At 62.8% G+C, this 54,238-nt stretch carries 58 protein-coding genes and 1 riboswitch (2 of these 59 only partly in view); of the genes, 35 read left to right on the forward strand and 23 right to left on the reverse strand.

The genetic code is table 11. The features are described 5' to 3' along the window. On the forward strand, positions 1-434 hold the 3' portion of the coding sequence (locus ABID19_RS30180) for a disulfide bond formation protein B (RefSeq protein WP_354494236.1). 85 nt of this gene lie to the left of the window's left edge; the window shows 434 of its 519 coding nt (coding positions 86-519); the start codon falls outside the window, past its left edge; the stop codon is at positions 432-434. 153 nt (positions 435-587) lie between these two features. On the opposite strand, the gene ABID19_RS30185 is transcribed toward ABID19_RS30180, so the two are convergent. Further along, entirely contained in the window at positions 588-1,145 is a 558-nt protein-coding gene (locus tag ABID19_RS30185; RefSeq protein ID WP_095485996.1) for an HNH endonuclease, read from the reverse strand. A gap of 129 nt (positions 1,146-1,274) precedes the next feature. Next, positions 1,275-1,916, reverse strand: coding sequence for a DNA-3-methyladenine glycosylase family protein (locus tag ABID19_RS30190; protein WP_354494237.1), 642 nt, complete (start codon positions 1,914-1,916; stop codon positions 1,275-1,277). Between the two features lie 194 nt (positions 1,917-2,110). Between ABID19_RS30190 and gluQRS the strand changes: the two genes are divergently transcribed. Both gluQRS and ABID19_RS30200 read left to right on the forward strand, forming a co-directional pair. Next, positions 2,111-2,986, forward strand: a complete 876-nt coding sequence (gluQRS, locus tag ABID19_RS30195; protein ID WP_354494238.1) for a tRNA glutamyl-Q(34) synthetase GluQRS — start codon at positions 2,111-2,113, stop codon at positions 2,984-2,986. 142 nt (positions 2,987-3,128) lie between these two features. Next, the gene (locus ABID19_RS30200; protein WP_354494239.1) at positions 3,129-4,019 is read left to right on the forward strand and encodes a DMT family transporter; all 891 of its coding nucleotides are present in this window, start codon (positions 3,129-3,131) and stop codon (positions 4,017-4,019) included. On the opposite strand, the gene ABID19_RS30205 is transcribed toward ABID19_RS30200, so the two are convergent. Further along, positions 3,986-4,840, reverse strand: a complete 855-nt coding sequence (locus ABID19_RS30205) for a YihY/virulence factor BrkB family protein (RefSeq protein WP_354494240.1) — start codon at positions 4,838-4,840, stop codon at positions 3,986-3,988. The genes ABID19_RS30200 and ABID19_RS30205 overlap by 34 nt on opposite strands. Positions 4,841-4,897: 57 nt before the next feature. Here ABID19_RS30205 and ABID19_RS30210 point away from each other — a divergent pair, with 57 nt between their 5' ends. From ABID19_RS30210 to ABID19_RS30240, 7 genes are all read left to right on the forward strand, one after another. Further along, entirely contained in the window at positions 4,898-5,764 is an 867-nt protein-coding gene (locus ABID19_RS30210) for an SDR family oxidoreductase (RefSeq protein WP_354494241.1), read from the forward strand. Positions 5,765-5,787: 23 nt separating this feature from the next. Then, entirely contained in the window at positions 5,788-5,979 is a 192-nt protein-coding gene (locus ABID19_RS30215) for a twin transmembrane helix small protein (RefSeq protein ID WP_354494242.1), read from the forward strand. Positions 5,980-6,007: 28 nt separating this feature from the next. After that, on the forward strand, positions 6,008-6,589 hold the full coding sequence (locus ABID19_RS30220) for a cob(I)yrinic acid a,c-diamide adenosyltransferase (RefSeq protein WP_354494243.1): 582 nt from the start codon (positions 6,008-6,010) through the stop codon (positions 6,587-6,589). Between the two features lie 24 nt (positions 6,590-6,613). Beyond that, complete coding sequence (locus ABID19_RS30225) at positions 6,614-7,417, forward strand: rhomboid family intramembrane serine protease (RefSeq protein ID WP_354494244.1); 804 nt, start codon at positions 6,614-6,616, stop codon at positions 7,415-7,417. 213 nt (positions 7,418-7,630) lie between these two features. Further along, positions 7,631-8,380 (forward strand): electron transfer flavoprotein subunit beta/FixA family protein, encoded by a 750-nt coding sequence (locus ABID19_RS30230; RefSeq protein ID WP_354494245.1) that lies wholly within the window; start codon positions 7,631-7,633, stop codon positions 8,378-8,380. Positions 8,381-8,538: 158 nt separating this feature from the next. After that, a complete protein-coding gene (locus tag ABID19_RS30235) occupies positions 8,539-9,468 on the forward strand; it encodes an electron transfer flavoprotein subunit alpha/FixB family protein (protein WP_354494246.1) in 930 nt (309 codons plus the stop codon). 117 nt (positions 9,469-9,585) lie between these two features. After that, on the forward strand, positions 9,586-10,464 hold the full coding sequence (locus tag ABID19_RS30240) for a 3-hydroxybutyryl-CoA dehydrogenase (protein ID WP_095485986.1): 879 nt from the start codon (positions 9,586-9,588) through the stop codon (positions 10,462-10,464). A gap of 128 nt (positions 10,465-10,592) precedes the next feature. Here ABID19_RS30240 and ABID19_RS30245 read toward each other — a convergent pair whose 3' ends face one another. Beyond that, complete coding sequence (locus ABID19_RS30245; protein WP_354494247.1) at positions 10,593-11,231, reverse strand: NrsF family protein; 639 nt, start codon at positions 11,229-11,231, stop codon at positions 10,593-10,595. Position 11,232: 1 nt separating this feature from the next. Further along, positions 11,233-11,802 (reverse strand): sigma-70 family RNA polymerase sigma factor, encoded by a 570-nt coding sequence (locus ABID19_RS30250; RefSeq protein ID WP_354494248.1) that lies wholly within the window; start codon positions 11,800-11,802, stop codon positions 11,233-11,235. 208 nt (positions 11,803-12,010) lie between these two features. On the opposite strand from ABID19_RS30250, the gene ABID19_RS30255 reads away from it, so the two are divergent. From ABID19_RS30255 to ABID19_RS30265, 3 genes are all read left to right on the forward strand, one after another. Next, the gene (locus ABID19_RS30255) at positions 12,011-13,018 is read left to right on the forward strand and encodes an iron ABC transporter substrate-binding protein (protein ID WP_354494249.1); all 1,008 of its coding nucleotides are present in this window, start codon (positions 12,011-12,013) and stop codon (positions 13,016-13,018) included. A 178-nt stretch (positions 13,019-13,196) separates the two neighbouring features. Further along, on the forward strand, positions 13,197-14,783 hold the full coding sequence (locus ABID19_RS30260; RefSeq protein WP_354494307.1) for an ABC transporter permease: 1,587 nt from the start codon (positions 13,197-13,199) through the stop codon (positions 14,781-14,783). Continuing rightward, complete coding sequence (locus ABID19_RS30265) at positions 14,780-15,862, forward strand: ABC transporter ATP-binding protein (protein WP_354494250.1); 1,083 nt, start codon at positions 14,780-14,782, stop codon at positions 15,860-15,862. Before ABID19_RS30260 ends, ABID19_RS30265 begins: the two co-directional genes overlap by 4 nt. A gap of 43 nt (positions 15,863-15,905) precedes the next feature. Here ABID19_RS30265 and ABID19_RS30270 read toward each other — a convergent pair whose 3' ends face one another. Further along, a complete protein-coding gene (locus tag ABID19_RS30270; RefSeq protein WP_354494251.1) occupies positions 15,906-16,856 on the reverse strand; it encodes an NmrA/HSCARG family protein in 951 nt (316 codons plus the stop codon). Here ABID19_RS30270 and ABID19_RS30275 point away from each other — a divergent pair. Continuing rightward, positions 16,831-17,337, forward strand: coding sequence for a winged helix-turn-helix transcriptional regulator (locus ABID19_RS30275; RefSeq protein ID WP_354494252.1), 507 nt, complete (start codon positions 16,831-16,833; stop codon positions 17,335-17,337). The two genes, ABID19_RS30270 and ABID19_RS30275, sit on opposite strands and share 26 nt — an antisense overlap. A gap of 415 nt (positions 17,338-17,752) precedes the next feature. Here the strand turns inward: ABID19_RS30275 and tlpA are convergent, their stop codons facing one another. Next, positions 17,753-18,439 (reverse strand): thiol:disulfide interchange protein TlpA, encoded by a 687-nt coding sequence (gene tlpA, locus ABID19_RS30280; protein ID WP_354494253.1) that lies wholly within the window; start codon positions 18,437-18,439, stop codon positions 17,753-17,755. A gap of 34 nt (positions 18,440-18,473) precedes the next feature. Here tlpA and argH point away from each other — a divergent pair, with 34 nt between their 5' ends. The 3 genes from argH (at position 18,474) to lysA (ending at position 21,471) form a co-directional block, all read left to right on the forward strand. Continuing rightward, entirely contained in the window at positions 18,474-19,874 is a 1,401-nt protein-coding gene (gene argH, locus ABID19_RS30285; protein WP_354494254.1) for an argininosuccinate lyase, read from the forward strand. Between the two features lie 69 nt (positions 19,875-19,943). After that, positions 19,944-20,150 (forward strand): lipoprotein, encoded by a 207-nt coding sequence (locus ABID19_RS30290; protein ID WP_354494255.1) that lies wholly within the window; start codon positions 19,944-19,946, stop codon positions 20,148-20,150. Between the two features lie 52 nt (positions 20,151-20,202). Continuing rightward, positions 20,203-21,471 (forward strand): diaminopimelate decarboxylase, encoded by a 1,269-nt coding sequence (gene lysA, locus ABID19_RS30295; protein WP_354494256.1) that lies wholly within the window; start codon positions 20,203-20,205, stop codon positions 21,469-21,471. Positions 21,472-21,485: 14 nt separating this feature from the next. Here the strand turns inward: lysA and ABID19_RS30300 are convergent, their stop codons facing one another. Continuing rightward, positions 21,486-21,788, reverse strand: a complete 303-nt coding sequence (locus ABID19_RS30300) for an ArsR/SmtB family transcription factor (RefSeq protein ID WP_354494257.1) — start codon at positions 21,786-21,788, stop codon at positions 21,486-21,488. A 50-nt stretch (positions 21,789-21,838) separates the two neighbouring features. Here ABID19_RS30300 and ABID19_RS30305 point away from each other — a divergent pair, with 50 nt between their 5' ends. The 3 genes from ABID19_RS30305 to ABID19_RS30315 all read left to right on the forward strand — a co-directional run bounded on the left by ABID19_RS30305 (position 21,839) and on the right by ABID19_RS30315 (position 26,010). Continuing rightward, positions 21,839-22,780 carry a threonine/serine dehydratase gene (locus tag ABID19_RS30305; RefSeq protein WP_354494258.1) on the forward strand — a complete coding sequence of 314 codons (942 nt, stop codon included), beginning with the start codon at positions 21,839-21,841 and terminating at the stop codon, positions 22,778-22,780. Between the two features lie 175 nt (positions 22,781-22,955). Continuing rightward, a complete protein-coding gene (locus tag ABID19_RS30310) occupies positions 22,956-25,601 on the forward strand; it encodes a TIGR02302 family protein (protein ID WP_354494259.1) in 2,646 nt (881 codons plus the stop codon). A 40-nt stretch (positions 25,602-25,641) separates the two neighbouring features. Further along, on the forward strand, positions 25,642-26,010 hold the full coding sequence (locus tag ABID19_RS30315; RefSeq protein WP_354494260.1) for a glyoxalase superfamily protein: 369 nt from the start codon (positions 25,642-25,644) through the stop codon (positions 26,008-26,010). 30 nt (positions 26,011-26,040) lie between these two features. Here the strand turns inward: ABID19_RS30315 and ABID19_RS30320 are convergent, their stop codons facing one another. After that, complete coding sequence (locus ABID19_RS30320) at positions 26,041-26,898, reverse strand: LysR family transcriptional regulator (RefSeq protein ID WP_354494261.1); 858 nt, start codon at positions 26,896-26,898, stop codon at positions 26,041-26,043. 281 nt (positions 26,899-27,179) lie between these two features. On the opposite strand from ABID19_RS30320, the gene ABID19_RS30325 reads away from it, so the two are divergent. Further along, positions 27,180-28,130: a DMT family transporter gene (locus tag ABID19_RS30325; RefSeq protein WP_354494262.1), complete on the forward strand. Its 951-nt coding sequence runs from the start codon at positions 27,180-27,182 to the stop codon at positions 28,128-28,130. A gap of 12 nt (positions 28,131-28,142) precedes the next feature. On the opposite strand, the gene ABID19_RS30330 is transcribed toward ABID19_RS30325, so the two are convergent. From ABID19_RS30330 to ABID19_RS30340, 3 genes are all read right to left on the reverse strand, one after another. After that, on the reverse strand, positions 28,143-28,514 hold the full coding sequence (locus ABID19_RS30330) for a response regulator (protein ID WP_354494263.1): 372 nt from the start codon (positions 28,512-28,514) through the stop codon (positions 28,143-28,145). A 376-nt stretch (positions 28,515-28,890) separates the two neighbouring features. Further along, on the reverse strand, positions 28,891-29,427 hold the full coding sequence (hpt, locus tag ABID19_RS30335) for a hypoxanthine phosphoribosyltransferase (RefSeq protein ID WP_354494264.1): 537 nt from the start codon (positions 29,425-29,427) through the stop codon (positions 28,891-28,893). Between the two features lie 26 nt (positions 29,428-29,453). Continuing rightward, positions 29,454-30,092 carry a hypothetical protein gene (locus tag ABID19_RS30340; protein ID WP_354494265.1) on the reverse strand — a complete coding sequence of 213 codons (639 nt, stop codon included), beginning with the start codon at positions 30,090-30,092 and terminating at the stop codon, positions 29,454-29,456. Between the two features lie 191 nt (positions 30,093-30,283). Here ABID19_RS30340 and ftsE point away from each other — a divergent pair, with 191 nt between their 5' ends. From ftsE to ABID19_RS30355, 3 genes are all read left to right on the forward strand, one after another. Then, positions 30,284-30,943 (forward strand): cell division ATP-binding protein FtsE, encoded by a 660-nt coding sequence (ftsE, locus tag ABID19_RS30345; RefSeq protein ID WP_010911739.1) that lies wholly within the window; start codon positions 30,284-30,286, stop codon positions 30,941-30,943. Beyond that, positions 30,936-31,925 carry a cell division protein FtsX gene (locus ABID19_RS30350; protein WP_354494266.1) on the forward strand — a complete coding sequence of 330 codons (990 nt, stop codon included), beginning with the start codon at positions 30,936-30,938 and terminating at the stop codon, positions 31,923-31,925. The genes ftsE and ABID19_RS30350 overlap by 8 nt, the downstream gene beginning before the upstream one ends. Positions 31,926-32,002: 77 nt before the next feature. Then, positions 32,003-32,725: a YdcF family protein gene (locus tag ABID19_RS30355; protein ID WP_354494267.1), complete on the forward strand. Its 723-nt coding sequence runs from the start codon at positions 32,003-32,005 to the stop codon at positions 32,723-32,725. A gap of 24 nt (positions 32,726-32,749) precedes the next feature. Here the strand turns inward: ABID19_RS30355 and ABID19_RS30360 are convergent, their stop codons facing one another. Continuing rightward, entirely contained in the window at positions 32,750-33,394 is a 645-nt protein-coding gene (locus ABID19_RS30360; protein WP_354494268.1) for a pyridoxamine 5'-phosphate oxidase family protein, read from the reverse strand. A 117-nt stretch (positions 33,395-33,511) separates the two neighbouring features. Between ABID19_RS30360 and ABID19_RS30365 the strand changes: the two genes are divergently transcribed. Further along, positions 33,512-34,423, forward strand: coding sequence for a LysR family transcriptional regulator (locus tag ABID19_RS30365; RefSeq protein WP_354494269.1), 912 nt, complete (start codon positions 33,512-33,514; stop codon positions 34,421-34,423). A gap of 109 nt (positions 34,424-34,532) precedes the next feature. Beyond that, positions 34,533-35,327: a lysophospholipid acyltransferase family protein gene (locus ABID19_RS30370; protein ID WP_354494270.1), complete on the forward strand. Its 795-nt coding sequence runs from the start codon at positions 34,533-34,535 to the stop codon at positions 35,325-35,327. 26 nt (positions 35,328-35,353) lie between these two features. Here ABID19_RS30370 and ABID19_RS30375 read toward each other — a convergent pair whose 3' ends face one another. The 3 genes from ABID19_RS30375 to ABID19_RS30385 all read right to left on the reverse strand — a co-directional run bounded on the left by ABID19_RS30375 (position 35,354) and on the right by ABID19_RS30385 (position 38,262). Further along, complete coding sequence (locus ABID19_RS30375) at positions 35,354-35,971, reverse strand: LysE family translocator (protein ID WP_354494271.1); 618 nt, start codon at positions 35,969-35,971, stop codon at positions 35,354-35,356. Between the two features lie 223 nt (positions 35,972-36,194). Further along, positions 36,195-37,142 (reverse strand): aldo/keto reductase, encoded by a 948-nt coding sequence (locus ABID19_RS30380; protein WP_354494272.1) that lies wholly within the window; start codon positions 37,140-37,142, stop codon positions 36,195-36,197. A gap of 151 nt (positions 37,143-37,293) precedes the next feature. Further along, complete coding sequence (locus tag ABID19_RS30385) at positions 37,294-38,262, reverse strand: GlxA family transcriptional regulator (RefSeq protein WP_354494273.1); 969 nt, start codon at positions 38,260-38,262, stop codon at positions 37,294-37,296. Between the two features lie 170 nt (positions 38,263-38,432). Between ABID19_RS30385 and ABID19_RS30390 the strand changes: the two genes are divergently transcribed. Further along, positions 38,433-39,413, forward strand: a complete 981-nt coding sequence (locus tag ABID19_RS30390; RefSeq protein ID WP_354494274.1) for a quinone oxidoreductase family protein — start codon at positions 38,433-38,435, stop codon at positions 39,411-39,413. Positions 39,414-39,477: 64 nt separating this feature from the next. Here ABID19_RS30390 and ABID19_RS30395 read toward each other — a convergent pair whose 3' ends face one another. After that, a complete protein-coding gene (locus ABID19_RS30395; RefSeq protein ID WP_354494275.1) occupies positions 39,478-40,044 on the reverse strand; it encodes a gamma-glutamylcyclotransferase in 567 nt (188 codons plus the stop codon). Between the two features lie 117 nt (positions 40,045-40,161). Here ABID19_RS30395 and ABID19_RS30400 point away from each other — a divergent pair, with 117 nt between their 5' ends. After that, positions 40,162-41,160 carry a DUF2125 domain-containing protein gene (locus ABID19_RS30400; RefSeq protein WP_354494276.1) on the forward strand — a complete coding sequence of 333 codons (999 nt, stop codon included), beginning with the start codon at positions 40,162-40,164 and terminating at the stop codon, positions 41,158-41,160. Between the two features lie 50 nt (positions 41,161-41,210). Next, complete coding sequence (locus ABID19_RS30405) at positions 41,211-42,137, forward strand: sugar kinase (RefSeq protein WP_354494277.1); 927 nt, start codon at positions 41,211-41,213, stop codon at positions 42,135-42,137. A 20-nt stretch (positions 42,138-42,157) separates the two neighbouring features. On the opposite strand, the gene ABID19_RS30410 is transcribed toward ABID19_RS30405, so the two are convergent. Together ABID19_RS30410 and hisC are read right to left on the reverse strand one after the other, a co-directional pair. Continuing rightward, positions 42,158-43,093, reverse strand: coding sequence for a prephenate/arogenate dehydrogenase family protein (locus ABID19_RS30410; protein WP_354494278.1), 936 nt, complete (start codon positions 43,091-43,093; stop codon positions 42,158-42,160). Between the two features lie 4 nt (positions 43,094-43,097). Next, positions 43,098-44,207, reverse strand: coding sequence for a histidinol-phosphate transaminase (gene hisC, locus ABID19_RS30415; protein ID WP_354494279.1), 1,110 nt, complete (start codon positions 44,205-44,207; stop codon positions 43,098-43,100). 128 nt (positions 44,208-44,335) lie between these two features. Continuing rightward, a riboswitch (SAM riboswitch) is annotated at positions 44,336-44,413 on the forward strand. Positions 44,414-44,533: 120 nt separating this feature from the next. Between hisC and metX the strand changes: the two genes are divergently transcribed. From metX to ABID19_RS30435, 4 genes are all read left to right on the forward strand, one after another. Further along, positions 44,534-45,703, forward strand: a complete 1,170-nt coding sequence (gene metX / locus ABID19_RS30420; protein ID WP_077372941.1) for a homoserine O-acetyltransferase MetX — start codon at positions 44,534-44,536, stop codon at positions 45,701-45,703. A gap of 34 nt (positions 45,704-45,737) precedes the next feature. Then, the gene (metW, locus tag ABID19_RS30425; protein WP_354494280.1) at positions 45,738-46,352 is read left to right on the forward strand and encodes a methionine biosynthesis protein MetW; all 615 of its coding nucleotides are present in this window, start codon (positions 45,738-45,740) and stop codon (positions 46,350-46,352) included. 12 nt (positions 46,353-46,364) lie between these two features. Beyond that, positions 46,365-47,468 carry a glycosyltransferase gene (locus tag ABID19_RS30430; protein ID WP_354494281.1) on the forward strand — a complete coding sequence of 368 codons (1,104 nt, stop codon included), beginning with the start codon at positions 46,365-46,367 and terminating at the stop codon, positions 47,466-47,468. A 208-nt stretch (positions 47,469-47,676) separates the two neighbouring features. Beyond that, on the forward strand, positions 47,677-48,609 hold the full coding sequence (locus ABID19_RS30435; protein WP_354494282.1) for a glycosyltransferase family 2 protein: 933 nt from the start codon (positions 47,677-47,679) through the stop codon (positions 48,607-48,609). Between the two features lie 36 nt (positions 48,610-48,645). On the opposite strand, the gene ABID19_RS30440 is transcribed toward ABID19_RS30435, so the two are convergent. Together ABID19_RS30440 and ABID19_RS30445 are read right to left on the reverse strand one after the other, a co-directional pair. Beyond that, positions 48,646-50,472 carry an ABC transporter ATP-binding protein/permease gene (locus ABID19_RS30440; RefSeq protein ID WP_354494283.1) on the reverse strand — a complete coding sequence of 609 codons (1,827 nt, stop codon included), beginning with the start codon at positions 50,470-50,472 and terminating at the stop codon, positions 48,646-48,648. A gap of 119 nt (positions 50,473-50,591) precedes the next feature. Next, on the reverse strand, positions 50,592-51,368 hold the full coding sequence (locus ABID19_RS30445) for a class I SAM-dependent methyltransferase (RefSeq protein ID WP_354494308.1): 777 nt from the start codon (positions 51,366-51,368) through the stop codon (positions 50,592-50,594). Between the two features lie 217 nt (positions 51,369-51,585). Between ABID19_RS30445 and gloB the strand changes: the two genes are divergently transcribed. Together gloB and ABID19_RS30455 are read left to right on the forward strand one after the other, a co-directional pair. Next, entirely contained in the window at positions 51,586-52,353 is a 768-nt protein-coding gene (gloB, locus tag ABID19_RS30450; protein WP_354494284.1) for a hydroxyacylglutathione hydrolase, read from the forward strand. A 23-nt stretch (positions 52,354-52,376) separates the two neighbouring features. Then, on the forward strand, positions 52,377-52,811 hold the full coding sequence (locus ABID19_RS30455) for a cupin domain-containing protein (protein WP_354494285.1): 435 nt from the start codon (positions 52,377-52,379) through the stop codon (positions 52,809-52,811). Between the two features lie 42 nt (positions 52,812-52,853). Here ABID19_RS30455 and ABID19_RS30460 read toward each other — a convergent pair whose 3' ends face one another. Continuing rightward, positions 52,854-53,498 (reverse strand): TrmH family RNA methyltransferase, encoded by a 645-nt coding sequence (locus ABID19_RS30460; RefSeq protein ID WP_354494309.1) that lies wholly within the window; start codon positions 53,496-53,498, stop codon positions 52,854-52,856. 127 nt (positions 53,499-53,625) lie between these two features. Beyond that, positions 53,626-54,238, reverse strand: the 3' portion of a protein-coding gene (locus tag ABID19_RS30465) for a lysoplasmalogenase (protein ID WP_354494310.1). The gene runs 68 nt beyond the window's last position; 613 of the gene's 681 nt are visible here — the last part of the coding sequence; its start codon lies off the right edge, out of view; its stop codon occupies positions 53,626-53,628.

Consider the following 54,238-nt stretch of genomic DNA (forward strand, 5'->3'; position numbering starts at 1 on the left):
GCTCGGCGCTGACCTTCCAGTATCTGGGCGGCTACATCCCGTGCAAGCTCTGCCTGGAGCAACGCACCCCCTACTATATCGGCGTGCCACTGATGCTGCTGGCGGCGCTTGCGTCGGCGCTCCACGCCCCCGCGTGGGTGACCCGTAGCCTGCTGGCCATCGGCGGCCTGCTGATGGTTTACGGCGTCTATCTCGGCGTCTATCACTCCGGCGTCGAATGGGCATGGTGGCCAGGGCCTACCGATTGTGCGGCGGCGGCAGGACCGGTGGACACTGGCGGCAAGGGCGTGCTCGACGCGCTCGATAAATTCGTGCCGCCCTCCTGCGACAAGGCGGCGCTGCGTATTCTCGGCCTGTCGCTGGCCGGCTGGAACGCCATCGCCAGTCTTGTCCTGGCAATCATAGCCTTCCGCGGCGCACTCGCCCGAGATTAATCTAGCGCGGCGCGAGATCATCCAAGAATTCGGCAGGCTGAGTCGTATGGAGTGATTGTCGAGAACCGAAGCGCAGCGGACATTTGGGTCCGTGAGCATCGGAAGCGCAGACAATCGCTTCAGACGGCCAGCCTCCCGAATTATCGGACGATCTCAAGGTTCCAGTTCGACATCCCAGTACAGATAATCCATCCAGCTTTCATGCAGGTGGTTGGGCGGGAATAGGCGGCCATTGTTGTGCAGATCATGCACCGTCGGCTGAAAGGGCTTCTGCAGCGGCCACATCTTGGCGTGCGCCGGCATCATGCCGCCCTTCCGCAGATTGCAGGGCGAGCAGGCAGCAACGACATTCTCCCACGTCGTCGCGCCTCCGCGATGACGGGGAATGACATGGTCGAAGGTCAGATCCTCCGGCGTGCCGCAATATTGGCACTGGAAACGGTCGCGCAGGAAGACGTTGAAGCGGGTGAAGGCCGGATGCCGCGATGGCTTCACATAGGCTTTCAGGCTGACGACGCTCGGCAGCTTCATCGAGAAGGTCGGCGACGACACCGCGTGCTCATATTCGGCGACTATATTCACTCGCTCGAGGAACACCGCCTTGATCGCGTCCTGCCACGACCAGAGCGACAGAGGGTAATAGCTGAGCGGACGGTAATCCGCGTTCAGCACCAGCGCTGGAAGCCCATCCGGAGACACGGCAACCGTCACGTCATTGACCTCCTTGGCTCTACAACCGGTCGGCGCGGATACTGTAAGCCCGACATGACAGGGATGTGAAGCGGCTTGTCGATCAAACGAAGCGCCAAAAATGCGTGATTTTCATGGATTTTTGCGGATTTAGGCAGGGGGTGCAGCATCCCTGCCCTTCAATTCGCGATAATAGGCCCAAAAAAGCCGCGATGCGACCCCTCGCCATGGGCTCCATGATTCGGCCAGTTGGATCAGCTTTTTCTCGGGCGGGCGCGGGTCGATGCCGAGCGCGTGGCCGACCGCGCTCTGCAAGGCTACATCGCGTGCCGGGAAGACATCGGGGTGGCCGGCGGCGAACAAAAGATAGACTTCCGCCGTCCAAGGACCGATGCCCGGCACCGCGGTCATCGCCGTGATGGCCTCAGCGGCGTCGAGCAGGCAGAGATGATCGAGATCGAGGCCGTCGACCACCGCCTGGGCGACCGCAATCAGGCCGCGCTGCTTCGGCCGCGACAGACCGGCCTCGCGAAAGATGGCTTCGTCGGCGCCAAGAATGGCTTGCGGCGTCAAGGGATCGACGAGTTTTGTCAGCCGTCCGAAGATCGCGTCGGCGCTGGCGCGGGAAACCTGCTGCGAGACGATGATCGAGGCAAGGCTTCTGAACCCTGGCTCGGAGAGCCGCAGCGGCACCTCGCCGGCCACACCGCGCACCCTTTCGAGGCGTGGGTCGAGCAGACAAAGCGCGTCCAGCCCTTGCGAGATGTCGTCGAGGGTGGCGATGCGTTGCATGCTTGCTTGTTCCCAGCGCAAAATGGCAATTGCTAGAGCGGTTCAGCTTTTGATAGAATCGCTGACCCGCTCTAAGTATTTGTTTTTACGCAATTCCGAACGGAAAACCGCTACGCACTTTTCCTAGAATTGCTCTAGCCAGCGCAAAGTAGCAATTGGCGAAAGCGCCTGACAATCCGATTGCCACCTGAGAGATGACACTGCTGACATTCCGCTTCGCGCCGAGTCCGAATGGCGAACTGCATCTCGGCCACGCCTATTCGGCGCTGCTCAATCAGAAATTGGCGAGGGCAACGGGCGGGCGCCTGTTGCTGCGCATCGAGGACATCGACACGACGCGCTGCACGCCGGAATTCGAGGCCGCCATTTTTCGCGATCTGAAATGGCTCGGGCTTGGCTGGGAAGAACCGGTGCGCCGTCAGTCCGAGCATTTCGCGGACTATCGGGCGGCGCTCGATCGGCTGATCAAAGAAGAGCTCGTCTACCCGGCCTTCATGAGCCGTGGTGATATCAGAGCCTTCATTGCCGACAGCGAAAGGCGCGGGCGCGACTGGCCGCGCGATCCGGACGGCGTGCCGCTCTATCCCGCCGTCGACAAGGCGTTGCCGACCAGGGAACGCAGGCGCCGGATTGCGGAGAATGCGCCCTTCGCCTGGCGGCTGGATGTCGGCGCTGCGATGGCACGCGTCGGCAAGAACCTGCCATGGCTGGAATTTTCGGATGAGAGGCTTTCCGCAACACATACGGTAGACGCCCGGCCGCAGGACTGGGGCGACGTGATCGTGGCGCGCCGTGAAATCCCGACCAGCTATCATCTCGCCGTCGTCGTCGACGACGCGCTGCAAGGCATCAGCCATGTGGTGCGCGGCCAGGACCTCTATTCCGCCACCGGCGTGCAGCGCCTGCTCCAGGAGATCCTCGGCCTGCCGCAACCAAGCTACTTCCATCATTGTCTTATCCTCGGGCCGGACGGACGAAAGCTGTCGAAGAGTTTCGGGGATACCGGCCTCGCAGCGTTGCGCGAAGCAGGCGCATCACCGGCCGATGTCAGAAAATTGGTCGAGCTCTGACCCACGAAGCGACATGCCGATCCGCCACGCATTCAATTCGCGTGACGTATGGATCAACCGTTTGGTTTTGCTTGCCAGGTTGAACCACTTTACAGCAATCGCGACAGTCAACCCTCACCGACCACACGGCAGCCTCCGGAAAATGCACAGCATCAAGCGGTTCATCCCCGCCTCCTTCGTCGTCCTGTGGGCGACCGGCTTTATCGGTGCGCGATACGCCATGCCATGGGCGGAACCCTTCACCTTTCTCGCCGCACGCTTCGTTCTGGCGGCGATCCTGCTGGCCGTTCTGATGATCGTTCTCGGCTCGAGAAGAGCCACCCGCGCCGAGGCGCTGCACGCCACGGGCGCCGGCATCCTGATGCATGGCGTCTATCTCGGCGGCGTGTTCTGGGCCATTCACAGGGGCATGCCGGCCGGGCTTTCGGCCCTGATCGTCGGGCTGCAGCCGCTGATCACGGCAGTACTCGCCGGCAGGTTTCTCGGCGAGGCCATCCTGCCGCGCCATTGGGCGGGACTCGCTGTCGGACTTGCCGGCGTGGTCATCGTGCTTTGGCCGAAGCTCGGAACGCTCGACGGCGGCGTGACGACTGAGACGCTTGCCGCCTCGCTTGTCTCGGTGCTCGGCATGAGCGCCGGCACGATCTGGCAGAAGCGCTTCGCCTCCGGCGGCGATCTCGTCGCGGCCACCAAATGGCAATATGTCGGCGGTGCCTCGGTCATGGTCTTGGCCTCGCTCGCCTTCGAGACGCGAACGGTCATCGTCAACGGCGAGCTGATCTTTGCCATGGCGTGGCTGGTGCTGGTGCTGTCGATCGGCGCCATCTTCCTGTTGATGGTGATGATCCGCGACGGCGAGATGTCAAAAGTCGCTTCGCTGTTCTATCTGGTTCCGGCCGTTACCGCGGTCATCGCCTGGGTATTGTTCGGCGAGCAGTTGAGCCTGGTCCAGATCGTCGGCATGGCGATCGCGACGCTCGGCGTCGGGCTGGCAACCGCTCAGCCGGCCACTCGGGCGCGTGCCTCCAGATAGCGGCTGATCGCGGCATTGAGCTCACCGCCGAGGATGAAGATCGCCGACACCATATAGAGGAAGACGACCGCGACCATGATCGAAGCAAGGCCGGCATAGGTCGTCACATAGGACGAGAAACGGTCGAGATAGGCGGCGAAAATGGTCGACCCAATGAGCCAGGCAATCAGCGTGAAGATAATGCCCGGTATGATCGAGACGAAGCGGCGCTTGCCCGCCGGCAGCCAGTAATGCACCGCGAACAGCCCACCGACGATGACGGCGGAGGCAATGGTGTAACGCCACAGAGTGATCGTTCCCATATAGGGCTTTATCCATTCGAAATTGGCCTCCGCCAGCCGCGCCAGTAAGGGCGCGAAGACCAGAAGCACGCTGATCATCAGAAAACCCGCCGTGGCAATCAGCACGAAGACGATGCTCTGCACCCGGCGGTAGATGATGCCGCGCGTTTCGGAGACGCGGTAGGCGCGGTTGAGCGAGGTGCGCAGCGCCTCGATGCCGTTCGAGGCAAAGAAGGCGGCGAGCAGCACGCCATAAGTCAACAGGTCGGTGCGCCGCACGGTAAGCACATTGAGCACTTCGCGCGCGATCGGCTTGGCGATCTGCTCGGGCCAGGTATCGAAGACGATATGCACGGCGGTGTCGGCAAAAGCCTGTGCACCGAAGAAGCTGGCCAGCGTCGTGGCGAAAATCAGAAAGGGGAAAAGCGCCATCAGCGCCGTGATCGCCAGGTGACTGGCCATTGCCCAGCCATCGTCCGCGTTGAAATGGCCGAGCGCATCATAGAGCACGCGTTTGAGGGCTACGATCTTCCGCAACAAGAACCGCGTTCCCTTCGATTGTCTCGACGCCGCGAATATGGGAAGGGATTGCAGCAAATGGCAAGCCTAGGTCAAACCGCGGCTCCTCCCGGAGAAGAGTTGCGCACCATCATCGTAACCGGTGCCTCTTCCGGGATAGGCGCCTATTGCGCCCGGGCGCTGAAGGCGGAAGGCTGGCGGGTGTTCGCGACGGCGCGCCAGCCTGCGGATATAGCGGCCCTCGAAGCCGATGGCATCGAAGCCTTCTATCTGGACTACCGCGAGGCGGAATCGATCGAGACGCTGGTGGCATCGGTGCTGGAGCGCACGGGTGGACGGCTCGATGCCCTATTCAACAACGGCGCCTATGCACAGCCCGGCGCCGTAGAGGACCTGCCGGTCGCAGCACTCAGGGAGCAATTCGAGGCTAATGTCTTCGGCTGGCATGACCTCACCCGTCGTGTCGTGCCGGTTATGCGCCGCCAGGGTGGCGGTCGTCTCGTCCACTGCTCCTCGATCCTCGGCTTGGCGCCGGTTCGCTTTCGCGGCGCCTATTCGGCCTCCAAGCACGCGATCGAAGGGCTGATGCTGTGCATGCGTCAGGAACTCGAGGGCAGCGGCATCCATGTTTCGCTGATCGAGCCGGGGCCGGTAACATCGAAGATCGCCAGCAACGGCCTTGTGTGGTTCCTTAGGAATATCGACCATGAGAATTCCGTGCACCGCCTCGCCTACGACGCGCAGCTCGAACGGCTGCGGGCCGGCGGCAGCACGTCGCGGCTGAAGCCGGGACCGGAGGTCGTTCATGCGGCCTTGCGCCATGCGCTTCTGTCGCGGCGCCTGCGACCGCATTATGTGGTAACGGTGCCGGCCAGGATCGGCGTGATCCTCAAACGCATCCTGCCGGCAGCGATGCTCTACCGCCTGCTTGCCAAACGCGCCTGAACGCAATCGACTGGAAACACACTATGGCAACCGTCTTCAACGTCCTCGCTGTCCTGGTCATGGCCGCCGTGGTGATCGTGCTGATCCGCGGCCTCATCAACATGATGCGCGGCGGCTCCGGCATGACCTCCAACAAGTTGATGCAGACGCGCGTGCTGCTGCAGTTCGTGGCATTGGTGCTGATCATGCTGGCCGTCTGGTTCACCCGCAAATAAAGGCGACCTGCGATTCGGGAGGCAGAGCGTGGTCAAGCTCAACAAGATCTACACCCGCACCGGCGACGACGGCACCACCGGCCTCGGCACCGGCGAACGTCGGCTGAAATCCGATCTGCGCATCGACGCTTATGGCACGATCGACGAAGCCAATGCCTGCATCGGCATGGCCCGCATCCACACCGCGGTCACACATCCGGTGATCGACGCGATGCTCGGCCGCATCCAGAACGATCTTTTCGATCTCGGCGCCGATCTGGCGGTGCCGGACGACGGCAAGCCGCTCGACTACGAACCGCTGCGCATCATTGCCTCGCAAACCGAGCGGGTCGAAAAAGACATCGACCTGCTCAACAAGGACCTGCAGCCGCTCAAATCCTTCGTGCTCAATGGCGGCACGCCGGCGGCGGCTGCCCTTCACCTCGCCCGCACCGTGGCACGACGGGCCGAGCGCATCATGGTGGCCTTGACCCAGGACCCAGGCGAGCCTGTCAACCGCGAGGCGATAAGATACGTCAATCGCGTATCGGACTTTCTGTTCGTCGCCGCACGCGCGGTCAATGACAATGGAAACGCCGACGTGCTATGGGTTCCCGGCAAGAACCGCTGAATCCGCCGAGGCGGGAGGGGTCCGATGTTTATCCCGCTCTACGACACCAACAAGCTGCGCCACATCAGGCTGCAATATGTCACGATCGGTCTGATCGCGCTCAACACGCTCATCTACCTTGTCACCGCGCTTGCCGGCGAGAATTTCGCGAACGCCGCGGTGCTGGGACTCGGCTACATTCCGTCCGTCGTTCACGACAGCGTCGAACTGGCGCCGCAGTTTGTCGTCATCCCAGAGAGCCTGAGCTACGTCACCTATTCGTTCCTGCATGCCGATATTTTCCATCTCGGCGGCAACATGCTGTTCCTCTGGGTGTTCGGCGACAATGTCGAGGACGCGCTTGGCCACGTCCGCTTCCTCGTCTTCTACCTGCTGTGCGCCATCGCCGGCGCCTTTTTCCAGGGCCTGATTGCGTGGGATTCGCAGGTTCCGCTGATCGGCGCCTCGGGCGCCATTGCCGGCGTGGTCGCCGCCTATTTGATCCTCTATCCCCGCGTGAAAGTATGGGTTCTGGCCTTCGCCCGCATCCCGCTGCGCATCCCGGCCTTCATTCCGCTCATCCTGTGGATCCTGTTCCAGATCGTGATGTTCGCCGCAGGTGGCGAGGATCAAGTGTCCTGGGCCTGCCATGTCGGCGGTATCATCGCCGGTGCCGTGCTGGTGCTCATCTTGCGCAACCGCGCCGTACCACTACTTGCCCGCGCCGATGAAGAGGCATTGGTGGTCGCCGGCGAGGTGCCTGTTGCCGCAGACCCGGCGCCAAACGACCCGCAGCCTGCGCAGCCGGCGCCGCGCTGGGGACGGGGAAGCGCCTCCAATCCGGACTGAACCGATTTGAGTGCGCCGCGGACGATTTGGGCGCTGCCCGGATATTGACGTGCGGGGTCGCCGCAACTACGGAAGCTTTCCCACACTAGGCGGTCGGAGATCAGAATTCCGTCCGGAATGTCGGCTTTCGACAACTCTGAAGGGGCGTGCGCTGCTATAGCGCGCTCAATTTATCTTGGAAGAGGTTGCTATCGTGAAAGAGGTGACAGGCAAATGAAGATCCTTGTGCCCGTGAAGCGGGTTGTGGATGCGAATGTGAAGGTTCGTGTGAAAGCTGACGGTTCGGCGGTGGAACTCGCCAACGTCAAGATGGCGATGAACCCGTTCGACGAGATCGCGGTCGAAGAGGCGATCCGGCTGAAGGAGGCCGGCAAAGCCGAGGAGATCATCGTTGTCTCGATCGGCCCGCAGCAGGCGCAGGAAACCTTGCGTACCGCACTCGCCATGGGCGCCGACCACGCCATCCTGGTCAAGACCGACGAACAGACCGAGCCGCTGGGTGTTGCCAAGGTGCTCAAGGGCGTGGTCGAGGCGGAAAAGCCCGGTCTCGTCATTCTCGGCAAGCAAGCGATCGACGACGATTCCAACCAGACCGGTCAGATGCTGGCCGCACTTCTGGGCTGGGCGCAGGGCACTTTTGCTTCCAAGGTCGTTATCGATGGCGACAAAGCCAAGGTGACGCGCGAGGTCGATGGCGGCCTGCAGACGGTGGAGCTGAAGATGCCGGCGATCGTCACCGCGGATCTTCGCCTCAACCAGCCGCGCTATGCCTCGCTGCCCAACATCATGAAAGCCAAGAAGAAGCCGCTCGACGAGAAGAGCCCCGCCGACTACGGCGCCGACGTCAAGCCGCGCCTCAAGGTCATCAAGACCGAGGAGCCGAGCGGCCGCAAGGCGGGTGTCAAGGTCAAGAGCGTCGCCGAACTGGTCGATAAGCTAAAAAACGAAGCCGGCGTTCTGTAAGGAAATCCGATGAGGCCGGCCTGCAAACGGCCGGTTTCTCCGCTTCCGGTGCTCACGTACTGAAGTACGCTCCGCTCCGGTTCTCGAAACCCAACCGTTTTCGACTCGGCCTGACCGGATTTTCAGGTGCCTCGAAGACGAAAGTCAGGAAACCATCAATGGCTATTCTTCTGATTGCCGAACACGACAATGCGACGCTTTCCGACCAGACCGCCAAGGCGCTGTCGGCGGCACTGCAGATCGGCTCGGACGTGCATGTGCTGGTTGCCGGCAAGGGCGCCAAGCCGGCAGCGGACGCCGCCGCCAAGCTCAAGGGCGTGAGCAAGGTACTGCTCGCCGAAGCCGACGAGCTCACCGAGCGTCTCGCCGAGCCGCTGGCCGCACTCGTCGTCGGTATAGCCAGCGCCTATGACACGATCATCGCGCCGGCAACCTCGTCGGGCAAGAACGTGGCGCCGCGCGTGGCAGCCCTGCTCGATGTCGCGCAGGTATCCGAGATCATCGAAGTCGTGTCATCAGACACATTCAAGCGGCCGATCTATGCCGGTAACGCCATCCAGACGGTGCAGTCGAGCGACGCCAAGAAGGTCATAACCGTGCGCACCGCCTCCTTCCAGGCAGCACCCGAAGGTGGTTCCGCCCCGGTCGAGACGGTTCAGGCAGCAGCCAATCCCGCGCTGTCGAGCTTTGTCGAGAACAGGCTTTCCGAGACAGACCGTCCGGAGCTGACTTCGGCCAAGATCATCATCTCGGGCGGTCGCGCGCTGGGCTCCTCGGAGAAATTCCAGGAAGTCATCCTGCCGGTCGCCGACAAGCTCGGCGCCGCCGTCGGTGCTTCTCGCGCCGCCGTCGATGCCGGCTACGCGCCGAATGACTGGCAGGTCGGCCAGACCGGCAAGGTGGTCGCCCCCGATCTTTACATCGCCGTCGGCATCTCCGGCGCCATCCAGCACCTCGCCGGCATGAAGGATTCGAAGGTCATCGTCGCCATCAACAAGGACGAGGAAGCGCCGATCTTCCAGGTTGCCGACTACGGCCTCGTCGGCGACCTTTTCGTTATTCTGCCGGAACTGCAAAAGGCGCTTTGACGCATTCTGCCAAAGCGTATTAAATTGTGAAGGGTGGGGTAGACGAAGTCGCCCCGCCCTTTTAGTTTGCACCGCACAAAAAGCAGGCCGCAAAGGCCTTTTGACGGGATCGGTGTAATGAGCAAGATCGAGACGATCGGCATCATCGGTGCGGGCCAGATGGGCGGCGGCATCGCCCATGTGTCCGCGCTTGCCGGCTACAAGGTGCTGGTCTACGACATCTCACCCGACCGCATCGAAAAGGGCATCGCCACGATCAGCGGCAACATGGCCCGCCAGGTCGGCTCCGGCAAACTCGAGGAAAAGCTGCGCAACGACGCAATGGCGCGCATCTCGGCAGCGCCCACCATGGCCGATCTTGCGGGTGCCGATCTGGTGATCGAAGCAGCGACCGAGGACGAGACGGTCAAGCGCAAGATCTATGCCCAGCTCTGCCCGCAGCTCAATCCCGAAGCCATCCTGGCGACGAACACCTCATCGATCTCGATCACACGCCTTGCCGCGCAGACCGACAGGCCGGAACGTTTTATCGGCATCCATTTCATGAATCCGGTTCCACTGATGAAGCTGGTCGAACTGGTGCGCGGCATCGCCACCGAGGACCAGACCTTCGAAGCGGCGAAGGCCTATGTGAACCATCTCGACAAGACGATCACCGTCTCGGAGGATTTCCCGGCCTTCATCGTCAATCGCATCCTGCTGCCGATGATCAACGAGGCGATCTATACGCTATATGAGGGGGTCGGCTCGGTCGACGCGATCGACACCGCCATGAGGCTCGGCGCCAACCATCCGATGGGACCGCTGCAGCTTGCCGATTTCATCGGCCTCGACACCTGCCTGTCGATCATGCAGGTGCTGCATGACGGCCTGTCGGATTCGAAATACCGCCCCTGCCCGCTGCTGGTGAAATATGTCGAGGCCGGCTGGCTCGGCCGCAAGACCGGGCGCGGCTTTTACGATTATCGCGGCGAGCATCCCGTTCCGACGCGCTGAAGCGGCGTGCGTCCACTCGGACGCGCAAAGCAGGCTCCAGCTCTGGATCCGTGTATCCCGGTATCCAGATATCCAGCCATCGTGCTTACCAAAATCCGATTTTCGGGCCGATGCGCCTACCGTGCGCGCTACCAGCGCACGAAAAGCCGCCCGCCGAGCGCGCCGAGTCCGGCGACAATGGCAATCGCGATCGTGTACCAGGTGGCGACGAAAAGCGGCGAATCGTCAAAGCAATGTGCGGCATAGAAGGTTGCCGCCAGCCCACCGGCGAGCAGGCCCGCCACCGTTCCTGCAAGCACCGGCCGCGTCGGCGCGCCATAGCGCAGCACCGCGATGAAGACGACAAGCGGACCGATGCCGATCAGCGGGATGGAGGCCAGGCAGATAACCATGTTGCGGCCGACCAGCCGCGTGCCCCAGTCGGCCGCAGGCACGGAGAGAAGTTCCAGAACCACCGCAACGACCACCAGCAGCGGTGCCGCAATCATCCAAGCCGCCGCCCTGCTTGTCGATGCACCTGGGGTGGACAGGGCGCGGATCAAGGCGAAGGCGCTGACGGCCAGAGCCGTGGTGAAGACGAACTTGGCGAGGAAGCGCATCGTATGCATGGCGGTCGCGATGTCGGTGCGCGGGCCGATCGTCAGCCAGAAAACCACCGCCGCGATCACGGTAGCCGCACCGGCGGCCAGCCACCAGGCCGAGCCGAGCGGCATCGCGGTGCTGCGGGCATCGGCGTCGAGCGCCTTGATGAGATCGTCGGTCCTCATGTCATTCCCGCCTGAACTGTTTGGCCCGCCCGAACTGTTTGGCCCCGAACCGTTTGGCGATGGCGGCAAGCCCGCGATGCAGCGACACGCGCACCGCCGTCTCGCTGATGCCGAACTTCGCTGCCGTCTCGCCGATGGAACGGCCTTCGACCGACACCGACGAGACCACGGAACGCTGCGCCGGCGGCAGCCCGTCCAGGGCGCGATTGATGTCGCGCTCGCTGACCGTCTCGGTCTCTGGCTCGGCGAAGGTTTCGGCGATGTCGTCGATCTCGATCTCGATGCGCCGGCCGCGCCGCCTGAAGGCGTCGATCAGCTTGAAGCGCGCTATGGCGTAGACCCAGGGCAGCACAGCCAGATCCTGGCGCCAGGTATGCCGTTTCACATGAATGGCCAGCAATGTTTCCTGCACGACGTCCTCGGGATCGATCCCGCCCTGAACGATCTTGCGTCTGATAAACCCTCGAACCAGAGCGGCCGTCCGGCGCAGAAAGTCGGCGTAAGCCCTTTCGTCCCCCGCGATCGCGGCCCGCATCAGCCGGGAAAGCTCGGCCTCGTCCTTGCCGGTCACAAGAGTCCACTCCCCGATATTCGCGCCTCCGCGCCGATCTGTTACGTGGCCGGCGAAATAATGTCCAAGCCAAACTAGGGAATATCACGAAGGTTTCACCTCCGACCGCCCGATTACGCAGCTCATCAATGTTGACTATACCGATCAGGAATTGATAGGTGCAGCCGTGCTAAATCAACGACCATCACGATTGAGAGGGATGACGCCCATGAAATATGCTCTTTCCGCCCTTGCCGGTGCCACAGCACTTGCAATCAGCCTGATCGCCGGCCCGGCGATGGCCCAGGACGGCGGCATCGTCGTCTACAATGCCCAGCACGAGAGCCTGACCGATGCCTGGGTGGAAGGCTTCACTAAGGAAACCGGCATCAAGGTCACCGTCCGCCACGGCGGCGACAGCGATTTCTCCAACCAGATCGTCGCCGAAGGCGCTGCCTCGCCGGCCGACGTGTTCCTGACCGAAAACTCGCCCGCCATGGTGCTGGTCGAGTCCGCCGGCCTGTTCGCGCCGGTCGACGCCGACACGCAGGCGCAGGTTCCGCAAGAGTATCAGCCGGCCAGCGGCAAATGGGTGGGCATCGCCGCGCGCAGCACCGTCTTTGCCTACAACAAGACCAAGCTGACAGCCGAGCAGTTGCCCAAGTCGCTGCTCGATCTCGCCGATCCGAGCTGGAAGGGACGCTGGGCCGCGTCGCCCTCCGGCGCCGATTTCCAGGCGATCGTCAGCGCGCTTTTGCAGCTCAAGGGTGAGGCCGCAACGGCCGACTGGCTGAAGGCGATGAAGGAGAACTTCACCGCCTATAAAGGCAACAGCACGGTGATGAAGGCGGTCAATGCCGGCGAGATCGAAGGCGGCGTGATCTATCACTATTACTACTACGGCGACCAGGCCAAGACCGGCGAGAACAGCAAGAACGTCGGCCTCCACTATTTCAAGAACCAGGATCCGGGCGCGTTCGTCTCGGTTTCCGGCGGTGGCGTGCTGGCCTCCAGCAAGCACCCGAAGGAAGCCCAGGCCTTCCTGAAATGGGTGACCGGCAAGGGTGGCCAGGAGGTGCTCAAGACCGGCAACTCCTTCGAATACGCGGTCGGCAAGGGCGCGGAGTCAAATCCGGCGCTGGTGCCGCTGGCCGAACTGCAGGCGCCGAAGGTCGATGCGACGACGCTGAACTCCAAGAAGGTGACCGATCTGATGACGGCAGCCGGCTTGCTTTAGTCGGCGTTCGTCCTAAAAGGGCAACCGACTGCGCTCCTGCGGGGAATTCGCTTTCCGCAGGAGCGCTCTGTTTTTCGAGATGGCATTCGTCCATGACGACAGACTGCGTTTTTAGCCGCGTTTTGCGGCCCTTCGATCGTTTCCGCCACCGGGCGGCAACGGCGTGGCACCTGAGCTGATGCAGTCTGCGGCCGATCTTGCACGTTCAGGCTTGCCGACCGGCACGGTGGCTGGGCAATGGACGCGGCGGCGGCCCATATCCTGGATTTCGCTCGCCGCCATCCTGGTCTCATTTTTCTCTCTGCTGCCGCTCGCCTTCATCATCTGGATTGCCGTGCAGACTGGCTGGGAAACCGTATCGGCACTGGTCTTCCGGCCACGCGTCGGCGAACTCCTGGTCAACACCCTGCTTTTGGTGGCGCTGGCCGTGCCGATCTGCATCGTGCTGTCGGTGGCGCTGGCTTGGCTGACCGAACGCAGTGATCTTCCCGGTGCCCGCCTGTGGGCCTGGTTGTCGGTGGCGCCGCTCGCCATCCCCGCCTTCGTGCACTCCTATGCCTGGATCACCCTGGTGCCGGGACTGCATGGCCTGTGGGCCGGCGTTCTGGTTTCTGTCGTCGCCTATTTCCCGTTCCTCTATCTGCCGGTGGCGGCAGCTTTGCGTCGCCTCGATCCTGCTCTCGAAGATGCCGCGGCGGCCGTCGGCCTCGGGCCGTGGCGCGTGTTCAGGCGGGTGGTGCTGCCACAGCTCAGGCTTGCCATCTGCGGCGGCTCGCTGCTGGTCGGCCTGCATCTCCTGGCTGAATACGGCCTCTACGTGTTCATCCGCTTCGACACCTTCACCACCGCGATCGTCGACCAGTTCCAGTCGACCTTCAACGGCCCCGCCGCCAACATGCTGGCTGCGGTGCTGGTGACATGCTGCTTCGTGCTGCTCGGCATCGAAGTGCTGGTGCGCGGCGAGGAGCGCTACGCCCGCGTCGGCTCGGGCGCCGCGCGCCAGCAGCAGCGCACAAGGCTCGGTCGCGCCACGGTCCTGTGCCTGGCTCTGCCGGTCGTCACCGCGCTGCTGGCGCTGGGCGTGCCGTTCGTGACCATCGGCCGCTGGCTTATGGCCGGCGGTGCCGATGTCTGGCGCCTCGACGAGATCGGCCTGGCGCTTGGCCAGACGCTGTTCCTGGCACTCGCCGGAGCCCTGCTCGCCACGATCGCCGCCATGCCGATGGCCTGGATTTCGATCCGCGCGCCGGGGCCGCTGCAGCGCCTTCTGGAGGGCTGCAATTACATCGTCGGCTCGCTGCCCGGCGTCGTCGTGGCGCTGGCGCTGGTCACCATCACCGTGCGCATCGCCCTGCCGCTTTACCAGACCTTGTTCACGATCCTGATTGCCTATGCGCTGATGTTCCTGCCGCGCGCGCTGATCAGCCTCAGGGCGTCGATCGCGCAGGCGCCGGTCGAACTCGAACGCGCCGCCGCCAGCCTCGGTCGATCACCGCTCAAGGCGCTGTGGTCGACGACGATCCGCCTGTCGGCGCCGGGTGCCGCGGCTGGCATGGCGCTGGTGGCGCTCGGCATCATGAACGAATTGACCGCCACGCAGATGCTGGCGCCCAACGGCACCCGCACGCTGGCGATGGCGTTCTGGGCCCACAGCGGTGAGATCGACTACGCATCGGCGGCACCTTACGCCCTCATCATGGTGGCGATATCGCTGCCTCTGACCTGGCTGCTCTATGTCCAGTCGAAGCGGATGGCCGGACGATGAGCTTCCTCGAACTCACCGATGTGCACAAGCACTACGGCCCCGTGGCCGCACTGGCCGGCGTCGATCTCAGCGTGGCCAGTGGCAGCCGCACCGCGATCGTCGGGCCATCCGGCTGCGGCAAAACAACCTTGCTGCGGCTGATCGCCGGCTTCGAGCCGCCGGACCAGGGCCGCATCGTGCTCGACGGCGAGGTGCTGGCCAATGGCGGCGCCGCCGTGCCGGCATATCGGCGCGGCATCGGCGTGGTGGCGCAGGACGGCGCGCTGTTCCCGCATCTGAGCATCGCCGCCAATATCGGTTTCGGCATGGGACGCCACGAGGACAAGCGCACCGAGCGCATCGTCGAGCTCGCCTATATCGTCGGGCTCGACAAGGCGATCCTGAAACGGCGGCCGCACGAGCTCTCCGGCGGCCAGCAGCAGCGTGTGGCGCTGGCCCGCGCCATGGCCATGAAGCCGCGGCTGATGCTGCTCGACGAGCCGTTCTCGGCGCTCGACACAGGCCTGCGCGCCTCGATGCGCAAGGCGGTGGCCGAGCTTCTGGAAGCCGCCGGCATCACCACGATCCTGGTCACGCACGACCAGGCCGAGGCTCTGTCCTTCGCCAACCAGGTCGCGGTGATGCGCGATGGCAAGTTCTCGCAGGTCGGCACGCCGCGCGAACTCTATCTCAAGCCGAAGGACAGGATGATCGCCGAATTCCTCGGCGACGCCATCATCCTGCCGGCAAAGATATCAGGCGGCTTCGCCAGCTCGCCGCTCGGACGCATCGCCGTAGACACTACCGAACAGCGCGACATCGTCCGCATCATGCTGCGGCCGGAACAGGTGCTGTTGAAACGAACGTCGCGCGAAGGCATGTCGGGCACGCCGGACATGCTGTTCGGCGAGGTGACCGAGTCCGAATTCGCCGGCTCGATGTGCACCATCGCGGTGCGGCTCTTGAACAGCCCCGATCCGCCGGACGCCGCCGCAATCGGCAACACCCCGTTGATCCTGCGCAAGCCAGGCATGGACACGCCTGCCGTTGGCGAGATCGTCCGACTGACTGTTTCCGGCAAGGCGCATGTGTTTGCCTAAGCTGTTCGCGGCGCGGCGAACTGGTCAAGCGCCGTTCAGATCGTCACGCGTGGCCGTAGTCCCACGCTCCGGCCTTCCCTAGTGCCTCTATGAAAGCCTTGCGTCCGCTTCCTGCGAGCCAGGAGCGGAAGGATTGCAGATCGGGATTGAGTTCCCGCAAAGCGTCAATATCTGCTTTTCCCGCAAGGCGTCCCTCGTCCAGCAGCTCGGTTAATTTCCTGAGGAAGGGATTGGCTGTCAGGACTTCGTCGGAAAAACGACTATAGGCTATTGGGCGGCCGGCCGCCTCGGTGAACAGGGCTTCCAAATCTCGACCCGTGACGGTATCGCTCGCGATTTCGAGCGTCTTGCCACCAAATCGGACCGGATCCGCGAAGATCGCAGCGACGAACTTGCCGATGTCTTCCACCGCCAAAAGTTGCATCTGCTGATCCGGCCTGGCGAAGAAGTTGAAGCGACCCTCGTCCAGTCCAAAGCCCGGCATCACCAACATCTCCATGAAAGCCGCCGGTCGAACGATGCTTGCGGTAATCGGCAGGGTGCGAATATGGTCCTCGATGCGGGCCTTGCTGTCGAAGTGCCCCATGCCAGTCGGCCCAGCTCCGACTGCTCCGGTCGAGGTGTAGACAAGGTGCTTGACGCCGCTTTCGACTGCAAGGTCAGCGATGGCGATACCGTAGCGCTCCTCCTCCTCATCAGTCAGTCCAAGCGTAGGTCCCTGGCCCGAACTCGGTTGGACGCTGAAGATGCCGTTGACGCCATTCATCGCCCGCCGGACCGATTCAACGTCGGCGAAAGCCCCCTGCATGAGTTCAACGCCGGCATCGCGAAGGGCCACCGACTTCGAGGAGGCAGGATCTCGAACGAATGCGCGAACCTGCCAGCCTGCCTTGAGAAGTGCAGAAGCGACCGACCCGCCCTGCTGACCGGTTGCACCAAATACCAGAATCCGCAGTTTGCTATCAGACATGAAATTACCCTCGTGCTTGAACAAGGGTTACTCATATATACCTACGCAAAATGACCCGGAAGACGGCACATCTTTCAACCTCAGGCACAAGGATGATACGTTGGACAGATTGATACATGGGCGGCCCTACGTTGAAACCGAGCAAGGCCCTCGTTTCAGACCGTGCGCTCCCAACGACGTTCTCGCCCGGCTTGGTGACAAATGGACTATTCTCGTCATGTCGCACCTTGCAGTGGTGCCCGGGCACCGGCTCCGTTTTTCGACCCTCAAGAACGGCATCGACGGGATCACTCAGCGGATGCTGACACTCACCCTCCGGAATCTGGAGCGTGACGGGCTCTTGGTACGCCACTACTTCCCGGAGGTGCCACCGCGCGTCGAGTATGAGCTGACCGAAATGGGCGCAGGCATGCTGCCTGCCCTTGAGGGGTTCACTTCATGGATCAGGAACAATTGGCCCAGCATTGCGAACTGCCGGCGCGCCTATGATGAGGCTCGGCAATGAGACAACCCAATCTTATCTCGCCCGAGTGCCCGGGATACGGGTGAAAGGCAGCTTACGACCCGAAGCGTTTGACGCTCTGAACGACTTGGTTTGGTCGAGTCCTGCTGGACAAAAGGTAGTGAGCGGTGACCCCGCCAGGCGTTCGCGGTCGTCCTCTGTTAGCGCTCTCTGGCGTGGCATCCACGCCTTGCCTCAGTCGGGTTCCGAGGTCAGGCGAGGCGAGCATCGGTCGGGTTTTTCGGAAAATGCCGCGACGAGATTGGCGCGCCTGTCGATGTCACCGCGCAGAACGACCCCCATCGAGATCCACATAGACCACCGGCCAGCGCCCAGTTCTTCGACGAGGTCGACCGTAGCCAGACCGAAATCCGTTGCAGACCGAAATCGGTTGCGATTGCCGTGCGCCCAGGGGCGCCTAGTCCGACTTGCCGAGCGCCGTCTCGACCAGCCGCTTGGCGTCGGGGCTCGACCATTCGGCCGGGCCGTTCATATGGGCGATCAGACAGCCTTCGCCGTCGATCAGCATGGTTACCGGCAGGCCGAGCGCCAGGCCGCGCGTCTTGAGATCGTTGAACAGCGCCATCGTCGAATCGCGGTAGTGGCCGAGCGCCTTGACGCCGGTTTCCTCGAGGAACTTCTTCGGCTTGGCGTCGTCACCGGCATCGACGTTGACCGCAACGACCTCAAAGGCATCGCTGCCCATTTCTTGCTGCAGCGCATCGAGCGCCGGCATTTCGGCGCGGCAGGGCGCGCACCATGTCGCCCATAGATTGAGCAGCACCGTCTTGCCGGCATGGTCGGCGAGCGTCATCGGCTTGCCGCCAGGATCATTGAAGGCGAGGCTTTTCAGCGATTGCGGCGGATCGGCCGGCAAAAGTGCTGCAACTTGGCCGGTAGCAGCAGCCGCGACCGTCTTGGCACGATCGGCCTTGGCAGTGCAGGCGACGTCGTCCTTGCTGTCGCCAATAGCAACTTGAGCGGGCGCGTTGTTGCCAGAACCGCTCTCGCTGACATATACCGCGACCGCGCCGGCCAGCACGCCCGCCACCAAAGCGGCGAGGATGAGGCGCGGGGCCGGGAAGAATTTATTGCCGTCTGCCATTTTCTAAAACTGCTCCGGAGCACGGGTTATAGCGATGAGCGACAAGAAGGCCAGCAACCAGATGTGGGGCGGACGTTTTGCCTCGGGTCCGGCCGCGATTATGGAAGCGATCAACGCGTCGATCTCGTTCGACCGCAAACTCTATGCGCAGGATATCAGAGGCTCGATCGCCCATAGCGAGATGCTGGCGCAAACGGGCATTATTTCGGCGGCCGATCAAGAAAAAATCGCTCACGGACTGAACACGATCCTGGCAGAGATCGAGGCGGGAAAGTTCGAGTTCTCGACCAGGCTGGAAGACATCCACATGAATGTCGAGGCTCGCCTTGCCGAGCTGATCGGTGCGGCTGCCGGCCGCCTGCACACTGCCCGTTCACGCAACGACCAGGTGGCGGTCGACCTCAGGCTCTGGGTCAAGGACGAGTGCTTTCGCGTCGCCGAGGCGCTGAAGGGCCTGATCGCGGCGTTCCTGGAACGGGCTGAGGAGCATGCGGCAACGGTGATGCCTGGCTTCACCCATATGCAGGCGGCGCAGCCGGTGACCTTCGGCCACCATTGCATGGCCTATGTCGAGATGTTTTCGCGCGACCTGTCGCGTGTCCGCGACGCCATCGAGCGGATGGACGAAAGCCCGCTCGGTGCTGCCGCCCTTGCCGGCACCAGCTTTCCGATCGACAGGCACCAAACGGCCAAGGCGCTCGGCTTCCGCGAGCCGATGCGCAACTCGCTGGACAGCGTTTCGGACCGCGATTTCGCGCTGGAGTTTTTGGGGCTGGCGGCGATCTGCGCGATGCATCTGTCGCGGCTGGCTGAAGAGATCATCATCTGGTCGACGCCGCAATTCGGTTTCGTCAGGCTGTCGGATAGTTTCTCCACCGGCTCCTCGATCATGCCGCAGAAGAAGAACCCCGATGCCGCCGAGCTGGTGCGCGGCAAGACCGGCCGGGTTACCGGGCATCTGGTCGGCCTGCTGACTGTCATGAAGGGCATGCCGCTGACCTATGGCAAGGACATGCAGGAGGACAAGGAATCCGTGTTCGACGCCGCCGAGACGCTCGACCTGATGCTGGCGGCGATGACCGGCATGGTGCGCGACATGACGGTGAACGCCGCCGCCATGAAGAAGGCCGCCGGGTCAGGCTATTCGACCGCAACCGATCTCGCCGACTGGCTGGTGCGCACGCTCGGCCTGCCGTTCCGCGAGGCGCACCATGTCACCGGCCGCGCCGTGGCGCTGGCCGAAGAGAAGAAGATCGGGCTCGACAGGCTGCCGCTGGAAGACTTGCAGTCCATTCACCCCGGCATTACGGCGGACGTGTTTTCGGTGCTTGCCGTGCAGAATTCGGTGAAGAGCCGCACGAGCTTCGGCGGCACCGCGCCGTCGGAAGTGAGGAAGCAGATACGCTACTGGAAAAAGCGCATCGCCAAAGCTTGAGCCAGGGTGCAATGCGCTGAAAACTCGGCTAAAAGCGGCAGCACGCAAAAGTTTCGGACGGATGGATCGATGACCGCAAGCAGGATTTTGGTGACGCTGACGCTGCTGGCGGCGGTGGTGGCTGTTACGGCCTGCGGCAGGAAGTCCGGGCTCGATACGCCCTATGAGGCGGCCGTACAGGCACGCAAGGACGCACAGAAGGCCAAGCAGCCCGTGCCGCCGGAGCCGGAAAAACCGGTCGAGGACAAGAAGTTCATTCTCGACCCGCTGATCTAGAGCCGATGAGATCGGCCGATCTCATCGTGCTCCAACTTCCGGAATAACTCTTGTGAACCATTTCGACTACCGCGACGGCGTGCTGCATGCCGAGGACGTGGCGATACCGGATATCGCTGCAAGCGTCGGCACGCCGTTCTATTGCTATTCGACGGCGACGCTGACCAGGCATTTCCGCGTGTTTGCGCAGGCCTTTGCCGAGCTCGACGCGCTGGTCTGCTACGCCATGAAGGCGAATTCCAACCAGGCGGTGCTGAAGATCCTGGCCAAGCTCGGTGCCGGCGCCGACGTGGTCTCGGAAGGCGAACTGCGCCGCGCGCTGGCCGCCGGCATTCCGGCCAACAAGATCCTGTTTTCGGGGGTCGGCAAGACCGCGCGCGAAATGGATTTTGCACTCTCGGCCGGCATTCTGTGTTTCAACGTCGAATCCGAGCCGGAACTGGAACTGCTGTCGGCCCGTGCCACGGCATTGGGCAAGGTGGCCTCGATCTCGCTGCGCATCAACCCGGATGTCGATGCCAAGACCCACAAGAAGATCTCGACCGGCAAGGCTGAGAACAAGTTCGGCATCCCCTGGCAGAAGGCGCGCCAGGTCTATGCCCGCGCAGCCGAACTGCCGGGTATCAAGGTCACCGGCATCGACACCCATATAGGCAGCCAGATCACCGAGCTGCAGCCCTTCGACGACGCCTTCGCGCTGCTGGTGGAGCTGGTCGGCGTACTGCGCGCCGACGGGCATGCCATCGAGCATATCGATCTCGGCGGCGGCCTCGGTATTCCCTACCGCGTAGACAACAGCCCGCCGCCCCTGCCGGACGCTTATGCCCAGATCGTCAAGAAGCACGTCGCCAGGCTCGGATTGAAGGTGATGTTCGAGCCGGGCCGGCTGATATCAGGCAATGCCGGCATCCTGGTCTCGCAAGTGATCTTCGTGAAGGAGGGCGACGCCAAGAACTTCCTGGTTGTCGATGCCGCCATGAACGACCTCATCCGGCCGACGCTTTACGACGCCTTCCATGACATCAAGCCGGTGGTGCAGCAGCCGGCCGCGGCGCCGCGCATGACGGTCGACATCGTCGGCCCGGTCTGCGAGACCGGCGATTATCTCGGCCTCGACCGCGACCTGCCCCGGCTGAAGGCCGGCGACCTGATCGCCATCGCCACCGCCGGCGCCTATGGCGCGGTGCAGGCCGGCACCTACAATACCAGGCCGCTGGTGCCCGAAGTGCTGGTCGACGGCGACCGTTTCCACGTCGTGCGCCCGCGCCAGACCTATGACGAGCTGATCGGGCTGGATTCCGTGCCCGATTGGCTGGAATAAAGGCTGTAGCGACGCTACAGCCGGTTCTGAACCAGCGCCCTGGTCTGCGCGATCCTGTCCTCGTCGCGGCGATAGAATGTCCACTGCTTGATGCGTTTGCTGCTGAGAAGGCCCGCCTGGGTCAGCACCCGCATATGTTCGCTGAGCGTCGCCTGGGTGATCCCCAGCTTTTCCGCGATCAGCAGCGCGCAGACGCCGTCCTCGACCAGATCGCCATCCGCCTGGCGGGGAAAATGCGCGCGCGGATCCTTTAGCCAGTCGAGGATTTGCAGCCTGCGCTCGTTGGCGATCGCCTTGAAGACATCAACCTCTTGCATTTAGGCATTTTGCTAAGTTACTAAGTGATGTCAACCCTTGGGAGCAGGTCATGCTGAACGGCAATAGGATTACACGCGAACGCATCGCCGCGATGGAACCGCGCATCCGGCCTTTCGTGCGCCACACGCCGGTGCTGCGCGTCGACATGGCCGATTTCGGCCGACCGCCTCTGAGCCTCGACCTGAAGCTCGAATGCCTGCAGCATTCCGGCTCGTTCAAGGCGCGCGGCGCGTTCACCAATCTTCTCGAGCGGCCGGTTCCCAAGGCTGGCGTCGTTGCCGCTTCGGGCGGCAACCATGGCGCCGCTGTCGCTTATGCCGCCATGCGGCTCGGTCACAAGGCGACCATCTTCGTTCCCGAAGTGAGCCCGCCGGCCAAGCTGGAACGCATCCGCGGCTACGGCGCCGAGCTGGTCGTCGGCGGCGCGCGCTATGCCGAGGCGCTGGCTGCCAGTGAAGACTTCGCCGTAAAATCCGGCGCGCTGCAGATCCATGCCTTCAACCAGGAGGAAACGCTGGTCGGGCAAGGCACGCTTGGTCTCGAGATCGAGGCCGACCTGCCTGAGCTCGACACGCTGCTGGTCGCCGTCGGTGGCGGCGGCCTGATCGGCGGCATCGCCGCCTGGTTCGGCGGCCGCATCAGGATCATCGCCGTCGAGCCCGAAGGCGCGCCGACGCTCTATCGCGCCTTCGAGGCCGGCCGGCCCGTCGATGCGCCGACTGAGGGCATCGCCGCCGATTCGCTGGCGCCGAAGCGCGTCGGCGACATGATGTTTCCAATCGCCGAAGCCTTTGTCGAGCGTTCCATACTGGTCAGCGACGACGAGATCGTCGCCGCGCAGGCGGCGCTTTGGGATCGGGTGCGAATCATCTCCGAGCCGGGCGGCGCCGCGGCCTTTGCGGCGGTCCTGTCCGGCCGCTACGCGCCGGCCGCGGGCGAGCGTGTCGCCGTGCTGGTCTGCGGAGCAAACGCCAATCCGGCTAAATTCTAAGGATAATAGGAGCAGTCCCGTTCACGTTTTAGGGAACTGCCTCGCCTTCGCCGTGTTTCTTGATATGTTTGGAGCGACGAGCATCTAAGACTTTGAGTCCTTTCGCATCCGATTTTCGGGCCGGTGCGATAGATTTGTGAGGTTCGGGTTATCCCGCCCGAATCAGGAAGGGCCGATGACGCAACGACCCACCTCTACAAGCGATCGCGGCTTGGCCGGGCGCCTTGCGCTGAGCCGGCTGGCGACGCGGGTCTCGATGACGGTCGAACGTGGCTGGCCGTTGCTGCTTCCGCTGGTCATCATCGCCAGCTTGTTCCTCAGCGTCTCGTGGCTCGGCCTCTTCCTTCTGCTGCCCGATATGGCGCGCATCGGCCTCCTGGCTGTGTTCGGCGTTGCCACCCTTGCCGCGCTCTATCCCCTGCGTTTCTTCCGGTTGCCGTCCAGCGCCGAGATCGACCGGCGCATCGAAGCGGCCAACCAATTGCTGCACAGCCCGGTGCTGGTGCAGACCGACCGGCCGAGCGGCAGGGAAAGCATTTTTTCGCAAGCGCTGTGGCGCGAACACCAGAAACGCATGGCCGAGAAACTCGGCGACCTCGGTGGCGACCTGCCACGCACCCGGGTGCCGGAGCGCGACCCGTGGGGGCTGCGCGCCGTGGCGGCGCTTTTGTTGGTCGCCGCCTTTGCCTTCTCCTTCGGACCGTCGGGCGGCCGCATAGCAGACGGGTTCAGCGCTCAGGCGGCGCGCGACACCGTCCCGCCGCGTATCGACGCCTGGGTGACGCCGCCGGCCTACACCGGCAGGCCGCCGGTCTTCCTCACGGCCCCAGCCCTCGCCAACCCAGCCCTTGGCAACCCAGCCCTTGGCAACAATAGCAGTCAGGCTGCGTCCATTTTCACCGTTCCGGAAGGCAGCGATGTGTCGCTGCGCGTCACCGGCGGTTCGGGCGAGGAAACGCTGAGCTATGCCGATGCCGACGGCAACGCCCGAACCATCGAGCCGACCGCGCAACAGGCCGACGCGGCCAAGCCGGCGGCGGCAACGCCTTCCACGGTGCGCCAGTTCACCGGAAAGCTGACGGCCAACGGCACGCTGACGCTCAACTCGGGCTATGACGAACTCGGCAACTGGACCTTCGCGGTGGTCCCGGACAAGCCGCCGCAGATCCGCTTCGTCGGCGAGCCGAAACGCGCCGCCAATGGCTCGTTCGAGCTCAACTACCAGATCGACGACGACTATGGCGCAGCCTCCGCCAAGGCGGATTTCGTATTGGCCGACCCGCCGGCGCCGAATGCGCATCCGCTCTACGGCCCGCCTGAAATGCCGCTGTCGCTGCCGCGCCGCGGCGCCAAGGGGAATGCCGCCAAGACCACGAAGGATCTGACCGAGCATGTCTGGGCCGGCGGCAACATCAAGCTCACGCTTGTCGCCACCGACGATGCCGGACATACGGCAACCAGCGAAACCAAGACGCTGGTAATGCCGGAGCGGCCCTTCTCCAATCCGCTGGCGAGAGCCGTGATCGAGCAGCGCCGCGTTCTGGCGCTCGACGCCAACGCCAAGAGCCGCGTGCTCGACCTGATGGACGCCATCACGCTCAGGCCCGAAGACACGTTCGACAACATGGCGCACTACCTCGCCATCATGAGCGCCCGCACTCGGTTGAAGATCGCCGACAGCGACGACCAGTTGCGCAATGAGGTGGCCTACCTCTGGGAGATCGCGCTCGGCATCGAGGAAGGCAACCTTTCCGAGGCCGAGAGGCGGTTGCGCCAGGCGCAGCAGGCGCTGCAGGACGCGATCAAGAATGGCGCCAGCGACGAGGAAATCGACAAGGCGATGAAGGAACTGCGCGAGGCGATGAACCAGTTCCTGCAGGAATTCGCCCAGCGCGCGCAACAGAATCCGAACGCGCCGCAGATGCAGCAGAACGGCCAGGAACTGCGCCAGAGCGACATCGAACGCATGATGGACCAGATCGAAAACCTGGCGAAATCAGGCGATCGCGACAGCGCGCAGCAATTGCTTTCGCAGCTGCAGGACATGATGAACAATCTGCAGGCCGGACGTCAGCAGCAGGGCGGCCAGCAGAACAGCGAGATGCGCCAGCAGATGGACAAGCTCGGCGAGATCATGCGGCGCCAGCAGGAGATGATGAACGAAACCTTCCGCATGGACCAGATGCAGCGCGGCCAGCAACAGCGCGGGCAGAACCGCGACGAGCAGCTCGGCGAGAACGGTGAGCAGGGCCAAATGGGCGAACAGGGCGAGCCCGGCCCAGGTCAAGACCGCGATCCGCTCGGCCGGCCGAAGCCGATGACGCCGGAGGAATTCGCCGACGCGCTGAAGCAGTTGCAGGAAGGCCAGGGCAAGCTGCAGGGCGACCTCGACCAGCTGAGGAAAGGCCTCGAAGGCATGGGCCTCGAGCCCAATGAGGGATTTGGCGACGCCGGTAAATCCATGGGCAGTGCCGAACAGGCGCTCGGCGACAGCGATGGCGACCAGGCCGTCGGTCACCAGGGCCGCGCGCTGGAAGCGTTGCGCAAGGGCGCCAAGGACATGATGAAGCAATTGCAGGCGATGCAGGGCGACGAGGGCGAAGGCGAGCGGGGCGGCCGCCAGCAGAACGCCGACCGCGATCCGCTTGGCCGGCCGCGCGCCACCGAAGGTCCCGATTTCGGCGATTCGGTGAAGGTGCCGGACGAGATCGACGTGCAGCGCGCCCGCCAGATCCTCGAAGCGATCCGCAAGCGGCTCGGCAACGCGCTCAGCCCCGACATCGAGCGCAGCTATCTTGAGCGGCTGCTGGAGCTGAAGTAAAGCTCTCCTATCGCCTCAAACATCAAACATTGAGATCGCCATGGCGAAACTCGGCGCCGTCACCCCGATCCTGCGCATCTTCGATATCGCCAAGGCGCATGAATTCTATGTCGGCTTCCTCGGTTTCGAAGTTCAGTTCGAGCACCGCTTCGACGACAACGCTCCCCTCTACATGGGAATTTCGCGCGATGGCTGCGTGCTGCATCTGAGCGAACATCACGGCGACGGCGCGCCGGGCGCTCACATCCGCGTTGAAGCGGGCGACATCGCGGCGCTGCACCGCGAACTGATTGCGAAGAAGTACCGTTTTGCCAGGCCGGGACTGGAAGAGACACCGTGGCAGACAAGGGAGCTCACTGTCGGCGACCCGTTCGGCAATCGGCTGACCTTCTACGAAGACGTCGCATAGCGGCTGCCCTTCCTGATCCCATCCGATCATTTAACGATTGGTGAACGCCTCGCGGATCGCCTCTTCCATCCCGTCGATGGCCTCGCCGGAGGCGTTCGGATTGCGCCGCAGCACCACGTTCGAGGAATCGATGTCGCCGAACCCATCGTTGGCCGTAAGTTCGCGGCAGCCTGCCGGGATGTTGCTGCGCGAGATCGGCGCAATCGCCAGCCCGGAGGTGACGGCGAGCCGTAGGCCGCCATTGGTGTCGCTGGTATAGGCGACACGATAGGCGAGACCGCGCTGCTCCAGCGACTTTATCGCGAAATCCTTGCACCAGCCGGCACGGTTGTAGAGCGCAATCGGCACCGGCCGCTCCTCATGCATGTGGTGCAGTTCCGAGGTCACCCATACGGTCGGGTCATGCATCAGCACCTCGCCGCCGAAGAGATCCTGCCATTCGAACACCACCGCCAGATCGAGCTCACCGGCGGCGAGCGCCGCGATCTGCGCGCCGGAATGCGCATAGCGGACGGTGACTTCGACCTGAGGATGGCGCTTGGCAAAGGCGCCGAGCGCGCGCGACAGGATGGCGTGCCCATATTCTTCCGGAATGCCGATGCGCACCGGCCCGCCAAGCGGCGCGGCGACCATCGATGCCGCCGTCTCGTCGAGCAGCGACACGATGCGACGGGCGTTGACGATGAGTTCGCCGCCGCGGCGCGTCAACGCCACGCCGCGCGAGCCGCGCTCAAACAGGCTGTCGCCGACCACATCTTCGAGCTTCTTCATCTGCATCGAAACCGCCGACTGAGTCCGGCCGGCCTGCTCTGCTGCCTTGGTGAAATTGCCGGTATCGGCAACCGCGACGAAGGTGCGCAGCAGATCGCTGTCGAGTGTCGGTTTCATGCATTCCGCCATAAGAAAATCTGATTGCTGGCATCATTCCAATTCGTTTGCAACATGTCAAACGGCGGATGATAGTCATCTCACCCATTGGATATGCGGCTGCGAAATCGGCCGCGGACCAATATAGAGTCCTCACTCGTACCCGCTGCCCGAAACGGTGGCGGGTTCTTTTTGATGCATGTCGCCCAAAAGTGCGCGGCGGTTTTGGGACAACGACATGCATAGACCAAAAATTACGCAGGCTGGTTCTCGGGCCGCACAGCAAGGAGCCGTCGAACGACATGCAGAATCGGATCGTTCTCGGCATGGCAAGCCTTTGCCTCGGCGTTCTGGTGTTCTCGCTCCAGGATCCGCTGATCAAGGCCGTGTCGGGCACTTATCCGGTGACCGAGGTGATGGCGATCCGCTCGATCGTCGCCTTGCCCATTCTTCTCGTGCTCGTTCATGCCGATGTCGGGCTCAGCGCGATCTTTTCGAAGCGGTTTCGCATGCTGACGATGCGCGCCTTCATCCTGTTCACTTCCTACACGGTCTACTATCTGGCGATTGCCGCCCTGCCGCTTGCCGACGCGGTGGCGCTCTATTTCATGGCACCGCTGTTCATCATGGCGCTTGCCGGCCCTTATCTCGGCGAACGAGTGGCATGGCAGACGCTGGTCACCGTCATGGTCGGGATGCTGGGCGTGCTGGTGATGCTGCGGCCCGGTGCCGGACTGTTCGACTGGGCGGCGCTGCTGTCGCTGGCCTCGGCAGTGCTCTACGGCTTTTCGCAGTTGATGGCTCGCAAGATCGGCGACACCGAATCGTCCACGGTTATGGCGTTCTACCAAAACGGCGTCTACCTCCTGGGTGCTGCAGCGGTCGCAGGGCTGTTCTGGCTGGCAGGAATAGCTCACGCCACGCATCCGAGCCTCGAATTTCTGGTCAGGCCATGGATCTGGCCGACGCCGATCGATTTCCTGAAGATGGCGGCCTGCGGCTTCGTCGCCTCGGCCGGCATGATCCTGTTGTCGCAGGCTTACCGGCTGGCGCCCGCCAACAGCGTCGCCACCTTCGAATACACTGGGATCATCTGGTCGCCGCTGTGGGGATTCCTGTTCTTTGCCGAGGTGCCGCGGTCGACCACCGTCATCGGCGCCGCCCTCATCATCGGCGCCGGCCTGTTCGCGCTCAATGCCAGCCGGCGCCGCAGCAGCGCGCCGGCAATCGCGGCGACCTGCGATCCCGCCTGACAGCGACTAAGTTTAGGCGAAACAGGCGAGCGCCTGGTCGACGCGCGCGCGGATTTCGGCCAGTGTGAACGGCTTCTGCACGACGTCCACAATGATCCCGTTCAACTCCTCGGCGCGCTCGCGCTGGTCGGCATAGCCGGTCATCAGCAAGATCTTCATCGCCGGGAAAAGCGACGCCGCCGCCTTGGCCATCTCGATGCCGTCCATTTCCGGCATGCGGATATCGGAGACGACAAGGTCGTAGCCGCCACGTGCTGCGCGGATCTGGGCAAGCCCTTGCGCACCGTCGGCGGCGATGTCGATTATATGCCCGGCGCGTTCGAGCGCGCGGGCGGCGAGGGTGCGGACGGACTCATCGTCCTCGACGATCAGGAGCTTTGCCATAGCGGAATGTTTGGCGTGGAAAAGTTGACTTTTTCTGAACCGCAAAGGCGGTCAGGGAGAATCCAGAGCGCATTGTATGAAAGCCCTGCACGGTTTCGGGATTGTGCTCCAGGGTGTGTTGAGATTCAGGTCAGGCCGAGCCGGAGTCGAAGACGGGCGCGAAGCGACCAAACAGGTGGGTTCCGAGAACCGGAGCGGAGCGTACTTTGGGTACGCGAGCCCGCGCATGATTTCGAAATCGAATCTGATTTCGAAAAGATCATGCGCAAAATCAGAGTTCTACAGCGTCCTTTGCGCGCCCAAGAAGGCGCGCGGCGCTGTAGTAAGCGCAGGAAACCGCGATTTGCAGGCCGGCATCACCCGAATATCGACATACCTAGCCCTTGACGACGCCGACGAACGGCAATTCGCGAAAGGCGTGGGCGACGTCCATGCCGTAGCCGACGACGAAGTAGTCGGGGCAGTCGAAGCCGACATAGTCGGCATTGAGCGCGGTCTGGCGGCGCATGCGCTTGTCGAGCAGCACGGCAATGGCGCAGCTTTTGGCGCCGCGCGACAGCATCAGGTCGCGGGTGAAGGACAGCGTCTTGCCGGATTCGAGGATGTCGTCGATCAACAGCACGTCGCGGCCGGCAACCTCATTGTCGATATCGCGCAGCACCCTCACCTCGCCGCTGGTGGTGCCGGCGCCATAGCTGGAGATGAAGATGAACTCGACCTCGGGCGACAGGCCGACATCGTGCATGGCGCGGATGAGATCGGCGGCGAAGATGAACGACCCTTTCAGCACCGAAATCACCAGAAGGTCCTGATAATCGTGCCCGGCGATCTCCTTGGCGAGTTCCAGATTGCGGCGGGCAATCGCCGAAGCCGAAAACAGAACCTCGATATCCTTGCCGCGCACGATTGGCATTGGCAGCCCTTCCAGAAATGACCGCCCTAATTGGCGAAGGTGACCGAGACGGTCTTGACCCCGTTTCTAGGCACGTCGAGCCGGCTCGAAAAGCCAAATCTTTCGCCGGGCGCCAGCGAACGGTTGAATGTGCCCAGCTTATAGCGGGTTGTGCGCCTGTCATTGCCGGTGACCCGGATTTCCAGCGGCGGCAATCGCGACGGGCTGGCGCCGTCATTGGCGGCCTCGCCACCGACGAACAGGACAGGTTTCGGTCCGGACGCATCGATACGCGACGTAACGCCTGAAATGGTGAGTGCAGCGCCCGTTTCCTGCGCCGCAAGAAGAAGCGGCGCCTGGCGAACCAGCGCGTGCCCGCCCGAGATCCAGAAGGCTGCCAGCGCGGCACCGAGGCCGGCGATCCAGAAGATCGGCCCGCCGCGCGATATCGGCAGCCGTTGCATCGCGGCTTCGGGCTTGCGCAGCATGTCCATGCCTTCAATCGATGGCGTGGCGATCACGCGCGAAGGCGGTGGGTCCATGCTTCCGGTGAAGCGCGGCAACACCTCGTAATCGGCATCGACGATGTCATCGGCTGGATCACGCATGATGCGTTCCGGCGCGGCGGCCATATCGGTCATGATTTCGCCGGAAACCGGGCGCGCGGTTCGATCCTCAGCCATCATGGCCCAGCACTACAGCACCTGTTCGCTCTTCGTTTCTTTTGCGTAAACGGAAATGGTTAACGCTTCCCCATCGGAACCCTTGTGACGCGCCCAAAAAACCTCAGAATTAACTGCCGGTTAACCATGCCGGCCGATGGTCTTTTCTCACAGAAGGCTGGCTCGTCGCCGCCGCAAGTTTCAGGTCGTCGAACGTGATCCGCTTCGAAAATGTCGGCCTCCGCTATGGCATGGGTCCGGAAATCCTCCGCGACATTTCCTTGCACATACCGGAGCGCTCCTTCCAGTTCCTGAGCGGCCCTTCGGGCGCCGGCAAGACGACGCTGCTGCGGCTTTTGTTCATGTCGCTCAAGCCGACGCGCGGGCTGATCACCATCTTCGGCAAGGACCGCTCGCGCATCTCGCGCACGGAGCTGCCGCATCTGAGGCGGCGCATCGGCGTGGTGTTCCAGGACTTTCGCCTGCTCGACCACATGACGACCTATGAAAACGTGGCCTTGCCGCTGCGCGTGCGCGGACGCGAGGAGGCGAGCTACCGCACCGACGTGACCGAACTCTTGAAGTGGGTCGGCCTTGGCGAGCGCATGCATGTGCTGCCGCCGGTGCTGTCGGGCGGCGAGAAGCAGCGCGCCGCGATTGCCAGGGCGCTGATCGAGCAGCCCGAGATCCTGCTTGCCGACGAGCCGACCGGCAATGTCGATCCGCCGCTGGCGCGCCGCCTGTTGCGGCTGTTCATCGAACTCAACCGGCTAGGCACCGCGGTGGTGATCGCAACGCACGACCTCGGCCTGATGGAGCAAGTCGACGCGCGGCGCATGATCCTGGCCGGCGGAAGGCTGGATATCTATGACTGATCTCCCCCTTGACCATGGCGAAGACCAACACGCCGAGAGGGGCGCGACGACGCCACGCGTTCAGCGCAAGATGGCGCCGATCGTGCCGGCGCAGAACATCGCCGGCCGGGCGCTGGTCCTGGTCATCGCCATCATGACGTTCCTCTCCTGCCTGACCTTCGGCGCGGTGACGCTGGTGCGCGACACCGCCTCGGTCTGGGAGAACCAGATCTCACGCGAGGCGACGATCCAGATCAAGCCGGTAGACGGCCTCGACATGGAGGCAGCACTTGCCCAGGCCTCGCAGATCGCCAGCGAGTTTCCTGGCGTGAAGGGCGCCAGGATCGTCGATCGCGATGCCACGGCGCGGCTACTGGAGCCATGGCTGGGCTCGGGTCTCAATATCGACGACTTGCCGGTGCCGCGTCTGATCATCGTCACCATAGACGAGAGCAACCCGCCCGATTTCGCCGCAATGCGTGCCGCGATCACGCCGAAGCTGCCCAGTGCCTCGCTTGACGACCATCGCACCTGGGTCGATCGGCTGGTGGCCATGGCCCGCACCACGGTGACCATCGGCATCGCCGTACTGGCGCTGATGCTGTCGGCAACCGTGCTGACCGTGGTGTTCGCAACGCGGGGCGCAATGGCCGGCAACGGCCACATCATCGAGGTGCTGCATTTCGTCGGCGCCGAAGCGCGCTTCATCGCGCGCGAATTCCGCCACCACTTTCTGGTCACCGGGATGAAGGGCGCAGCCGCCGGGGGTGCGGCGGCGGTGCTCGTCTTCATCGTCTTCTCATGGTGGTCGTCGCGCAACATGGCAACACCGCAGGCCGATCAGGCAACCGCCCTGTTCGGCAATTTCGCTATCGGTTCGGCGGGCTATTTCGGCGTCGTCCTCATGGTGCTGGTGATCGGTGCGCTGACGGCAGCAACCTCCCATGTCACCGTCGTCACCTATCTCAGCGACATCGATGTCCGCCAACCCGACGCGGGGTGATCACGGATAGAGAATTAGCGTAATGTAATGTGTGCTTTTTCACCTACTAAACGCCGTATTTCGGGGTTAACGATAAGATGATGGACGCGCGCGACTCGACCGGAATGGCTGGACAGTTGCCCTTGGTGATTACGCGTTCCCGCGAGCGCGCCAAGCCCAGCCGATTGGCGGGCGCGTTGCGCATCTCCGCTTTCTTTCTGCTCCTGCTGGCGACACTGTTTGCCGGCGGCTTCGGCTGGTTCGCCAACACTGTCAGCCGTCTCGCGACGCCCGCCAATCCAGCGAAAGCCGATGCCATCATCGTGCTGACCGGCGGCCATTCGCGTCTCGACGCCGCCATGGGCCTGCTTGCGTCCGGCAAGGGCGAGCGGCTGCTGATCAGCGGCGTGCATCCGTCCGCCAGCCGCCGCCAGCTTCAGGTCGCGACCCGCGGCGACAAGGAATTGTTTTCCTGCTGCGTCGACATCGACCGCGCCGCGCTCGACACGATCGGCAATGCCGAGGAAAGTGCAAAGTGGGTGGAAGACCACGCCTATGGCACCGTGATCCTCGTCACCAACAACTACCACATGCCGCGCAGCCTGCTGGAAATGGGTCGGCTGCTGCACAAGGCCAAGCTCGAGCCCTATCCGGTGGTCAACAGCAATCTCGGCAATGGCGGCTGGCTGACCAAGCCCAAGGCGTTGCGGGTGCTGTTTACCGAGTACAACAAATATCTGCTGGCGCTGGCGCGCGGCATCGTGCCGGTGAAACCAACGCCAACCGGCATCGCGCTGGCCGAGGCTGCTGGACCGAACTGAGCCGATCTGGAACCGGCAGCGGCATCATTCCTTGACGGTGGCCTTGACGGTGGCGGTTGAGGCGCCACGCAGGCGCGAGATTTCCTGTTCGAGACGTTCGATACGCTTGTCTCGTTCAGCCAGCGCCGCCGCCACGTCGGCCGCTTCGAAACGCTGCGGTATATGCTGCGGGCAGTTGGAATCCCAGGCCGAAACCGTGAACAGGATGATTTGCTCGGGGCGCGCCTTGTAGCCTTCCGGCATCAGCTTGGTCATCAGGTCGGCGTCGTCCTCGACGACGCGCGCGCTGCCCCAGATCTTGATGCGCTGCCGATGGGCATAGTCGATCAGGAACAGGAATGCGCGCGGGTTGTCGTCCAGATTGCCCTGGGTGATGAATTGCCTGTTGCCGGAGAAATCCGTGAAACCGATCGTCCGCTCGTCGAGCACCTTGAGAAAACCGGCCGGCCCGCCGCGATGCTGGATGTAGGGCTGGCCCTCACCATTGGCCGTCGACAGGAAGATGCTGGTCTGCGCCTCGATAAAGGCAGCGAGATCGGGCGTGATATCAGCCTGCCAGCCGCCGCGCTCCTCGACGCGGGCATAGGCATCACGTGAACCTTTGCGGGCCTGGATCGCCTTGACGGTTGGCGTGAAGGCGACATCGCTGGTGAAAACGTGAGCATTCATGGAAAGCCTCCTTTTGCAGGCAGAGCTGCGAACCATCGTCAGCGAGAGATAAGGCCTTCCATCTTCCGGATGCAGATGGCATAGATGCAACTTATCCTTCCACTTTATGGAAGAATTATGGATCGCCTTGAGGCCATGTCGCTTTTCGTCGCCGCGGTGGAAGCCGGCAGCCTTTCGGCCGCCGGACGCCGTTTCGGCATCCCCCTTGCAACGGTCAGCCGCAAGGTCTCCGACCTGGAGCGGCATCTGAAGACGCGTCTCCTGAACCGTTCGACGCGGCAGCTGATGCTGACCGACGCCGGTCACGCCTATCTCGCCGCCTGCCGTCGCATTCTCGAAGAGGTCGGCGAGGCCGAGCGTATCGCAGCCGGCGAATACAGCGCCCCGACGGGCGAACTGATCGTCACCGCTCCGATCGTCTTTGGCCGCCTGCATGTGCTGCCGGTCGTCATCGGCTTCCTCGCCGCCTACCCCGACGTGGCTATTCGCCTGATGCTCGCAGACCGGGTAACCCAGTTGACCGAGGAGCACATCGATCTCGCCGTCCGTATAGGCGAGCTTCCCGACTCGAGCCTGGTGGCCATCCGCATCGGCTCGATCCGGCGCGTTGTTTGCGCGAGCCCGGCCTATTTGGCCGAGCACGGCACGCCAGAGACCCCGAAAGACCTCGCGGCACACAACTGCATCACCTTCGAGGGGCTCACCGCTCCCGCCGCTTGGACGTTTGCCACCGGCAAGACCGAACTCGCTGTTCCGATCCGCTCACGGCTTCGGGTCAACACCGCGGAAGCGGCGATCGATGGCGCGATTGCCGGCGTCGGCATGACGAGGGTGCTCTCCTATCAGATTACTGCTGCGGTGCGCTCCGGCATGCTCCGCACCGTGCTGGAGCCGTTCGAGCCGCAGCCATGGCCGGTCAGCCTCGTGCATGCCGGCCAGGGTCTCCTGCCACTGAAACTGCGTGCGTTCCTCGACTTCGCCGCTCCACGCCTGAAGACGCGGCTCGTGCAAGCGACATGGCAGGCCTGACGAACGGGCGGCGCCTCATCAAATCGGCTCGATCTCCGTCCTCGCGCCGTTTCCTTTTTGCCCGCGCTTGGTGTAACCAACGCACACTTCCTCACCGGGCAATTCCCACATGCTCCTTATCCGTTCGCTGGCGTTCAACCTCGTCTTCTACGTCAATCTGATCGTCCAGATGGTCCTCTGGACCCCGTATTATTTCCTGTCGCCGCGCCACCGCGCCTGGTTCGTGCCGAAATTCTGGTCGCGCACCTCGATGTGGCTCTACGACAAGATCGCCGGCACCAAAAGCGAGATCACCGGCCAGGAGAACCTGCCCGAGGGCTCCTTCATCCTGGCGCCGAAGCACCAGTCGTTCTGGGACACGATTGCCTTCCTGCCGTTCCTTCATGACCCTGTTTACATCCTGAAGCGGGAACTGACCTGGATCCCGTTCTTCGGCTGGTACATCCTGAAAATGCGGATGATTCCGGTCGACCGCGGCAGCCGCTCGAAAGCGCTGAAAGCGGTGGTCGCCGCGACCAAACAAGAGCTGGCGCGCAATCCCCGGCAGCTGATCATCTATCCGGAGGGCACGCGGCGGGCGCCGGGCGACGAGCCGGCCTACAAATACGGCATCGTCGAGATCTATGCGCAGCTCGGCATTCCGGTGGTGCCGGTCGCCCATGTCGCCGGCCTCTATTGGCCGCGCCGGAAATTCCTGCGCTATCCCGGCACGATCAAGGCCCGCTTCTTGCCGCCGATCCCTCCCGGGTTAGACAAGGGGGAGTTCATGGAGCGGCTGATCGGCGAAACGGAAGCCGCCTGCGACCAGCTACTCGTCGACGCGTCCCAGGCGCCGAACCCGCCGCCCATGCCGCCGACGGCGGTGAAGCGGCTGAGGGAATTGGCCTCCGATAACCCGGCCTGAGCCGTGCGTCCGACCGGCACCAACCCCTAGGAAATCACCGCCAGCGCCGTTGTCAGAACCAGCGTCGCCGCAAACATCAGGTTGATGATCCGCGAGGTCAGCGGTTTGCGCAGAAAGCGCGCAAACGCCGCCCCGGCGAGAAGCCAAAGGGCATGGATGGCGACGATCATCGCGACGAGGACCGCAAGCTTGAGCCCTGCATCGAGCTCACCGGTGGACGACGTGCCGGCGAAGACGGCGGCGATCGCCACATAGGCTTTGGGGTTGGCGACGGCCAGCACAAACCCACCCAGGAATGTGGGAAGTGCCGCCCCGCCGGTACGCGCAGCCAAAGGCGGAGCCGTTGCTATCTTGAAGGCGAGGTAGAGAATGTAGGCCGCCGACGCGACCGCCAGCAGCGGTGTGAGCTTGGGCGCAGAGGCAAGCATGGCCGTAATGCCTGTCGCCACGACCAAGAGCACGGCAACCGTCCCAAGAATGATACCCGAGGCGTAGCGAAGCGAACCGCGCAGACCGAAGGCGGCGCCAACGGCAGTGACACTTATCGTGGCCGGCCCCGGACTGCCCATCACGACCGCCGACGCCAGCACAAGCGCGAGCAATTGCTGCCATAGTTCCGGATGGGAAAAGACCTGCTCGGCCATCTGTATACCAGTATCCCGACGCGACGGGACCAATGGTATGGCAGGGCAGAGCAGGGCGTCTTGAACGATCGTGCGCGGACCGCCGAGCGATCCTTGGCTGCTGTTTGAGCAAGCCGCCGCCGCTTCTAGAGTGGTTCGGCTTTGGTAGAACCGCCGAACCGCTCTAAGTATTTGTTTTTACGCACTCCCCAGGGAAAGCGCTACGCACTTTTCTGGAATTGCCCTACGCACTCGCGCTGTCGAGTTCGGCAATATCGTCCGGATTGAGCTTCAACGATGCGGCGCGGACGAGGCTGTCGACCTGGTCCAGCGTCGTGGCGCTGGCGATTGGCGCCGTGACGCCAGGCCGCGCGATCACCCAGGCGAGCGCCACGTCCGCCTGCTTGGCCGAGTGGCGCGCCGACACCGCGTCGAGTGCCGCCAGGATGCGCATGCCGCGAGCATTGAGGTAATCTTTCACGTCGTCGCCACGCGCGCTTTTGCCGAGATCGGCTTCGCTGCGGTACTTGCCGCTCAAAAACCCTTTGGCGAGGCTGAAATAGGTGATGACGCCGATGTCTTCGGCCATGCACAGATCGCGGAGCGGCCCGTCGAAGGAGGCGCGGTCATAGAGATTGTACTCCGGCTGCAGCACCGCGTAGCGCGGCAGGCCCCGCAGGCTTGCCACGTCGAGCGCTGCGCGCAACTGGCCGGCATCGAGATTGGAGGCGCCGACATGGCGGACCTTGCCTTTGGCGAGCAGCTTTTCGTAGGCGCCGAGCGTTTCCTCATAGGGAGTAGCCGGGTCCGGCCAATGCGACAGATAGAGATCGACGACATCGGTCTGCAACCGCTTCAGCGACCCATCGATGGCCTTTTCGATATAGGCGGCGGAGAGGTCTTTCCTGCCCTGCCCCATATCCGACCCGACCTTGGTGACCACCACGACCTTATCGCGGTTGCCGCGGCTCTTCATCCATTTGCCGATGATCGTTTCGGATTCGCCGCCCTTGTTGCCGGGAACCCAGCGCGAATAGGAATCGGCTGTGTCAATGGCGTTGAGGCCGGCGCCGACGAAGCGGTCGAGCAGGTCGAACGAGGTTTTCTCGTCGGCGGTCCAGCCGAAGACGTTGCCGCCCAGAACCAGCGGCGCGATGGACAGGTCGGTTTGACCGAGACGACGTTTCTGCAAGACTGATCTCCGTGGGAAATGGAAAGGAGCGGGCGAAAGCCCTCGCTTAACCTAGGTCTCACCGCGCCAAGGTCAAAGGCCTGGCCGTCCTTTCCAAAGGGCCAGCGCTTCACAAGGGCGCGATCCACCGCGTTGACGTTCCAGCCGATGCCTATTGGCTTTGGCGCCGGTATTCGCCAGGCGGCAGCCCGACCGCGCGGCTGAAAAGCCGGCTGAACGAGGCCGTATCCCGGTATCCGACCTGGTAGCATATTTCCGAAATGCCGAGTTTGGTGCGTTCAAGAAGCGTTTTCGCGGCCTCAAGGCGCCGGTCCTGGATCCATCGGCCGGGAGTGGTGTGCAATTCATCGGAAAACCGGCGCGCCAGCGTTCGCGGCGACAGACCGAGCTGCGATCCAAGGAAGGCAAGGTCGAGCGCTCCGAGCTGTGTTCTGGACAAGGCTTCGAGCCGGTCGCGGAACGGCTCTTGCGAAGGCAGCAGATCGGTGAGCGGGAACTCGTAAGGTGTCTGGATCTGCCGCGACGGCGGCAGCACCAGCAATTTGCGAACCAGGCGCTCCTCCCTGGCGAAGCCAAGGTCCCTGAGAAGCGCCTTGCCGAGCTCCAGGCCTGAAAAACCGCCGCCGCAAGTATAGATCCGTCCGTCCCCGATCAGCACACGTGAAGCGTCCCAACGCACCTTTGGAAAGCGGCGCTGGGCATCGGTCTTCAGCCACCAGGAGATCGTCGCGCGCTTTCGGTCGAGAAGACCGGCGTCTGCCAGGAAGTAACCGGCCCCGCAATGCGCGGCGATGATGGCGCCGTCGCGCTGCGCGCTTGCGATAAGCGGTGCGGCGTGGCGGCTCTCTTCCTCCAGCGCGGCAACAAGCTCCGGGATTTGCATACCGGGCATGGCCAGCAGGATCAGCAGGTCCATGCGCTGCGAGGGTTCGCGGCTGGTGTGAAAGGAAATGCCACGCGTCGTCGTGGCGTCGGCCTGCCGTGCCACGAATTCGAAGGAAATCGCCGGTGCTCCGCGAATGGTGTTCACCAGCTCGAACATTTCGACAAGTGTCGCGGCGACGGCCGAATAGAAGGTCGACGGCAGCCAGATCACGGCGTGGAGAGGGCGATTGTCCAAGATCATGTCCTTTGAGCATCATATGGCAAGTTTAGCACATAGATTGTCAAATCTGCCAATTTTCGATTTCAGCCGACGACCTTAGGTTCCGCGACCGATGCAAACATCGGCGCAGCAATCTGGTGACGTCCAGGCTGCTTGCCCCAGATCGCCCGTTACTGGAGACCGTCATGAAAGCAATTGTATTCGACGCAATCGGCTCGCCGCGAGACGTGCTCTATCTCGGCGACGTGCCGATGCCGCGAATTGGCGACGGCGAGGTGCTGGTCAGGATGGTCTCAGCCTCAGTCAACCCTGGCGATTTCCTGTTCATCCAGAACCTCTATCCCGAACCGAAGAAGCCGCATTTCCCCCGGCAGATCGCCGGAAACCATGGCGCCGGCATTATCGAGGCCGTGGGTGCGAATGTCGCGCTGAAACCGGGCACGCTTGTCGCATTCAGCTACTACGACAGCTGGGCCGAATATGCGGCCGTTTCGGCCGAATGGCTGATCCCGCTGCCCGCCGATTATCCGTTCGAACGCGCCGGGCAGATGGTGAATCCCATCACCGCCTGGGACCTTCTAGCGGATTCCCGTGTGCAGCCCAGACAGTGGCTGGCCGTCACGGCCGGCTATTCATCGGTTTCAACGATGGTGATGCAATTCGCCCAACGGCGCGGCATCAACGTGATCGCGCTCGTGCGACGCTCTCACGACAGGCTGGACCTGAAGCGGCTTGGTGCCACCGCCATCCTCGATCTGTCTGATATGAAGGTCGGCATCAGGGAAGCGGTCATGGAAATGACCGACGGCGCCGGGCTGAACGGGATCATCGACAATGTCGGCGGACCCGTCAGTGGCGAATTGATCCGCACCCTGGCGATGGGCGGGCAGATGATCATCAATGGCGGCATGAGCACAGAGCGTTTCGAACTGCACAATTTCGAGGTGCTGCTGAGCGGGGTCGAGATCAGGGCAAATATCTACCGCTACTTCTTTTCGCCGCCTGTCGAAGCCGACCGGTCAGTTTTGCGCGAGATTATCGACATCTTCGGCCAACCCGATTTCCATGTCCCTGTCGGCGGCATCCATCCGCTGGCGGGATTCGAGCTCGCTGTGACGAACAGCCTGGATCGCGCCGATCTCGGAAAACAGATTTTCAGGATGTAGCCCGGACCTGATCCCAAACCGAAGGTACCGGTTTTCGGAAGAGATCATCAAACAACGAAAGCGATCATGGCCCGATCCGCCGCGCCACCTCTTCCAGCCAGTGGTCGCGGATCCCCAGCGCCTCGAGGTGCTCCAGCGTGCTGAGCACGTAGTCCTCGTTCTTTCCCGACTGGCCGACGGCGCCGCGAACGACGGACGCCGCATCGGCCGCATCGAGCGCGCCGGCATATTGCTCGTGGGTGCGGTCGACGACATAGGCGACCGCCGAGACCGTCTCGCCGGCGTCCGACTCGCCGCCACCCTTCTCGTCGCCCCCGTTCGCATCGCCATTGTCGAGGCGAATGCTAAGCATGCGCTCGAGATAGACATTGGTGACCAGCTCGCGCTCGCGCAGATAGCTGATGACCTCATTGCGCAGCTCGCCGGGGACGCGGAAAGCCAGCCCGACACAGGAGCCGCCACGGTCGAGGCCGAGCACCAGGCCGGGCCGTTCGCGCGTGCCGCGATGCACGAAAGAGTAGACGCAGAGCGACCGGCGGTAGCCGTGGAGGCGGGCACGCCGTGTCTCGACATGCGCAAATCCTGGCCGCCAGATTAGCGACCCGTAGCCAAAAACCCAAAAATCGCCCATATCGCCAAGCCTGGTTGCGGCACTGCACTGGAATCGGTGTTTTTAAAATCCGTCTCCATCTACCTGATGTTGCCGGAAACGACAGCCTCTGCAACACGCGCTAACGAAAGCCGCAGCATGACGTCGAGTGACGAGCGCCCGCCGAATTTTCGCCGCCGCCTCTTCTGGCTTGGCGCTTTGATCGTCGTGCTGTTCGGCATCTACAGCGCCGGCTGGTTCTACCTGGCAGACAAGGTCAAGAGCGAAGCCGCCAAAGCCGTGGCCGAGCTCAACGGCAATGGCATCGAGGCTGACTGCGCCAATCTCACGGTCAGCGGCTATCCCTCGAGCTTTGCCGTTTCCTGCGACAGCCTGGCATATCAGGACGACACACGGAACGTCGCCGCCTCGCTCGGCAGCGTCAACGCGGTTACGCACATCACCCAGATCCTGTCGCCTGGCGCCGACCTGCGGGGGCCGCTCAGGACCTCCGTCCCGGGGATGGCGCCGCTGTGGATCGAGTGGGACACTCTGCGAGCGAACCTGAAACTGTCCTGGCCCCTGCCCCGGCGCGTTTCGCTGGAGGCCGAGGGCCTGTCCGGCCAGACCGATCCGGCTGATGGCACCGACCCGGTCGAACTGTTCAGCGCCGGGACGGCGGCCGGACAATTGCGTCCGAACGGTCAGGACATCGACTATACCGGGAGCTTTACCGATCTCGAAATCGATCCAGGGGCGATCGATGGCCGCGTGCTGCCGCCACTCGACGGCAGCGGCGACCTGACGCTGAAGAACGGCGTGGCGCTGATCAAGAACCAGCCAAAGAGCCTGCGCGGCCAGGCGGTCGATATCGGCAAGCTCGATCTGTCGTCGGGGACCGCGCGCATCACCGTTTCCGGACCGGTTTCCGTCGATGCCGATGGGCTGATCGACGCCGACCTGATGATTAGGCTTAGCGACCCGAAGGCCGTGGCGGCAATCCTCGGCAAGGCCATTCCCGAGCAGAAGAGCCAGATCAAAACAGGCTTTGCCGGACTGGCGCTGCTTGGCAACGAACCGTCGATGCCCCTCAAGATCGTCAAGGGCAAGGCCTCGCTCGGTTTTATCCCGCTGGGCAGGATCAAGCCGGTCGATTAGACCATGATTGCGAACCTACAGTTCCCAATCATGGTCAAACAGGAAGACAGATGAACAGCCCGGTGAAGCTCCTGAGTGTTGGCGCACTGACGCTCGATACGATCCTTCGCGTCGACACGCTTCCGGCACGTCAGGGGAAATTCATCGCGTCCGACGGCGTCCAGATCGCCTCGGGCATGGCTTCGAGCGCGGCGTGCGCCGCACGCCGCGTCGGCGCGGACGTATCGCTGTGGGCGAGTGCGGGGGACGACCTGGTCGGCGACCAGCTGGTCGCCGGGATCGAGGCCGAGGGCGTCGATTGCGGCTTTGTCCGGCGCGTCAGCGGCGCGCGGTCGGCACTGTCGGCCATCTTGGTCGACACGCATGGCGAGCGCATCATCGTTCCATTCTACGACAAGCTCGCCCAGGCCGACCCCGAGGCCCTCCCCACCCAAGACCTCGCCGCATTCGACGCCGTCCTGGTCGACGTGCGCTGGCCGGGCGCAGCAGCTTTGGCCCTGGCGGCGGCGCGCGCAATCGGCCGCCCGGCGATACTGGACGCCGACACAGCGCCGCGGGACGTGCTGGAACGGCTGCTTCCGCTGGCCTCGCACATCGTCGCATCGGAGCCGGCGGCGTTCATCCTCTGCGGCGAGGAGCAAGGCCCGCAACAGGCCTGTGAAGCGCTGGCCAGACGCACCGATGCATTTGTCGCGGTGACGGGCGGCGCTGCGGGAACCTGGTGGTTCGACCGCTCGATAGGGTCCGTGCGCCATGTCGCGGCGCCAAGGATCAAGGCAGTGGATACGCTTGCCGCCGGCGACGTGTTTCACGGCGCCTTTGCCGTCGGGCTGGCGGAAGCCATGCCGATCGAACGGACATTGCGGTTTGCCAGCGCCGCCGCCGCGCTCAAATGCCTGCGCTTCGGCGGCAGGCTAGGCGCCCCGGACAGGGCCGAGACGCTGGCAATGATGGCGGCTCACTGGCCGGCGGACTGACGGCCGGCGGTCGAGACAGGCTACTGCTTTGCGGGGTGCTCGACCGCTTGCCGGCCAAAATCCGGTACGTCGATGTCCTGGCCGGCCTCGATGATCGAGCGGCGGACGGCGCGGGTGCGGGTGAAGAGGTCGAACAGCTTTTCGCCGTCGCCCCAGCGGATCGCCCGCTGCAGCGAGGCCAGATCTTCCGAGAACCGCGCCAGCATTTCAAGGATGGCATCCTTGTTGTGCAGGCAGACATCCCGCCACATGGTCGGGTCGGAAGCCGCAAGGCGCGTGAAGTCGCGAAAGCCGGAGGCCGAATATTTGATGACCTCGGACTTGGTCACCGATTCCAGATCGTCGGCGGTGCCGACGATGTTGTAGGCGATGATGTGCGGCAGATGCGAGACGATGGCCAATGTCATGTCGTGATGCTGGGGATCCATCGTGTCGATGTTGGAGCCGCAGCGGCGCCAGAATTCCGAGAGTCTTTCCAGTGCCTCGGGATCGGTGCCGGGCAACGGCGTGAAAATGCACCAGCGGTTTTCGAACAGCTCGGCAAAGCCGGCATCCGGACCCGATTTTTCAGTGCCGGCCAATGGATGGCCGGGAATGAAGTGCACACCGTCGGGCACATGCGGCTCAATCTGCGCGATCACCGACGCCTTGGTCGAGCCGACATCGGTGAGGATGGCGCCCTGCTTCAGCGCCGGTGCGATTTCCTCGGCGACCTCGCCCGAAGAGCCGACCGGCACCGAAACGATGACCAGGTCGGCATCGCGAACCGCCTCTTTCGCGTCCATCGTGTAGGAGGAGCCCAGGCCGAGTTCCCTTGCCCGCGCCAGCGTCGTTTCGCTGCGTGTCGAGATGGCAACGTGGCCGGCAAGGCCTTCGCGCTGGATGACGCGGGCCAGCGACGAGCCGATCAGGCCGATGCCGACCAGCGCGATCTTTTCGAACATCGGTGATGTCATTGTCTCAGCTTTTCAGAAATGTCGCGAGGGCGGCGACAACGCCGCGATTGGCCTCTTCGGTGCCGATGCTCATGCGCAGTGCATTCGGGAAACCGTAGCCGGAAACGCGCCGCAATATATAGCCGCGCGCGGAGAGGTAGTCGTCCGCAGCTGCCGCTGAATGCTCCTTGTCCTCGGGAAAGTGGATGAGGACGAAATTGCCGACGCTCGGCGTCACCCGCAGCCCGAGCTTGGTCAATTCCTCACTCACCCATGCCAGCCAGGTCTCGTTATGCGCCACGCTGCGCTCGACATGGGCGCGGTCGCGGATCGCGGCAATGCCGGCCTCGATCGCCGTCGCATTGACGTTGAAGGGACCGCGCACGCGGTTGATCGCGTCGATGATATGCATCGGCGCGTACATCCAGCCGATCCGCGCGCCGCCGAGGCCGAGCTTGGAGAAGGTGCGGGTCATGACCACGTTTTCCGCGCTGCCCACCAGTTCGACGCCGGCTTCATAGTCGTTGCGGCGGACATATTCGGCATAGGCGCCGTCCAGCACCAGAAGCACGTTTCGAGGCAGGCCGGCATGCAGGCGGCGTACCTCCTGGAACGGCAAATAGGTGCCGGTCGGGTTGTTGGGATTGGCGAGGAAGATGATCCTGGTGCGCGGCGTCACCGCAGCGAGGATCGCGTCGATGTCGGCGCGCTCATTGGTTTCCTTGACCGACACCGGGACAGCACCTGCCGACTGGATGTAGATCTTGTAGACCATGAAGGCATGTTCGGTGATGACGGCTTCATCGCCGGGCGCGAGATAGGTCTGCGCCAGCAGGCCCAGGATCTCGTCGGAGCCGTTGGAACAGACGATGTTGGCTGGGTTGAGGCCATGCACCTCGGCGATCGCCTCCCGCAGGCGCCTTGCGGTGCCGTCGGGATAGATGTCGAGTCTGGCCGCAACGTCGCGAGCGGCCTCTATCGCCTTCGGCGATGGGCCGAGCGGGTTCTCGTTCGAGGACAATTTGTGGACCTTGGCGACGCCGGCCGGCGCCGTGCTTTTGCCCGGCACATAGGCTTCGATATCCAGTATCCCCGCGCGGGGCGTTGGACGTGCCTGATCCGATGCCTGGTTCATACTATAAAAATCCGTCGAGAACGCTTCCGCCTGGAAAGCCGCAGCGGAAATACAAGCCGTGGCCCGGAATGTCGAGAGGCGTGAGCGGCTGGCCGTTGACGCCGAGGCGCGCCGGCCCTAGAAGAGGGGCGAAATTCCGTGGTGATTTGGCCGGTCGGCTTGCAGCCACGTTAAACAACTTGCTAAAGGGCCGTTTGCATCCTGTAACCGGCTTTGCGAAGGCAATGCCGGTTTTTGTTTGTCCGCTGCCGGCCGGACAATCGCATCGACGCGAAAATCGGTTCCGATTTTCGGAAACGCGCGATGGGTTGATGTAAGAGGATGCTATGGTCGCGCTGCGCACTAAGAGAACCAACAACGAGGCCGACGAGCCGTCGAGCCCCGTGTTGCGTTTTGGTGCCGACAAGCCGCTCAAGCTCGACGCCGGCACTCTGCTGTCACCGTTCCAGATCGCCTACAAGACCTACGGCACGCTCAACGACGCCCGCTCCAACGCCATTCTCGTCTGCCATGCGCTGACCGGCGACCAGCATGTCGCCAGCACCAATCCGGTGACCGGCAAGCCGGGCTGGTGGGAAGTGCTGATCGGCCCCGGCAAGATCATCGACACCAGCCGCTTCTTCGTCATCTGCTCCAACGTCATCGGCGGCTGCCTCGGCTCCACCGGCCCTGCCTCGACCAATCCTGCCACCGGCAAGCCCTACGGGCTCGACCTGCCGATCATCACCATCCGCGACATGGTGCGGGCACAGTTGATGCTGGTCGACCATTTCGGCATCGAAAAACTGTTCTCGGTGCTCGGCGGCTCGATGGGCGGCATGCAGGTGCTGCAATGGGCGTCGAGCTATCCGGAGCGCGTTTTTTCGGCGCTGCCGATCGCCACCGGGGCGCGCCATTCCTCACAGAACATCGCCTTCCATGAGGTCGGCCGGCAAGCGGTGATGGCCGATCCGGACTGGCATGGCGGCAAATATTTCGAACAGGGCAAGCGTCCGGAAAAGGGACTGGCCGTGGCGCGCATGGCCGCTCACATCACCTATCTGTCGGAGGCGGCCCTGCATCGAAAGTTTGGCCGCAACCTGCAGGATCGTGAAGCGCTAACGTTCGGTTTCGACGCCGACTTCCAGATCGAGAGCTATTTGCGCCATCAGGGCATGACCTTCGTCGACCGCTTCGATGCCAATTCCTATCTCTATATGACCCGGGCGATGGACTATTTCGACCTCGCCGCCGACCACGGCGGGCGGCTGGCCGACGCCTTTGCCGGCACCAAGACCCGTTTCTGCCTGGTCTCCTTCACGAGCGACTGGCTGTTTCCGACCGAGGAGAGCCGCTCGGTCGTCCACGCGCTGAACGCGGCCGGCGCCTCGGTTTCCTTTGTCGAGATCGAGACCGATCGCGGTCACGACGCCTTCCTGCTCGACGAGCCGGAACTGTTTGCCGCCATCAACGGCTTCATCGCCTCGGCGGCTCGAGCCAGGGGGCTCAGCGCATGACGCCCGAGGATTGCAGACTTTTTGGACCGGCATCATGAGTGTCAATCACGCCCAGCGCGTCGACCTCGAAGTCGTCGCCGATCTCATCCCGGCGCAGTCGCGGGTGCTGGATGTCGGCTCTGGCGATGGCCTGCTGCTCGAATTGCTGCAGGCGACGAAGCAGGTCGACGGCCGCGGGATGGAACTGTCGCAACGCGGCGTCAACGAATGCGTGGCGCGCGGCCTGTCCGTCATCCAGGGCGACGCCGACAAGGACCTCAAATTCTATCCCGCCAAGGGTTTTGACTTCGTCGTCTTGTCGCAGACCTTGCAGGCGACCCGCAACCCGAAGCTGGTGCTCGACGAGTTGCTCAGGATCGGCAAGCACACCATCGTCTCCTTCCCCAATTTCGGCCATTGGCGGGTGCGCCTTTCGCTGTTCCTCGACGGGCGGATGCCGGTGACGAAGGACCTGCCCTATTCCTGGTACGACACGCCCAATATCCACTTCTGCACCATCCGGGACTTCGTCAATCTCTGCGACGAACTCGGCGCAACGGTGGAAAAGGCAACCGCGCTCGACGCCAATGGCCAGAGGATCGGCCTCTCGATGCCGTGGTGGTTCTGGAATTTCTTCGGCCAGCAAGCGGTGTTCCTGCTGAAGCGGTAGCTCGCTCCAAGGATGACAGTGTTTCTTGATCGGCAGGCGTTGCTATGTATAACTAACTCCGAACCGGTATCGTCGCGAGCCGCGCCGAACAAAGTGACCTCTGATAAAGTTTGCGGTGTAAAGATGGTTGAAGAACAGCCAACTTATTCCCTCGTTGTGGAAATGGAGAACGCCAAGTCGATCGACTGGGACGAGATCGGCGTTGGGTTGACTGCTTTGGCTCGTGAAATCGCTGCGGTTTCCCCAGCTGGTTTTGCAAGGCCGCGAGTTGTCATTTCTCACGGCGGGCGAGACTCGGACGCTGCCTCGCTGCGCAGCAGTATCTCAAATGAGGCGCCACAGTTGGAACAGGTTGCCGACCTGATCTTCACCGCTTGTCCAGGCGGTCGATATTACGAACTCAAGAACAACGGCATCCTGTCAACCGATGGAGACATCGTCATCTTCATCGACTCGGATACCGTGGCAGAATCGGGCTGGCTTCCAACTCTTCTTGACCCGTTTCAAGATCCTAAAATTACTTGCGTGAACGGATATACATATCTTTCGCATGATGATTTCTTTTCAAGGACGTTCGCCCTGATTTGGTTTTTCCCTATGCCTCAGGGCGACGCAAGATTTGCTTCCAAGCGAGCTATAAACGCCAATAACAGTGCTTTTCGGCGCGACTGGATTGTCAATCATCCCTTTGCGAAAAACAATGGATTCAAGGTTTCCTGCACTTTGCTAACGCATGAACTTCGACGTGAAGGCCACAAAATTCTGAACGTCAACGCACGCGTCTATCATTACTCGCCACGTGGTTGGCGGTTCTTTTACTGGCGCGCTTTGGTAACGGGCCGCGATGCCGATCGGAAGTTTGTGGAGCTGAAGTCGCCCAGCCGTACGCAGCGGATTGTGAAATCGTTCAGCCGATGGTTCACCATGTCGTGGCGCACAACGCGACGCATAACCGGCCATGCCCGCCAGACAGGCATGCCGCTCTGGCAAATTCCATTCTCCCTGATTGTCGGTCTGGCATTCTACAGTTTGGCGTTTTGGGGCCAACTCAGTTTCGCTGCGGGTCTCGTTGGCGACGAAATCGAAGTCGTGCCTGACTATGTCGGACATAGTTAGGTACCGCTGCGTTCGTGGTTTCGGTCGCTTCCTTGAATCCGTCCGCCGGCAGTGAACTCCCGGCGTATGGGTTCCGCCTCAATAGTTTGTGATGACATGATCGCTTCTTTTTTGTAGCGTCGAATCGAACGCAATCCTGGGACGGGCATGATAGGCGATCGGCTAATCCATTCGATGGCTGCGGAACGCGGGGCATAACTGAGGCGATATGCCCGAGACGGACCCCGCTCCCCTCATCACGGTGATCACGCCCACCCACAACCGGCGCAGCAAAGTCTTGCGTGCCGTGGAGAGCGTGCTTGCGCAGAACTTCACCCGCTTCGAGCACATTGTTGTCGACGACGGCTCGACCGACGGCACGGAAGCGGCGCTGACTGCCATTCGCGACCCTCGCCTCATCTATGTCGGTGCGAAATGGCGAGGCGCCAACGCCGCTCGCAATGCCGGGATCGAACGGGCGCGGGCACCTGTGGTGACATTCCTGGATTCCGACGACGTTTACTTGCCGAACCGGCTGGAGCGGACGCTGGCGTGGTTCGACGAGAATCCGACGCTTGACGTCCTCATCAGTTCGTTTGTTTCCCTGAAGGGCGACCGCAGCACCAACTGCATCAACCGCGGCGCGTTCCTGACCCGGAACACGCTGGAAAGGGCGTTGGTCGCGCAGACGATCTTCATAGCCGGATCGGCGATTACCGCCCGGCGCGAGGCGTTGCTGGCGATTGGCGGCTATGACAGCGACATCGCACGGATGCAGGATCGCGAATTGCTGTTGCGCTTCGCCGGGCGCAGTGGCGCGCAACTGTCCGAAGAGGTCGACTGGAAAAAGTACAATTCGGAGAATTCGATTTCACGACAACGCGACGGCTATGTCGAAGCCTACGCAAACCTGATCTGCAAACACCCCTACATCATCGACCGCTATCCCGATATTCCACCTTACATGATTGCACGGCAGATCATCGCCGATACGATAAAGGGCAGGATTTCCCAGGCATTTGCCGGCTACCTGGCCAATCGGTCGTCGAAAGCGCTCGGCTATTCGCTGCCACAGCTGTTGCGCGGCTATGTCGGCGGCCGGCGCTGGCGTCGTGATCTCTACGACGAATTCCGCGCCAAATATGGCGCGCGGCCGGCCTGAGCCAAACAGAGCCCATTACGGCGAAACAAAACCTGATTACTTCCCTCGATGGGCTGCGACAACAGCCGGAGGCGGTTCGATCGCGCCGGCCCTGACACGGACTGGCTTGAGGGCGGGCCGTTCGACGTCCTTCACGATGGCCAAGGAGCGCGGAAAGAACTCAATGTCATGCTGGCCACGACCGATATTGAGGATCGCGGCATCGGCAAGACGTGTCTCCAGCATCGACAGCACCCGCCTCAGCGTCGCGCCGTCGAACGTGTCCAAGGCCTCGTCGATAATGACCCATTTCGGCTGCCGTAAGACCAGCCGGGCAAAGGCAAGCAGGCGCTGTTCGTCTTCGCTCAGTTCACGCTCCCAGCGCGCGGAGCGATCGAGCGAGGACGACAGACGCTCGAGGCCGACCTCGGCAAGCACAGCCGATATCTCGGCATCGCTGACCGCGGCATTGGCGTGGTCAAGCACCTCGCGCAGCGTGCCGAGCGGGAAATAGGGCTTGCGGGGAACGAAGGCGGGCACCTCTCCGGCCGGCATGCCTATCCGCCCGCTTCCCCACGGCCAAAGACCGGCAATGGCACGAAAGAACAGCGTCTTGCCGGCACGCGGATCTCCGGTGATCATGACGCGCTCGCCGGCGCGGATTTCGACATGGGGCTCGGCGAGCTTCGTACATCCATCCCGCGAGGCAATTTCCAGTTTCTCGAATGTCAGCCTGCCATTCGGATTTTCGCCGATCTTGATGCGTTCTTCGGTGTCGTGCAGCGCATCGGTTTCGACAAGCGCGATGCGGAAATCGGCGACGCGCATCAGCGTGGCGCGCCAATCGGCGATACCGCTGATGTTGTTGATGAACCAGCGCAACGAGGAATGCACCTGGTTGAAGGCGCCGACAGCCATCATCAGCCCGCCGAAGCTGATGTCGCCGGCGAAATAGACCGGCGAGGCGACAAGGATCGGCGCGACGACAGTGATCCAACCATAGGTATCGGTCACCCAGGAAAGATTGATCTGGGCGCCATAGATGCGCCGCATCGCGCCCAGCACGGTGCCGAGGTCGAGTTCTAGCCGTTGTCTCGCGTCGGCCTCGCCATGCGCAAGCGCGATGGCGTCGACATTCTCATTGACGCGGACCACCGAGGAGCGCAGCTCCGCTTCACGCGTATAGCGGTCGCTGTTGAAGCGGATGAGCGGCCGTCCGACCAGCCAGCTCAGCCAGGAGGCGGTGCCGGCATAGAGGATCGCGGCCCACACCATGTAGCCCGGAATGGCCAGCGAATAGCCGCCAAAATGGAAAACGAAGCCCGAAGACAGCGACCATAAGACGCCGACGAAAGAAACAAGCAGAATGGACGACTGCAACAACCCTATGCCGAGGCCGGTAGAAAGGTCGGAGAGGTGCCCGGCGTCCTGCTGCAGGCGCTGGTCGGGGTTGACGCCGATGGCTCCGGCGTTGGCAAGCCGGAAGGCGCGAGCCGGCCGCATCCATTCGCCGATCAGATCGAGCGTCAACGCCTCACGCAGCTTCAGCCGGATCGTCTGGTCGAGCCACGTCTGGCCGACATTGAGCACCACAAGCCCGCCGGCGATGCCGGCAAAGATCATAAGCTGGTGCAGGAAACCCTGCATGTCGCGCCGCGCCAGCGCGTCGTAGAACGGCTCGTTCCAGCGATTGAGCAGAACCTGCCCGATAGAGGTTGCCACAATGACGGCGACTATGCCGACGCAGGCCCAGAGCAGTTGTTTGCGGATCGGCGAGGTCGTCAGCGCCAGCCTGATCGTCGCCAGTTGGTCGCGCAGGCTGCTGGCCTCGATCGACGTGGTGACCGTCTTGGCGCTGGCCTCGACATCCAGGTGATCAGCCATTGGTGAGGTCCTTGAATTCGGAAGCGGTGCTGAAACCGGTGAACAGGTCGATTCAATCGGGTGGCGAACCCGTCCTCGACAGATAGGTAAGAAAAAGCGCAATTCCGATCACGAAAATGTCATCGGCGGGCCGGCAATGTTGTGGTCTCGGTCCGCGATATGCGGCCGAGCCTGGTGGCGCCATGCGGCGAGAAAACCGGTACGAAGACGCGGCGAGAGGCACGCTGCGCGACCGGCACGCCCTGATAGAGACGCTTCTGTGCCTCGACCACGATGACGCCGGAAAAGATCGGCCAGAACCTGCGGCCGGCGCGCTCCAGCACATTGTGGAACTGCATCATGAAGCGTCGCCGTGACGGCGGGAAGAACAGGGCATCGGACCATGCAGCGGGCGTGAAGTTTGCTTCGCGCAGCAATTCGGTGAGCTGGCCGCGCGAGAAAGGCCGGCCGCTGCCGAACGGCGTATGCTCGAAACGGGCCCAGACGCCGCGCCGGTTGGGCACGACGATGACGACGCGCCCGGCGGGCGACAGCACCCGCCAGATTTCGTTCAGCGTCTCACGTGGGTTCTCCGCATGTTCGAGCGAATGGACGAGCAGCATGCGGTCGATCGAGGCATCGACCAGCGGCAATTCCTCATCGAAGACCAGCGCGGTCGCGGTCGGCCCGGTTGCCGGCCAGACCACCGCGCCTTGCGTCGCCGGCATGAAGGCAAAGACACGCTCCGCATCGGTGCCGAACCGCTCCAGCCACGGCAAGGTGTAGCCAAGGCCGACCAGCCGCTCGTTGGGCACGACAGCCCATATCGAGGACAGCGCCATGGTGATCGACCGTTCGGCCAATCGCCCGAGCGTGGTCGAATAGAAGGAGCGAAGGTCGACGATATCGGAATGCATGCGCGGGACGGTATCTTCGATGCCGTTCAAGTTCAACAAAGGCGCCAAGTTCTACAAAGGCGGATGACATCCACGAGCAAGCGCCCTATGTCTGCGGCGACAACTACATCGCCCTAAATCGGTTTCGATTTCGGGGAAGCACGATGCAGCCGATAAAACGTGTTAGAGCGCCCTTTGTCGTCCAATTGGACGCACGGCGCTGCAGTGGAGAGACGCCATGCCGGTTGAGATCGAACAGTTCATGTGCCGCAGCGACAATTTCGGTGTGCTGGTGCATGACCCCAAGAGCGGCCAGACGGCGATTATCGACGCACCCGAGGAGGCTCCGATCCTGGCTGCGATCGAGCGCACCGGCTGGACGCCGACGATGATCCTGACCACGCACCACCATGTCGACCATGTCGAGGCCAATCTGGCGCTGAAGGAACGTTTCAAGCTGCGCATCGTCGGACCGGAGGCGGAAAACGCCAAGATCCCCGGCATCGACGAAACCGTCGAGCAAGGCTCGGTCATCCACCTTGGCGAGGAGAGGATTGATGTGATCGCCACGCCCGGCCACACGGCGGGCCATGTCTCCTATCATCTGCCAGGGTCGAAAGTGGCGTTCACCGCCGACACGCTGTTCGCGCTCGGCTGCGGCCGGCTGTTCGAATGCAAGCCGCCGGTGATGTACGAGTCACTGAAGAAGCTCGCGGCACTTCCGGCCGAAACGGTCGTCTATTGCGGCCATGAATATACGCTTTCCAACGCCCGCTTCGCGCTGACCGTCGACCCGACCAATTCGGCGTTGAAGGAGCGCGCCGCGAAAATCGAGGCGCTGCGCGCCAACGGCAAGCCGACGCTGCCGACCACGATCGGCGAGGAATTGTCGACCAATCCGTTCCTGCGCTGGCACGATCCGGCAATCCGCAAGCATCTCGGCATGGAGAAAGCCTCCGATGCTGAAGTGTTCGCCGAGATTCGCAAGCGCAAGGACAATTTCTGAGCGTCGTCGACGGTCGGGAAATCGTGACCACCTCCGCCGAAATCATCGCAACGCTCGGCTTGAAACCGCATCCGGAAGGCGGCTGGTATGCCGAGACCTTCCGCGATGGCGTGGAGGGCGCGCGCGGCCATTCGACGGCGATTTACTTCCTTTTGGAGCAAGAGCAACTGTCGGCTTGGCACCGCGTCAAAGACGCGGCCGAAGTCTGGCATTTCTATGCCGGCGCGCCGCTGGCGCTGTCGATGCATCAGGAAGACGGACCGGTGATCGAGCAGGTGCTCGGCACGGCACTGGCGGCGGGCGAGCGGCCACAGATCGTCGTGCCGGCAGGCTGGTGGCAGTCGGCACGCAGTCTGGGCGAGTGGACGCTGGTCGGCTGCACCGTGGCGCCAGGCTTCGATTTCGCCGCCTTCGAGCTGGCAGAGCCGGACTGGGAGCCGGGCACACCCCAGGGTTAAAACCCAATCGCTTCGAACGACGAAATCCGACCCTTAGCCCAGCTAAGTCTCTGGAAGGAGAACAGTGGGCAACGGAGTGGAGCGCTCCCCCTTTCGGTCGCGTCGCCTGTACATGCTTTGATATTCGCGCCTCTGCTTTGTGATTTCGTACAAAACGATCCCTGAACTCGTTCCGAGGTTAAGGCTTTCGATCATCCCGAACATCGGAATGCAGACGCACATCTCGCTTCTTTCGACAGCCAGATCGCTGATACCAATCGCTTCGCTGCCGAACCAGACTGCGAGTTTGGCATGAGCCGTGTAGTCGCCTTCGTGAAGGAAAATACTGGCCTTGCCTTTCACATGCGGCGATGTGGCGATCGACTTGAATCCTTTTCTTTCGAGATGGCCGAAACACTCATCGGTGCTGTCGAAACGCTTTACGAACGTCCATTTCACCGCGGAGACAGAGGTCTTTGACACCGATCTCCGACCACGCAAATCCTGCCAGTCGTCGGGGAGGGATCGCCGAGGGTCGACTACATAGACCTTATCGACACCTAAGGCATTCACGTTCCGGATCACTGTTCCGATATTCTTCACATCAGTCGGATTCTCCAAGACAGCGATCAGATGCTTGCAGCGAAACGGCTTAATTTCATCGGCACGCTTGCGGACCGACCTCTTCGATTCAGCTTTTTCTTCCATAGCCACCTCAAACGCTCCCTTGACGTCAATGCCTGTTCTGCAAACCCGATGCAACCCGGGCATGCCAAACGCGAAGCGAGCAGCGTCGTCCGCTTACCACATGGCAGCCAGCCGAGTGAATTTTGACCTAGGCTGAGCCGTGTTTCAGCAGGAAGCCGAGAGTGATCCCCAACTGGGCAGGGTAATACAGCGTCCAGACCGCATAGCGCATCCAGACGCGGTGCGGCGAGATGGCGGGCGCCAGGAATTTTTCCGCGGCCAGCAGTCCGTCCGACGCCATGAACAGCACGGCGCCGCCGATGACCCAGAAATTGCTCAGCGTGAGTGCTGAAATCCCCATGGCAAGGATTGCCGCGATATAGACGCTGACCGGAAGACGCAGGGCGGGACCGACACGGCGCCAGAGCGCAAAAACCATAGCGAGCGCGAACACGATCATTACCACGGCGATCGCCGCGCGCCACGGCTCGGCCGAGAGCAGCCCGATCCCACCGCCGGAACGCAGGAACAGCGCGACGTAAAGCCCATGCGCTAGGAGAAAACTGGTCAGCCCGCCGAGAAAGGCTTTCTCACCGTCGCACGACAGGAATGCGTCGCCGATGGCGCTGAGCGCTAGTGCAGCGACGAGCAGCCATGGACCGCCCTCCAGCGATGCCAGCACGGCAAGCATCGCTACTGCCAGCGTCTTGACCGCAGAACGCGCAAGCGTCGGCGGCATGTCGATGGTGAAGGCGTAGATC

The sequence above is a fragment of the Mesorhizobium robiniae genome, from assembly GCF_040545535.1.
In the GTDB taxonomy this organism is placed as follows: domain Bacteria; phylum Pseudomonadota; class Alphaproteobacteria; order Rhizobiales; family Rhizobiaceae; genus Mesorhizobium; species Mesorhizobium robiniae.

What these genes read in the sequence shown, in the direction of transcription:
- ABID19_RS30370 (WP_354494270.1), top strand. Translation starts at nt 34,533, where the DNA reads ATGCTCCTTATCCGTTCGCTGGCGTTCAACCTCGTCTTCTACGTCAAT.
- tlpA (WP_354494253.1), bottom strand. Translation starts at nt 18,439, where the DNA reads ATGGCAGACGGCAATAAATTCTTCCCGGCCCCGCGCCTCATCCTCGCC.
- ABID19_RS30290 (WP_354494255.1), top strand. Translation starts at nt 19,944, where the DNA reads ATGACCGCAAGCAGGATTTTGGTGACGCTGACGCTGCTGGCGGCGGTG.
- hisC (WP_354494279.1), bottom strand. Translation starts at nt 44,207, where the DNA reads ATGAACCAGGCATCGGATCAGGCACGTCCAACGCCCCGCGCGGGGATA.
- ABID19_RS30400 (WP_354494276.1), top strand. Translation starts at nt 40,162, where the DNA reads ATGACGTCGAGTGACGAGCGCCCGCCGAATTTTCGCCGCCGCCTCTTC.
- ABID19_RS30235 (WP_354494246.1), top strand. Translation starts at nt 8,539, where the DNA reads ATGGCTATTCTTCTGATTGCCGAACACGACAATGCGACGCTTTCCGAC.
- metW (WP_354494280.1), top strand. Translation starts at nt 45,738, where the DNA reads ATGAGTGTCAATCACGCCCAGCGCGTCGACCTCGAAGTCGTCGCCGAT.
- ABID19_RS30275 (WP_354494252.1), top strand. Translation starts at nt 16,831, where the DNA reads ATGAAATTACCCTCGTGCTTGAACAAGGGTTACTCATATATACCTACG.
- ABID19_RS30325 (WP_354494262.1), top strand. Translation starts at nt 27,180, where the DNA reads ATGCAGAATCGGATCGTTCTCGGCATGGCAAGCCTTTGCCTCGGCGTT.
- ABID19_RS30265 (WP_354494250.1), top strand. Translation starts at nt 14,780, where the DNA reads ATGAGCTTCCTCGAACTCACCGATGTGCACAAGCACTACGGCCCCGTG.
- ABID19_RS30315 (WP_354494260.1), top strand. Translation starts at nt 25,642, where the DNA reads ATGGCGAAACTCGGCGCCGTCACCCCGATCCTGCGCATCTTCGATATC.
- argH (WP_354494254.1), top strand. Translation starts at nt 18,474, where the DNA reads ATGAGCGACAAGAAGGCCAGCAACCAGATGTGGGGCGGACGTTTTGCC.
- ABID19_RS30405 (WP_354494277.1), top strand. Translation starts at nt 41,211, where the DNA reads ATGAACAGCCCGGTGAAGCTCCTGAGTGTTGGCGCACTGACGCTCGAT.
- ABID19_RS30355 (WP_354494267.1), top strand. Translation starts at nt 32,003, where the DNA reads ATGATGGACGCGCGCGACTCGACCGGAATGGCTGGACAGTTGCCCTTG.
- ABID19_RS30310 (WP_354494259.1), top strand. Translation starts at nt 22,956, where the DNA reads ATGACGCAACGACCCACCTCTACAAGCGATCGCGGCTTGGCCGGGCGC.
- ABID19_RS30240 (WP_095485986.1), top strand. Translation starts at nt 9,586, where the DNA reads ATGAGCAAGATCGAGACGATCGGCATCATCGGTGCGGGCCAGATGGGC.
- ABID19_RS30225 (WP_354494244.1), top strand. Translation starts at nt 6,614, where the DNA reads ATGTTTATCCCGCTCTACGACACCAACAAGCTGCGCCACATCAGGCTG.
- ABID19_RS30445 (WP_354494308.1), bottom strand. Translation starts at nt 51,368, where the DNA reads ATGCATTCCGATATCGTCGACCTTCGCTCCTTCTATTCGACCACGCTC.
- ABID19_RS30375 (WP_354494271.1), bottom strand. Translation starts at nt 35,971, where the DNA reads ATGGCCGAGCAGGTCTTTTCCCATCCGGAACTATGGCAGCAATTGCTC.
- ABID19_RS30255 (WP_354494249.1), top strand. Translation starts at nt 12,011, where the DNA reads ATGAAATATGCTCTTTCCGCCCTTGCCGGTGCCACAGCACTTGCAATC.
- ABID19_RS30395 (WP_354494275.1), bottom strand. Translation starts at nt 40,044, where the DNA reads ATGGGCGATTTTTGGGTTTTTGGCTACGGGTCGCTAATCTGGCGGCCA.
- ABID19_RS30260 (WP_354494307.1), top strand. Translation starts at nt 13,197, where the DNA reads ATGCAGTCTGCGGCCGATCTTGCACGTTCAGGCTTGCCGACCGGCACG.
- ABID19_RS30305 (WP_354494258.1), top strand. Translation starts at nt 21,839, where the DNA reads ATGCTGAACGGCAATAGGATTACACGCGAACGCATCGCCGCGATGGAA.
- ABID19_RS30215 (WP_354494242.1), top strand. Translation starts at nt 5,788, where the DNA reads ATGGCAACCGTCTTCAACGTCCTCGCTGTCCTGGTCATGGCCGCCGTG.
- ABID19_RS30390 (WP_354494274.1), top strand. Translation starts at nt 38,433, where the DNA reads ATGAAAGCAATTGTATTCGACGCAATCGGCTCGCCGCGAGACGTGCTC.
- ABID19_RS30330 (WP_354494263.1), bottom strand. Translation starts at nt 28,514, where the DNA reads ATGGCAAAGCTCCTGATCGTCGAGGACGATGAGTCCGTCCGCACCCTC.
- ABID19_RS30365 (WP_354494269.1), top strand. Translation starts at nt 33,512, where the DNA reads ATGGATCGCCTTGAGGCCATGTCGCTTTTCGTCGCCGCGGTGGAAGCC.
- ABID19_RS30360 (WP_354494268.1), bottom strand. Translation starts at nt 33,394, where the DNA reads ATGAATGCTCACGTTTTCACCAGCGATGTCGCCTTCACGCCAACCGTC.
- ABID19_RS30320 (WP_354494261.1), bottom strand. Translation starts at nt 26,898, where the DNA reads ATGAAACCGACACTCGACAGCGATCTGCTGCGCACCTTCGTCGCGGTT.
- metX (WP_077372941.1), top strand. Translation starts at nt 44,534, where the DNA reads ATGGTCGCGCTGCGCACTAAGAGAACCAACAACGAGGCCGACGAGCCG.
- gloB (WP_354494284.1), top strand. Translation starts at nt 51,586, where the DNA reads ATGCCGGTTGAGATCGAACAGTTCATGTGCCGCAGCGACAATTTCGGT.
- ABID19_RS30340 (WP_354494265.1), bottom strand. Translation starts at nt 30,092, where the DNA reads ATGATGGCTGAGGATCGAACCGCGCGCCCGGTTTCCGGCGAAATCATG.
- hpt (WP_354494264.1), bottom strand. Translation starts at nt 29,427, where the DNA reads ATGCCAATCGTGCGCGGCAAGGATATCGAGGTTCTGTTTTCGGCTTCG.
- ABID19_RS30435 (WP_354494282.1), top strand. Translation starts at nt 47,677, where the DNA reads ATGCCCGAGACGGACCCCGCTCCCCTCATCACGGTGATCACGCCCACC.
- ABID19_RS30350 (WP_354494266.1), top strand. Translation starts at nt 30,936, where the DNA reads ATGACTGATCTCCCCCTTGACCATGGCGAAGACCAACACGCCGAGAGG.
- ABID19_RS30410 (WP_354494278.1), bottom strand. Translation starts at nt 43,093, where the DNA reads ATGACATCACCGATGTTCGAAAAGATCGCGCTGGTCGGCATCGGCCTG.
- ABID19_RS30230 (WP_354494245.1), top strand. Translation starts at nt 7,631, where the DNA reads ATGAAGATCCTTGTGCCCGTGAAGCGGGTTGTGGATGCGAATGTGAAG.
- ABID19_RS30210 (WP_354494241.1), top strand. Translation starts at nt 4,898, where the DNA reads ATGGCAAGCCTAGGTCAAACCGCGGCTCCTCCCGGAGAAGAGTTGCGC.
- ABID19_RS30200 (WP_354494239.1), top strand. Translation starts at nt 3,129, where the DNA reads ATGCACAGCATCAAGCGGTTCATCCCCGCCTCCTTCGTCGTCCTGTGG.
- ABID19_RS30430 (WP_354494281.1), top strand. Translation starts at nt 46,365, where the DNA reads ATGACAGTGTTTCTTGATCGGCAGGCGTTGCTATGTATAACTAACTCC.
- ABID19_RS30460 (WP_354494309.1), bottom strand. Translation starts at nt 53,498, where the DNA reads ATGGAAGAAAAAGCTGAATCGAAGAGGTCGGTCCGCAAGCGTGCCGAT.
- ABID19_RS30300 (WP_354494257.1), bottom strand. Translation starts at nt 21,788, where the DNA reads ATGCAAGAGGTTGATGTCTTCAAGGCGATCGCCAACGAGCGCAGGCTG.
- ABID19_RS30190 (WP_354494237.1), bottom strand. Translation starts at nt 1,916, where the DNA reads ATGCAACGCATCGCCACCCTCGACGACATCTCGCAAGGGCTGGACGCG.
- ABID19_RS30440 (WP_354494283.1), bottom strand. Translation starts at nt 50,472, where the DNA reads ATGGCTGATCACCTGGATGTCGAGGCCAGCGCCAAGACGGTCACCACG.
- ABID19_RS30245 (WP_354494247.1), bottom strand. Translation starts at nt 11,231, where the DNA reads ATGAGGACCGACGATCTCATCAAGGCGCTCGACGCCGATGCCCGCAGC.
- gluQRS (WP_354494238.1), top strand. Translation starts at nt 2,111, where the DNA reads ATGACACTGCTGACATTCCGCTTCGCGCCGAGTCCGAATGGCGAACTG.